A 56,837-nucleotide genomic window follows, 5' to 3' on the forward strand; every position below is an offset into this window, starting at 1 on the left:
CCTGATGCATCGGTACAACTGGATCAGACCGCACCAATTCAACAATGGACTGGCCCCAGCTCAGGCCGAGAAAAAACTTAACATCGTGTCCGGGATTAGTTGACCACTACATGTCGGTTTGCGACGGCTGCGCCGCCGAGCGGGAGCAAGCTCCCTTGCCACAGGATTGCACAGCTCTTTAGGGCTTTGCCTAAACTTCCGATCAGGGCATTCGCCAGCCCACAAAATCAGTCGCCTTTGCCTACAGCTACGCCGGAACCCTCCTGATTGTGCGGCTTGCCTGCGAACTCTATCGTTTTCCGGTCATTGCCCATCACCGTATTTCCGCATGAAACGACCTCGCAGCAGCGATCTTAAACACCAGGTGTTCCGCTCGACCGCAATGCAACTCGCCAAAGAATTTTTGATGGAGGACCCTGAGGCCTTAGCAAAAAAGGGTATTGATGCTGTGCGGATAAGGTACGAGCCGATCACCCAGGAGGCGCTGGATCAATGCTTTCTGTGGGGCTCACAGGCCCAACTTTATCCTTGGGAGGATGTACCCAGCTGGAAGAGTCGCGACAGGAAAGCGTTTGATCTTTCGCTGTGGTATGACCATGAATTATGTGGGCTTTGCTTTGCGACGCCGAAATCGAGCGCCTTGTCCATCAAGGTCGTCCTCCTGGAGGCCAAGCCAGATGTCACCCACCCTTTAAAGGGTGAAGTCGCCGGTTTAGTTTTGATCGCAATCGGCCGATACGCTCGAATGTTGAAACTACGTGAGATTGAAGCTTTTGAGCCTGACCCCGGTGCCATCCTTTGGTATCAACGTCTGGGCTTCGATTTTGACGACCGGCGGCGCCTTGTCATCGCAGTTAACGAGACATAACATGACCCCAATCCTATTTCGAGGTTTTCCATGAAAGCTGCTAAGCGCACTCCAAAGCTGTCGCTTGCCGCTCAGTACGAAGCCGAAGCCCGCCGTCTGGCGGGTTCTGCGACCCGTATAGAACGCCACTTCTTGTCGGTTAGCCTCGCTAAAGGCAAGGAGCTTGAGCCTATTGGCCGAATGGCTGGCGCTAAAGCCTGAGCGTTGTCGACATAAAACATAGCCGAACGGGATAATGCCCGATCAGCCAAGCCGCAAACCTGTGGGAGCATAGCTTGCTAGCGATTGGGGCAGGTCAGTCAACCACTGTGTTGCCTGGTCTACCGCTATCGCTAGCAAGGCAATGCCCCCACAGATTTTGCGCCGTTTGGTCCTTAACAGATCGGCAAACCGGGACGCGGTATCAATCGTTCAGCAACCGCCCACCGTCCACGACAATCTCGCTACCGATCGTCCACCGCGACTCATCCGAAGCCAGGTACAACACCGCCTTGGCGACCTCTTCCGGCGTGCCAAACCGTCCCGCAGGGATGCTCTTGATGATGTCGGCGTTGAGCTGCTGGCGATAGGCATCCGGAATCCCCAGCTTGTCATACAGCGGCGTATCCACCGGCCCTGGGCTGACGGCGTTGAAGCGAATACCGCGTTGCATCAGTTCGCTCGACAGCGTTTTCGACAGGCTGAGGAACGCCGCTTTGGTTGCGGCGTAAACCGAGGAATGTGTCGAGCCTACGTGTGTACTGATCGAGGTGTTGAGCACCACCGACGCGGGATTGGCAAACACGGGCAGGAGCGATTGGATCAAGAAGTACGGCCCCTTGACGTTGATGTCGAAGGAGCGGTCGAACGTTTCTTCCGTCCATTGCTCGACCGGTTGCCAAACGGACACGCCAGCGTTGAGAAAGACCACGTCCACCTTGCCGTAATGGACTTCCACGGCCTGGGCCAATTCCTTTTGTGCGCTCACGCTGGCCGAGTCGGCGCGCAGCACCAGCACGTCGCTGCCAAGCTCGGCCTTGGCCGCTGCGATAGAGTCGGAATTGACCCCGGTGACGATGACGCGGGCACCTTCGGCGAGAAACTGCTTGGCGGTTGCCAGCCCGATGCCGCTGGTGCCACCGGTGATAAGGGTGCGTTTATTGAGTAAGCGAGACATGAGTGAACTCCAGATCATGAGAGCGGGATGCGGCGCTCATGATCCGTCTATGCCGTTTAGTTGATAAGATCCTGGTCTTGCATATCTTTAATGCCAAATGCGAATTAATCGGAGAGGGCTTCAAGTGGATCGCTTTCTACTCATGACCTGTTTCAAACGCACCGTCGAGACGGGTAGTTTTTCGGCGGCGGCGCGGGACCTGGGCATGGGTCAACCCAACGTCAGCCGATACGTGGCCGCGCTGGAGGATCATCTAGGTACCCGATTGCTCCAGCGCACCACACGCCGGTTGGTGCTGACGCCGGAAGGCGAACGCTACTACGCGGACGTCAGCCGGATCCTCGATGCGGTTGCGGAGTCGGAGTCGTCCTTGAGCGATGAGTCCGAGCCGACCGGATTGCTGCGGGTGGCCTGCCCGACCGCGTTGGCTCATGCCTTCCTGATGCCGTACGTCCCCGCTTTTCTGGCGCGCTACCCCGGCTTGTCACTGGATTTGCAGCTCAGTGATCGACTCGTGGATCTGGTGGAGGAAGGCGCCGAGTTGGCCATCCGCATCGGCCATCCGACCGACAGCGCACTGCGCGCCCGCCGGATTGGCCATTACACACGGGTCTATGTCGCGGCGGCAGACTACCTGGAACGCCGTGGCATCCCGCAGACACCGGAAGACCTGCACAACCATGACTGCATCCTGTACTCGTTGTTGAGCACCGGTAATACCTGGCATTTCCGCGATACCGTCATCAACGTCTCGGGGCGATTCCGGGTCAACTCGCCCCAGGCCATACAAGAAGCCGTCATCGCCGGCCTCGGGATCGCCAGCGGGCCAAGGTGGTTATACGAGGAAGGGCTGGAGAGCGGCCGGTTGTGTCAGGTACTTTGCGACTACGAAGCACCGCCGGTGCCGGTCCAGTTTCTCTACGTCGCCAATCGGTTGCTGCCCAAGCGGGCGATTGTGTTCATGGACTTTATTGCCGAAGCGTTTTCCAAGGTTCCTGGGCTTAACACTGGGCATGATCAACACTAGTTCGCAACGCTGCGGCCAATTCCACTGCTTCGGTTGAGCTATCGGCAGAGGGCTGCTGCTCCATGTCTCAGTTTGGATTCAGCAGGATCTTCAAGCGTTTTTTGGCCTTGTAACAGTCGTTGACCTCTAGCGCCTTCTGGTAATACTTCACGCGCTGCGCACGATTGCTATCACCCTGTAGCCGATAAATTTCCGCTTGATAATCGCGACTGCCACCCCATTGCATGGCCAGACCTACAGGTTCGTCGGGCCAGCACTCAAGCCTCACGGCAGGTTGTGGGAAATATTTTTCATAGAAAGACATGCTGGCTTCTACGGTCCGCAACGCTTCTTGGTACTCAGATGTGTCGGTGAATGCCGGGCACCAATATGAAATGTTAAGTGCCGGCGGAGCGAAGCCTTGGGCCAGGCTTCGTTCGAACAAGGGGCAGGCCTTTTCCTTTATCACTTCGCTTGGATACAACAACGCATAGATCAGGCCAAGACGATATTGGGCCACCGGATGGTCAAGGGACGCTGCTTGTTCAAGCAGCGCCATCGCCGGCTTGAGCAGTGTTCCCGCTTCTGCCGCCAGGGCTAGGGAGCGTTCCTTCTCCTCTGCGCTTGCGGTGGGTGTGTCGGCTGTCACTGCCTCGAACTTGCTGTTCGCTTGTAGCAGATATGGGACGGCCTGTTGATAGAAGCTTTCACCCTGAGGGTCTATGTGCAACATGCTGGCCATACCCAGTTGGGGTAACAGGCACGCTGCCATCGTGTAGCACCAATGGTTCAGCGACATGGATTGGCCTTTTGCATTAACTAGTCACCCCTATATGACGCATAAACGAAGTCTTACTGGGCAACCGCCACCTGATTACGCCCCAACGCCTTCGCTCGATACAGCGCCTTATCCGCATTATTCATCAAGCTATGAAGATCCTTGTGCCCAGCCTCGGTGAACGCTACTCCAAGGCTGGCGGTGATTCGGTGGACAGGCTCGATCATCAATTCGCCAATCGTTTGGATAAGCGCTTCCCCAATCTCGATGGCGGCGTCGAGGGAGGTGTCTGGAAGCAGAATCGCGAACTCCTCTCCTCCCAACCGGCCGTGGACATCCGTGCCCGGAAGGAGGAGCTGATGACCAGGCCCATCTGCCGCAACACCTGATCCCCGACCTGATGCCCATAGGTGTCGTTGATGTGCTTGAAGTGATCCATGTCCAGCATGAACGCGCACAATCCCAGCCGGTTGGTTTCACATTTGTCATAAAGTTGTTGGGCATGCTCGAAGAAGGCGCGTCGGCTCATCAGTCCGGTCAGTTCATCGGTCTGGGCTGCGCGGGTGGAAACGCTGTTGGCTTGTTCCATCTCACGGGTGAGGCGAAAGGCGGTTTCCAGTGCCTGGGACATTTTGGGTGGCGCGGGCAGCGAATACGGCAAATACGATGATCGAGAGCGCAATACCGAGTTGGATTCTGGTCGGTTGAAACAGTAGCCAGGCGGTGGACGGCAACAGGACCAGGCCGATGGAGAGCAATGTCATGTCGCGGTAGGCGGAGTAGCAGGACACCGCGCTGACGGACATGCCGACGGTAAAGAGCATGACCAGCGCTTGCGACAGGAGATCGTCTGCCGGCATGACCACGAATGCGCCAACGCCCCAGATGCTGGCGGATAGCACCAGGGTGATCCAGTACTTGCGCTCCCAGAGCTGGGGCGTGCGCTTGCTTTCATCACTGCGGAAATAGGCCACGAACATCGAGATGCGTATCAGTGTCGATCCGGTCAGTATCGCCAGCCACCAAAGAACGAGGTCCTGATCGAAACGATCCCAACACAACCCACACAGCATGATAGCGGCGAGGTAACTCCCCAACACCGCTGAAACGGATTGGCGGAAAAGTTGCTGCAGTCGGTCAGTTCGCACCTGCTCGGCTATGAAGAAGTCCTGGTCACTTCGTGATCCTGAGCCATGCATGTGATCCACCTGATCGTGATGCAACTGAAAAAAAGCGATTGTGGCATCCTGCCAGCAACGCGAACAACTGAATTACACCCACGGTCTTGATTGAACCAAAACCCCGTGGCGAGGAAACTTGCTCCCGCTGGGCTGCGAAGCGGCCCTAACCATCCCTACAGGCAACCTGCCAAAGAAAAACCCGACGCATGACGTCGGGTTTTTCGGTACGGCTTTTCGCTTGTCCCACCGCTTCTTCTCAGCGATGGATATCAGCTACCCTTGGCCGGATCACTCGACTTGCGACAGCTTGGTATCGTCGCAACCAGCGGCACGGCATTCGCGCTCGATAGCTTTGAGTATGACGATACGCGACTCGGTCTTCTCGTTGGCACAGTCCAGGTAGAGCAGGCCGTCGTTGGAGCAGGCATTGTCACGAATCTTGATCCACTCGATTTGAGCGGCTTTCACTTTTTTCTTTTGATCCGGGTTCAGGGCGCTCATCGTCTTCTTGTATTGATCATTGATGTCCTGATCCGACTGAACCATTTTCAGCGACGCGCAATAGGTTCTGTCATAGGCGTTTCTAGGGTTATCGCAACTCATCGCAAATGCCGATGCCGATGCCATTGTCAGCAATGCCCCAACCAACAAAGACTTGATCACTTTCTTCTCTCCCTGAATGTCCTCTATTCATTAGAGGTCGCGGCGGAAATTTATCATGAGGATCGAAGAACAATGAAGCAGATCCTATGACGAGGGGACAGGTCACTGATGGCGGGCAAAAAAAACGGGCCTGCATTGCGATGCAGTCCCGTTTCTTCGTCACCCGATCAGATCAGAACGCCGGCAAAACCGCGCCTTTGTACTTCTCCAGAATGAAGGCTTTCACTTCCGGCGTGTGCAAAGCAGCGACCAGTTTCTTCATCGCCTCACTGCCCTTGTCGTCATCACGCGCCACCAGGATGTTCACGTAAGGCGAGTCGCTGCCTTCGATCACCAGCGCATCCTTGGACGGATCGAGTTTGGCTTCCAGCGCGTAGTTGGTATTGATCAGCGCCAGGTCCACCTGGGTCAGCACCCGCGGAATGGTTGCGGCTTCCAGCTCACGGAATTTCAAGTCCTTGGTGTTCTCGGTAATGTCCTTGGTCGTCGACAGGATGTTGTTCGAATCCTTCAATTTGATCACCCCAGCCTTAGCCAGCAGCAAAAGCGCACGACCACCATTGGTGGCGTCGTTAGGGATCACCACGTTGGCACCGCCCGGCAGTTCTTCCAGTTTTTTGTACTTGCTGGAATACGCGCCCAGGGGTTCCAGGTGCACGCCGGCCACGCTCACCAGGTGAGTGCCCTTGGCTTTGTTGAACTCATCCAGGTACGGCTGGTGCTGGAAGAAGTTGGCGTCCAGGCGTTTTTCGGCGACTTGTACGTTGGGCTGGATGTAGTCAGTGAAGACCTTGACCTTGAGGTCTACGCCTTCCTTGGCCAGGGCCGGTTTGACGAATTCGAGGATTTCCGCGTGGGGCACCGGCGTGGCCGCGACGGTCAGGGTGTCGGCGGCGTGGGCGGAAAAAGCTGCAGCGGCAGCGAAGGCAACCAGTATTTTCTTCATTCAGCTAACTCCTTTAGAGGCGCCCGCTCTCGGCGCCTGCCAGCGAATGGCTGGCTCATGGTTTATGGGCGCGAGGCCTTATTTTCGAGAGAAATGCACAACCAGTTTGTCGCCCACGGTTTGCAGCACCTGGACCAGCACCAACAGCAACACCACCGTGACCACCATCACATCGGTCTGGAAGCGCTGGTAACCGAAACGGATCGCCAGGTCGCCCAGGCCGCCGGCGCCAACGACGCCGGCCATGGCCGTGTAGGACACCAGCGTAATCGCTGTCACCGTAATCGCGGCAAAGATGCCCGGACGGGCCTCCGGTAGCAAGGCGTTGACGATGATCTGCCGGGTCGTCGCGCCCATGGCCTGAGTCGCTTCGATGATGCCGCGGTCGACTTCGCGCAAGGCAGTTTCCACCAGGCGAGCGAAGAACGGCGTGGCGCCGACCACCAATGGTGGAATCGCCCCGGCTACCCCCAGCGAGGTGCCAGTGATCAACACCGTGAACGGGATCATCACGATCAACAGAATGATGAACGGCAGCGAGCGCAGGATATTGACGATCAGCGACAGCAGCGCATAAACGCCCCGAGCTTCGAGCAACTGGCGCGGGCTGCACAGGAACAGCAGTACCCCCAGCGGCAGGCCGAGCAATACGGTGAACAGCAGCGAACCGAACAGCATCAGGAAGGTGTCGCCGGTGGCCAGCCAGATTTCCAGCCAGTCGATGTTTGCAAAAAATTCCATCAGCGCAGCACCTCCATATGGACATCGGCCGCGGTGAAGCGGGCGAACGCCGCCTCCATGTCACCGCCGGTGATGGCGAGGGTCAGTTGCCCGTAGGGGGTGTCTTTGATGCGGTCGATACGACCGGCCAGGATGCTGTAGTCCACACCGGTTTCCCGGGCGACGGTTCCGAGCAGCGGCGCGTAGGTCGCATCGCCCTGGAACGTCAGACGCACGATGCGCCCCGGTACGTGGGCGAAGTCGTCGCGCTGTTCGCTTTCGTCGATCTGCTCGTCTTCCTGGACGAAACGCTTGGTGGTCGCGTGTTTGGGGTGCAGGAACACCTCGGCCACCGGGCCTTGCTCGACGATCACACCGGCGTCCATCACCGCCACTTCATCGCAGACCCGGCGGATCACGTCCATTTCATGGGTGATCAGCACGATGGTCAGTTTCAGCTCGCGGTTGATCTCGGCCAGCAATTGCAGCACCGACGCGGTGGTTTGCGGGTCGAGGGCGCTGGTGGCCTCGTCGCACAGCAAAATCTTCGGTTTGGTCGCCAGGGCGCGGGCGATGCCGACGCGCTGCTTCTGGCCGCCGGACAGTTGCGCCGGGTATTTGGGGGCATGGTCGGACAAACCGACACGGGCCAGAAGCTCGGCGACGCGCTGGTCGATTTCGTTGCGGGACAATTCACCGGCCAGTGTCAGGGGCAGCGCCACGTTGTCGGCAACGGTCTTGGAAGCCAGCAGGTTGAAGTGCTGGAAAATCATCCCGACCTGCTGACGGAAACGTCGCAAGCCATTGGCATCCAGGGCGGTGATTTCCTCGCCATCGACGATGATCTTGCCGCCGCTGGCATCTTCCAGGCGATTGATCAGGCGCAGCAGGGTACTTTTTCCCGCCCCGGAATGACCAATCAGGCCGAAGACCTGACCGTTTTCAATCGTCAGGCTGGTCGGGTGCAGCGCGGGGATGTCCCTACCGGCGACGCGGTAGGTTTTATGGACGTTTTGAAACTCGATCACGTAGCGAACCTTGTGGGGCGCGTTGGAAAAGGGATCAGCGGTTAGCCGGGCGCGCATTTTAGCCTGTCCGTATAGAGGTTCTTAGCATTTATTTGCAATCAAACCTGTCATTTGGCAATAACGCGATCAGCGGGCATAAAAAAGGAACACAGCGAAGCGGTACAGGTCACTCATTAGACCACTCAAGCATCCCGGCCCCGGCTGGGATCGAAAAGAGGAGTTACGCCTGATGAGTATCGACAAACCCGCGCTCAACAAGAGCCAACTGGCCGGGACAGACACCCTGGACCGCAACAATACCAACGCCAAGCTCGAGAGCCTGGAGCCATTTCGCGCCGATGCCACCGAGCAGGCGTTGCGCACCAATCAGGGCGTGAAGATCGCCGACAACCAGAACACCCTCCGCGCCGGGGCCCGCGGGCCTTCGCTGCTGGAAGACTTCATCATGCGTGAAAAAATCACGCACTTTGACCATGAACGTATCCCGGAGCGCATCGTTCACGCCCGTGGTACAGGCGCTCATGGTTACTTTCAGTGCTACGAGGCGCATTCGGCGCTAACCAAGGCCGGTTTCCTACAGGACCCGGAGAAGAAAACTCCGGTGTTCGTACGTTTTTCCACCGTTCAAGGGCCACGAGGTTCCGGCGATACCGTGCGGGACGTGCGGGGCTTTGCGGTGAAATTCTTTACCGACGAGGGCAACTTCGACCTGGTGGGCAACAACATGCCAGTGTTCTTTATCCAGGATGCGGTGAAGTTCCCGGATTTTGTCCATGCGGTGAAACCCGAACCCCACAATGAAATTCCTACCGGCGGCTCCGCCCATGACACGTTCTGGGATTTCGTCTCGCTCGTGCCTGAATCGGCTCATATGGTGATCTGGGCGATGTCCGACCGGGCCATTCCGAAGAGCCTGCGCAGCATGCAGGGTTTCGGCGTGCACACTTTCCGCATGATCAATGCCGAGGGCCGCAGCAGCTTCGTCAAATTCCACTGGCGGCCCAAAGTCGGCACTTGTTCATTGGTGTGGGACGAGGCTCAGAAACTGGCAGGTAAAGATACCGACTACCACCGTCGCGATCTCTGGGAGGCGATCGAGATGGGGGACTACCCGGAATGGGAACTGGGCGTACAGATCGTCGCCGAGGAAGACGAACACAAGTTCGACTTCGATCTGCTCGACCCTACCAAGCTGATCCCGGAAGAATTGGTGCCCGTCACGCCATTGGGCAAGATGGTGCTGAACCGCAACCCGGACAACTTCTTTGCCGAGGTTGAGCAAGTCGCGTTCTGCCCCGGGCACATCGTGCCGGGTATCGACTTCACCAACGACCCGCTTCTGCAAGGCCGGCTGTTTTCCTACACCGATACGCAGATCAGCCGACTCGGCGGGCCGAATTTTCATGAGCTGCCGATCAACCGGGCAATCACCCCGGTCCACAACGGCCAGCGCGACGCCATGCACCGCAGCACCATCGACAAGGGCCGCACCTCCTACGAGCCCAACTCCATCGACGGTGGCTGGCCGAAGGAAACCCCGCCCGGCCCCCAGGACGGTGGCTTCGAGAGCTATCCGGAACGCATCGACGCCTACAAGATCCGTCAGCGCAGCGAGTCCTTCAGCGACCATTTTTCGCAAGCGCGGCTGTTCTACCGAAGCATGAGCCCCCATGAGCAGGAGCACATCATCGCCGCCTACAGCTTTGAGCTGGGCAAGGTGGAGCGCAAGTTCATTCGGGCGCGGCAGGTCAATGAGATCCTTGCCAACATCGATCTGGAGCTGGCAGCACGGGTTGCGAAAAACCTCGGGCTGGCGGCGCCAACTGCCGGTACGGTCGATGTGCCGACGCCTTCGTTGGAGAAATCCCCGGCCTTGAGCCAGGCGAACTTGCTGTCGGGTGATATCAAAACCCGCAAAGTTGCGGTGCTGGTGGCGAACGGGGTGGATGGGGCGATTATCGATGCGCTCAAACAGGCCCTGAAGGCCGAGGGCGCTCACGCCAAAGTGCTTGGCCCGACTTCGGCGCCGGTGACCACGGCCGATGGACAGCCGCTGGCGGTGGATGCGTCCATGGAAGGCTTGCCGTCGATTGCCTTCGATGCAGTGTTCGTACCGGGCGGCGCAGAGTCGATCAAGGCCCTGAGCCGGGACGGCGTGGCGCTGCATTACGTGCTGGAAGCCTACAAGCATCTGAAAGCCATCGGGCTTCATGGCGAGGCTCGGCAGTTGCTGGTGGAGTTGAAGCTGGAGGTGGATGCAGGATTGATAGAGGATGCTGAAACGGGCGGTTTCTCGCGGTTTTTTGCGGCGATTGCCCAGCATCGAGTCTGGACACGGGAGCCCAAGGCCAAGGCGGTTCCGGCTTGATGAGAGGCGACCGTCAGGACGCCATCGCGAGCAGGCTCGCTCCCACAGTGGATCTGGTGTGCATACAGATTCTGTATCCACCAAAGAACCCTGTGGGAGCGGGTTTACCCGCGAAGGCGGCGGCACATTTGACATCTTCTTGCCTGCCCCACCGCCATCGCGAGCAGGCTCGCTCCCACAGTGGATTTTGGTGTTGTACAGATTTCGTATCCGCCACCAACCCCCTGTGGGAGCGAACCTGCTCGCGATGCTTTTAAGATTTACGCGGTGTCAGCACCATCTGCGCCGGAACGCTACGCACAATCTGTTTGCGCAGTTTCAGTTCAAATCCGGGATCGAGCTTTTTAACCCGCTTGGTCAGCAAATTCGCCAGCCACGGATAATCATCGGTACGCGGAGCCTGGATACTGACGTCGCACTGGAAATTCACCACATCGGCGGCGATAGCGTCGAGTTGCCGACGCATCTGTTGAATATCGCCGATATTCAAAGCAACCGTGGTGCTCTCTGCGCTGGGGTCGATCAGCTTGGCGACCGGTTTGGTTTCGGCGGCCTTGAGGTCGGCTTCGGCTTTTTCCAGCTCGGCCTTGCGGGCTTCGGCAATGGCGCTGTTGACCTCGCCAGTCAAGGCTGGCGCTTTCGGCATCAGAGCACGGGCGCGGCTCAGGGCTGTTGCGGCGGCGTTTACGTCACCCTTTTGCAGATCGATCTGGCTGCGGCGCAAATACGCCTCGGCCAGTTGCCGTTGATACGGCTCCAGGGCCGGGTCTTCAGGCTTCTGGGCCTGCAACGCTGCCAATTGATCCTCAGCGGTGGCCAGCTCGTTGCTGGCCAGGCTTTGTTCCAGCTGCGCGATGGCCGGGCCCCGGATATCGGGAGCCTCGGTGACGGGCGGCGAACTCTTGCAAGCGCCCAGCAGCAGTGAAAATGCGACAAGGAGCAGATAACGGGAGGCGAACGGCTTCATTCCTGCGACTCTCTATTTGCGCAAAAAGCGAGCAAGTCTACACCCCTCGGCGAGGCAGGACAAAACTCAGCAGAAACAATACGGCCGCGCTGACCACAATCGACGGTCCGGCCGGGGTGTCCTTGAACCACGATAACGCCAGTCCGCCACACACTGCGAGCATGCCCAGCAGGCTTGCGCCCAGGGCCATCTGCTCCGGCGAACGGGCGTGACGTTGTGCCGCAGCGGCCGGGATGATCAACAAAGAAGTAATCAGCAATACACCGACGATCTTCATCGCCACGGCAATGACCACCGCAATCAGCAGCATCAGCGCCAGCCGCAATCCAACCACGGGCAAGCCTTCGACTCGCGCCAGTTCCTCGTGCACGGTGACGGCCAGCAAAGGGCGCCAGAGTGCAACCAGCAATAGCAGGACCGCCGCGCTGCCGCCCAGGATCCACGACAGGTCCATCGGGCTGATCGCCAGCAGGTCGCCGAAGAGGTAGGCCATCAGGTCGATCCGCACATCGTGCATGAAGCTCAGCACCACCAGCCCAAGGGACAGGGTGCTGGGAGCCAGGATCCCCAGCAGCGTATCGGATGCCAGCGGTTGGCGCTGTTGCAGGGTCACCAGCACCACTGCCAGCAACAGGCAGCCGACGCTCACTGCCACCGTGGGGCTGATGTCCAGCAAGAACCCCAGGGCCACGCCGAGCAAGGCCGCGTGGGACAGGGTGTCGCCGAAATAGGCCATGCGCCGCCAGACCACGAACGAGCCCAGGGGGCCGGCCACCAGCGCGAGGGCCAGACCTGCAAGCAGGGCGTACAACAGAAAATCAGCCATGCTTGCAGCCATCTCCACGAACGTGGGGGGTAACCGGGGCGCCGATAACCACCGAACCGTGCAGGTCGTGGGCGTGGTCATGGTGGTGGTGATAGATCGCCAGGCTAGGGGCGTTCTTGCCGAACAGCTCGACGAACGCCGGGTCGCCGCTGACCTGCTCGGGATGCCCGGAACAGCAGACATGACGGTTGAGGCAGACCACCTGGTCGGTGGTGCTCATCACCAGATGAAGGTCATGGGACACCATCAGCACGCCGCAGCCGTGGCGGTCGCGCAAGCGTGTAATCAGGCTGTACAGCTCGGCCTGGCCGGCCACATCGACCCCTTGCACCGGCTCGTCGAGCACCAGCAGTTCGGGTTCGCGCAGCAGGGCGCGGGCCAGGAGTACACGCTGCATTTCACCGCCGGAAATGCTCTGTACCGGGCTGTCGATTACGTGCTCGGCGCCGACTTCGTCGAGCGCCGCCAGGGCTCGCGCACGATCCACCCCAGGCACCAGGCGCAGGAAGCGCAGTACCGACAGCGGCAACGTCGGGTCCACGTGCAGCTTTTGCGGCATGTAGCCAACCCGCAGCTTGGGCTTGCGCCAGACGCTGCCGCTGTCCGGCTTGAGCAAACCCAGCACGGCGCGCACCAGAGTGGTCTTGCCGGCGCCGTTGGGGCCGATCAGGGTGACGATCTGCCCAGGCTCGACGCTCAGGTGAATGTTGTCCAACACATGCTGCCCGGCAAAGGTCACGGCCACCTGTTCGAGACGGATCAACGGGTTGCTCATCAGGCCCCCTGGCAACCGGAGCAGAGACCGACCACTTCGACGGTCTGGGTGTCGACCTCGAAACCGACCTCCTTGGCGCTGGCAACGATGGCATCGCTGATGGACTTCTGTTCCAGCTCGATGGCCGCGTGGCATTCGCGGCAGATCAGGAACTGGCCTTGGTGAGCGTGCTCCGGATGGTTGCAGCCGACGAAGGCGTTCAATGAGGAAATGCGATGCACCAGGCCGTTTTCCAGGAGGAAGTCCAGTGCCCGGTAAACCGTGGGCGGTGCGGCACGGCGGCCGTCCTGTTCGCTGAGCACCGCCAGGATGTCGTAGGCGCCCAACGGCTTGTGGCTTTGCCAGACCAGTTCCAGTACGCGACGACGCAAGGCGGTCAGGCGCAACCCTTGGCGCGCGCAGATGGCGTCGGCCTCGGACAGCGCGCTGTGCACGCAGTGAGAGTGATCGTGGGGGCGACTGGCGAGGGGTGTGATAGGCATGGGCAGCGACGTGTTCAGTGAGAGACGTTATTATGTTACCGGTTCTCGCCTCCTTGAGTGGTCATCGTGTCTCGATTTTTTTCGTTGTTTGTCGCTTTTGTCGCAAGTTTTCTGCTGACCGGGCCCGTGCAGGCCGAGGTAAAGGTCCTCACCAGCATCAAGCCGCTGCAGTTGATTGCCGCCGCAGTGCAGGACGGCGTGGCCGTTCCCGAGGTGCTGCTGCCGCCCGGAGCTTCGCCTCACCACTATGCCTTGCGGCCATCCGACGTACGGAAGGTGCAATCGGTGGACCTGCTCTACTGGATCGGCCCCGACATGGAAGGTTTCCTGCCACGGGTGTTGAATGGTCGTACGCTGCCCTCCGTTGCGGTGCAGCAGCTGCCGGGACTCAAGCTGCGACACTTTGCCGAGGACAGCCAATCCCATGCCGACGATGACGGCGACGAGCACGATCATGACCATCGCCCCGGTACGATCGACGCTCACCTGTGGCTGTCGCCCGTCAATGCCCGGGTAATCGCTGCCAGAATGGCCGCTGATCTGAGCGCAGCCGATCCTGCCAATGCGGCTCGCTATCAAAGCAATCTGAAGGGTTTCAACCAGCGCCTCGATGCCTTGGACACACGCTTGAAGTCGCGCCTGGCCGGGATCGCGGGCAAACCCTATTTCGTGTTCCACGAAGCGTTCGACTATTTCGAAGACACCTACGGGCTCAAGCATGCGGGGGTTTTCGCCGTGGCCGCCGAGGTCCAGCCGGGGGCCCAGCACGTGGCGGCGATGCGCACGCGCTTGCAGGCGGTGGGGAAGACCTGCGTCTTCAGCGAACCGCCCCTGCGGCCGCGCCTGGCCGAAACCCTGGTGGCCGGGTTGCCGGTGAAACTGGCGGAACTGGATGCTCTGGGCGGCTATACCCCGGCGACGGCGCAGGGGTATGAGCAGTTGTTGGAGAAGTTGGGCAATGATCTGGCGGGATGCCTGGAGTCCCTATAACACCCGCGCGAAACCCGCTTTCATCTGTGGCGAGGGGATTTATCCCCGCTGGGCTGCGAAGCAGCCCCCTGCTTAATTAGCTGACCCACCTGTTGCGGCAGATATTTCTTGGGGACGTTTCGCGTCCCAGCGGGGATAAATCCCCTCGTCACAGGTAGGTTGTTCGGCTGGTTATGGTGTAGTGCTCACAGGGCAAAAGGCAGTGGTGTGCTGACCGCTTGCCGCTGCCCCAACCGCTGCTGAAACTCCATCGGATCGTGAATCAGCACATCCTGCCCGGCAAACGACTCGGCCGCGATCAACCGCGACAACCAGAACCGCACGCACGCCACCCGCAGCATGGTCGGCCATAGCACGGCCTCGGCGGCAGTGAAGGGACGCAGGGCGGCATAAGCGCCGAGTAATGCTCGGGCCCTGGCGCCATCGAGCACACCGTCGTCATCCGAACACCAATCGTTCAGGGCAATGGCAACGTCATACAGCATCGGCCCGGAGCAGGCGTTGTAGAAATCGATCAGCCCGGTCAGGTGCGTGCCCTCGAACATCGCATTATCGCGGAACAGGTCCGCGTGGATGTTGGCCCGGGGCAGCGCCAGGATCCCGGTTTTTTGCACAGCGATTTCATCCAGCGCCGCTTCAAGCAGGCGACGGGCCTCGGTGTCCAGATGCGACAGGAGCTTGGCGCCCTCCTCCTGCATCCAGTCCAGCCCGCGGTCGGTCTTGCGCTTGATCATCTTGTCCTTTGTCGCCAGGTGCAGATGCGCCAGCAACTCGCCGACCTGGGCGCAATGCTGCGCATTGGCCTGCTTGATGTGTTTGCCCGCCAGGCGCGGCTGCAGCAGCGCCGGTTTACCGGCCAGCTCCCGCAGCGCCACACCATCGGTGGTGCGCAAGGCATAAGGGACTGGCAGGTCGGCGTCGTGCAGCACGTCCAGCAGTTCGATGAAGAACGGCATTTCCTGGACCGGGCCGCGCTCCACCAGGGTCAGGACGAATTCGCCCTGCTCAAGGCTGATAAAGAAATTGGTGTTTTCGCTGCCGGCGGCGATCCCCTGGAAATCAAGCAGACGGCCAAGCCCATAAGGGGCGAGAAAGGTTTCCAGCTCGGGCCGAGCCAGGGGGGTGAACACAGACATGGTTAAAACTGCCAGTACGGGCGCCCTTCAGCGGGCGCCGGTTGAAGTCGAGAGCGGTATTACCACTCAAAGATTTTCCACGAAGGGATCAGCATATCCGGCTGGTCCGAACGAATGAAGTTTGCATCGCTACCGTCGGCACGCACCAGGAAATAAGGTTTGCCGTTCTTGGGCGTGACCTTGATCGCGTACAGGAAACCGTTTTGCCGATACTCCTGGATGGTTTTGTCGCCCTCCGTGCGAATGGTGACGTCCGGGTCCGCCGAGGGGGCGTCATCCGCCGCCATGACGGCCAGTGGGGCGATTGCAAACAAGCCAGCCAGTAACAGGCGATTTAGTGTACGCATGATAACCTTGTCCCTTTGTCGTCAACGGTCCCGCTATTCTAGCCCCGGACCCGCCGAAAAGGTTGATCCTGCTCATGAGCCAAGCCCCCCTCGTCCTGGTGGACGGTTCTTCTTATCTGTACCGCGCCTTCCATGCGCTGCCACCGCTGAATACGTCCAAAGGCCTGCCGACCGGCGCGGTCAAGGGCGTGCTGAACATGCTCAAGAGCCTGCGCAAGCAGTATCCGGACAGCCCGTTCGCCGTAGTCTTCGACGCCAAGGGTGGGACGTTTCGCGACGCGCTGTATGCCGAATACAAGGCCAACCGCCCGAGTATGCCCGACGACATGCGCGTTCAGATCGAGCCGCTGCATGCCAGCGTCAAGGCCCTGGGCTTCCCCTTGTTGTGCGTGGACAACGTCGAGGCCGATGACGTGATCGGCACCCTGGCCCGCAGCAGCGCCGCGGCCGACCGTCCGGTGGTGATTTCCACGGGCGACAAGGACATGGCGCAATTGGTCGATGGGCACATTACCTTGGTCAATACCATGACCGGTAGTTCGCTGGACGTGGCTGGCGTGAAGGAGAAATTTGGTGTCGCTCCGGAGCAGATCATCGACTATCTGGCGTTGATGGGCGATTCATCCGACAACATTCCCGGCGTTCCGGGTATCGGACCGAAGACCGCGTCCGGCCTGCTGGTGGGGGTCAATGGCGGCCTGACCGAGCTGTATGCGCAACTGGATATCGTCCCCACCCTGCCGATTCGCGGCGCCAAGACCCTGCCCGCCAAGCTCGAAGAACATAAGGAAATGGCCTTCCTGTCCTACGAGTTGGCGACGATCAAGACCGACGTGCCCTTGGATATCGGCCTCGACGATTTGAAAATGGGTGAGCCGGATCACGAAAAACTCGCCGAGCTCTACACCCTGCTGGAATTCAAGAGCTGGTTCGAAGAGAACCAACGCGAAGCCAAGCGCTCCGGCCAGGAAATCGTCGACGTGGCCGAGGAGCAAGCGGGTGCCGAGGCCAAGTACGACGTCATCCTCGATCAGGCGAGCTTCGAGACCTGGCTGGCCAAGCTGGAAAAGGCGCCGCTGTTTGCCTTCGTCACCGAAACCAATGGCACCGATGCCCAGCATTCGCAGCTGGTAGGCTTGTCGTTCGCCGTGGCGCCGTTCGAGGCTGCCTACATTCCGCTGACCCATTCCTACATGGGCGTGCCGGAGCAACTGGACCGCGACACAGTACTCAAGGCCCTCAAGCCGCTGCTGGAAAACCCGAACAAGCTCAAAGTCGGCCAGCACGCCAAGTTCGAGACCAACATCCTCGCCAACTGCGCCATCGATGGCGATCAGGACAACGGTATTTACGTCCAGGGCATCGCCTTCGACACCATGCTGGAATCCTACGTGCTGGACTCCACGGCAACCCGCCACGACATGGACAGCCTGGCGCTCAAATACCTGGGCCAAAGCAAGACAGACTTCCAGGACATCGCCGGTAAAGGCGTCAAGCAGCTGACCTTCGATCAAATCGCTCTGGAACTGGCCGGCCCCTATGCCGCCGAAGACGCGGACGTGACCTTCCGCCTGCATCAGGCCTTGCAGGAGAAGCTCGCCGCGATCCCGAGCCTGGGCAAAGTGCTCAATGAAATCGAAATGCCATTGATGCCGGTGCTGGCGCGCATCGAGCGCCAGGGCGCGCTCGTGGACGCCAATCTGCTGGGTGTCCAGAGCGTCGAGTTGGGTGAGAAGCTGGTGGCGCTGGAGCGTGAGGCATTTGCCATCGCCGGTGAAGAATTCAACCTCGGCTCGCCGAAGCAACTGGGGGTGATCCTGTACGAAAAACTCGGGTTGCCGGTGCTCAGCAAAACCGCCAAGGGCCAAGCGTCCACCGCCGAAGCCGTGCTCGCCGAACTGGCCGAGCAGGATTACCCGCTGCCCAAGGTGCTGATGCAGTACCGCTCGCTGAGCAAGCTCAAAAGCACCTACACCGACCGTCTGCCGGAGCAGATCAACAGTCGCACCGGCCGCGTCCACACCAATTATCAACAGGCCGTCGCCGCGACCGGGCGCTTGTCGTCCATCGACCCGAACCTGCAGAACATCCCGATCCGCACCGCCGAAGGCCGGCGGATCCGCCAGGCGTTCGTCGCGCCCAAGGGCTACAAGCTGCTGGCGGCGGACTATTCGCAGATCGAACTGCGGATCATGGCCCACCTGGCCAAAGACGAAGGCCTGCTCCATGCATTCCGCAATGACCTGGACGTGCACCGGGCCACGGCTGCCGAGGTCTTCGGTGTCGAGCTGGACGCCGTCACCCATGACCAGCGTCGCAGCGCCAAGGCCATCAACTTCGGCTTGATCTATGGGATGAGCGCGTTTGGCCTGGCCAAGCAGATCGGCGTCGATCGCAAGCAGTCCCAGGCCTACATCGACCGTTACTTCGCCCGCTATCCGGGGGTGCTGGCGTACATGGAGCGCACCCGGACGCAGGCCGCCGAGCAGGGGTTCGTCGAAACCATCTTCGGTCGCCGGTTGTACCTGCCGGACATCAACGCGAAAAACCCGGCGCTGCGCAAAGGCGCCGAGCGCACGGCGATCAACGCGCCGATGCAAGGCACGGCTGCCGACATCATCAAGAAAGCCATGGTGGCGGTGGATCGCTGGCTGTGCGCGTCAGGGCTGGATGCCAGGGTCATCCTGCAGGTCCACGACGAACTGGTGCTGGAAGTGCGCGAAGACCTGGTGGACCAGGTCCGCGAAGAGATTCGCCAGCATATGAGCGCCGCCGCCACGCTGGACGTGCCGCTGCTGGTGGAAGTGGGCGTGGGCAATAACTGGGACGAGGCGCACTGAGCCTGGCAATGAACCTGGGGCAGGCAGAGCCTGCCCCAAGGGCAAAATCGGCGTTAGCTCGGAAAATTCCTAAGGTTATTTCCAAAAATAATCTGAACTAAAACCGTGAAACAGCACTCAGAGTTTCTGAATGGCTGGTGAAGCCCTTCAATAGCTCCTATGTTGTGTTAAGTGTTGGCAGATATCTGGACCCCGCCCTAGCGGTCCGGAACTTGAACCCCGAACTTCCCCCTCCCCATAAGAAGTCCGGGGTTTTTTTTGCCTGCGATTCGGCTTATTCAGCGGGTTCGCTGCCCTTGTCCGCCAGCTCCATCCAGTTGGCCAACACGCCGTAGGCCTCTTCCAGGCCCATGCGCTTGGGCGCCGAGAACAATTGGATAGTGATCGCCTCGCCCCAGCCCTTGCGTATTTGCGACTGCACCTTGAGCAAGGTGTTCTTCGCCGCGCCATAGGTGAGTTTGTCGGCCTTGGTCAGCAGGATGTGCATGGGCATGCCGCTGGCGACAGCCCAATCGAGCATCAGTGTGTCGAAGTCAGTCATCGGATGGCGAATGTCCATCATCAGAATCAATCCCTTCAAACTCTCGCGGCTGCCCAGGTAGGCTTCCAGGTGACGCTGCCAGTGTTGCTTGAGCGGGATCGGCACCTTGGCGTAACCGTAACCGGGCAAGTCGACCAAACGGCGTTCATCGTCTAGCTTGAAGAAATTCAACAGTTGCGTGCGGCCCGGGGTTTTCGAGGTCCGTGCCAGGCTTGCATGGGTCAGAGTGTTCAGCGCGCTGGATTTGCCGGCGTTGGAACGTCCGGCAAACGCCACTTCGTAGCCTTCGTCGTCGGGGCATTGATCGACTTTGGCGGCGCTGAGCATGAAGGTGGACTGTTGGCACAGGCCGAGGATGGGGTTCTTCAGTTGCATGGGATTTCCGATGTGGGCGGCGTCGGGAATGGACGCGGCAAGCGGTGTCGTTTCCGTTTCAGTGACGCCAGTATATAATGCCGCAGATTTTGTGTGCGCTTTGTCCCAGCGTAGGATGAGGCTCACGAGAGCGATTGACCGAAATTGCGCACTAGAACGCAGCTCGCTCTCAACCCTGAAAAGGTCGTTTTATGACGAAATGGCTGCTAGCTGCCGGTGTCTTGATGCCGCTTTACAGCGCTCAGGCTACACAGGATCCGGAAGCTGTGTACAACCGTGTTTGTGGTGCCTGTCATTCCGGCCAACTCCCCATGGCGCCCCGCAAGGGCGATCAGGAAGCTTGGACGCCGAGGTTGGCGAAAGGTATGGAGACGCTGGTGCAACACGTGACCCAGGGTTTCAAGGCGATGCCGCCGCGTGGTTTGTGCATGGACTGCAGTGCCGAGGATTACCGAGCCATCATCCAGTGGATGAGCGAGTGAACCCGGCCCATAACTCTTTAACCCTTAGCCGTAGTTGGATTAGCTGATGAACAAACTGATCGTGAGTCTGCTGTTGACCTTGGGGATATCCGGCGTAGCCCACGCCGCTGGCGGTAGTGCCTCCATCGTCGCCGATGCGAAAGCCGGCCAGGCGAAAGCTGCCGTATGCGGAGCCTGCCACGGCCCGGATGGCAACAGCATGGCGCCCAACTTTCCGAAACTGGCGGGTCAGGGCGAGCGTTACCTGAACAAGCAGCTGCACGACATCAAGTCGGGCAAGCGCACCGTCCTGGAAATGACCGGCCTGCTGAACAACCTGAGCGACCAGGACCTGGCGGACATTTCCGCTTATTTCGCCAGCCAGAAGGGCAGTGTCGGCGCTGCCGATCCAAAACTCGTGGCCCGTGGCGAGGCGCTGTTCCGCGGCGGCAACCTGGAAAAAGGGCTGCCTGCCTGCACCGGTTGCCACGCCCCAGACGGCAAGGGCAACGCCCCCGCCGGTTTCCCGCACCTGGGTGGCCAGCATGCCCAGTACGTCACCAAGCAGCTGACCGATTTCCGCAAGGAAGAAGGCGGCCGCGCCAACGACGGCGACGCGATGACCATGCGCACCATCGCCCGCAAGCTCAGTGACGAAGATATCGCTGCGGTGGCCAGCTACATCCAGGGCTTGCACTGAGTGCATTGACCCGCGTGGCTGAGCTTGTAATGTTAACGCTCGATTAATCTGTCGCGGTAAACATCAAAAGGGTGGCTTTGGCCGCCCTTTTTTGTGGCCGCTGCCGTTACACTACGAACTCGAACCCGCCACGGCCTGTCTGAAAGACACGCCTCGCGAGGCCATCCATGTCCAGGAGTAAAGCATGCGTAATCTGATCATCAGCGCCGCGCTCGTCGTTGCCAGCCTGTTCGGCATTGGCGCTCAAGCCACCGCCGAAGAGTCGAAGGCTCCCTACGTTGAATTGACCAACCCGGTTCCGGTGGCGGTGCCTGGCAAGATCGAAGTGGTGGAGCTGTTCTGGTACGGCTGCCCGCATTGCTACGCATTCGAACCGGTCATCAACCCTTGGGTCGACAAGCTGCCTTCGGACGTGAATTTCGTGCGCGTCCCCGCCATGTTCGGCGGTCCGTGGGATGCCCACGGCCAGATGTTCCTGACCCTCGAAACCATGGGCGTCGAGCACAAGGTTCACGCCGCGGTGTTCAACGCGATCCAGAATGAGAAGAAGCGCCTGACCGATCCTGAAGACATGGCTGAGTTCCTTGCTACCCAAGGCGTCGACAAGGAGAAGTTCCTGGCGACGTTCAACTCCTTTGCCATCAAGGCCCAGATCACCAAGGCCAAGGATCTGGCGAAGAAATACCAGGTCACTGGCGTACCGACCATGATCGTAAACGGCAAGTACCGCTTCGATATCGGCTCCGCCGGCGGCGCAAACGAAGCGCTGGCCCTGGCCGACAAACTGATTGCCAAGGAGCGGGCGACCGCCAAGGCCGCTGCCAACTAAGCGCGGACCGCATCCATGGCCCGCTGGAGCACCGAACGCATCGTTGGCCTGCATGAACCGCGGGTCAACGAGCACCATGTCGCCTCAACGGGCCTGCCCGCCGACAACCGTTTGCGGTTGCTCAGCTTCAATATTCAGGTGGGCATCAGCACCGAGCGCTACCGGCATTACCTGACCCGCGGCTGGCAACATTTGCTGCCGCACACCGGGCGCGCCGGTAATTTGCAGAAGATCGGCGACCTGCTGAAGGATTTCGACCTTGTGGCGCTGCAAGAGGCCGACGGCGGCAGCTTGAGGTCAGGCTACGTCAATCAGGTCGAACATCTGGCCCAACTGGGCGCATTTCCCTACTGGTACCAACAACTCAATCGCAACCTCGGGCGCTTCGCTCAGCACAGCAATGGCGTGCTGAGCCGCCTGCGACCCTGGGCGATCGAAGATCATCCGCTGCCGGGCCCCAAGGGGCGCGGTGCGATCCTGGCGCGTTTCGGCGAAGGGCCGGAGGCGCTGGTGGTGGTCATGATGCACCTGGCCCTCGGTGCGCGGACCCGCTCGATGCAACTGGCCTACATTCGCGAAATGATCGGTGGCTACAAGCACCAGGTACTGATGGGCGACATGAACACCCATGCCAACGACCTGCTGCAAAGCTCGCCCCTGCGTGACCTGGGCCTGCTTGCGCCGCAACTGGAGGCGACGTTCCCCAGCTGGCGCCCCCAGCGCTGCCTGGACCACATCCTGCTGAGCCCGACCTTGACCCTTGAGCGTGTCGAGGTCCTGGCCCAGCCCATTTCCGACCACCTGCCGGTCGCGGTCGAAATTCGTTTGCCGGGTTCGCTGACGGCCGATACATTCCCTGCGTTGAGTCCTGGCCCTTGCGGATCCGATGAATGAGCGACGACGCCGAACGCTGGAGAGAGAAATACCTCAGGAGCATCGAACAGCAGGAGAAGCTCGAACGACGCTGGAATGCGCGGCTCGACCTGCTGCGTCGTGGCCTGGTGCGCAGTACGCTGGCCGCCGAAGGCACCGACAGGGCCGTCGACCAATGCATGAAGGAAATGCGCGAAGTGGTGCGCACCGATGAGATGGACGCCGCGCTCGCCGCCCTGTTGCCTCGTCTGGAAAAAGCCGTGCTGGATTCCGAGCAGCGCCGCGAGACCCGAACCGAGCAGATGAGCACTGCCCTGACTGCCCTTGTCACTCAGTTGCAAACCCTGCCGTTGCCCAAGGAAGTCAGTCGGCCGCTGAAAAAGTTCGCCAAACACCTTGAGGCGCGTGTCGGCCAGGCTCGGGAAATTCCATTGCTGCTCAGCGAACTGAGCGGTTTGCAAGGCAAGGCCCTGGAAGTGTTGGAGGCTCCCGAGCAAGCGCATCGTCCGGGCTTGTTGCAGCGGTTGTTTGGCGGCCATGGCCATGAAGAGGGTTCATCCCCGTCCCCTGAACCTGCCGCCAGCCACGCGGCGCCTGAGGCTTTGCCATCGACTCCGATGCCGATGCAGCTGGCCGTTGAGCCTGTGCCCCCCTCTCCCGCGGCGGAACCGATACGGCCCGCCGACGAAATCGTCGAGCCGGACCCTTTTATCCCGCCAATGCTTGATCCCGCTCCGGCCCCCGTGGCCGAGTTTGTGCATCCGGTGATCGAGTCGGTCGAAACAGCCGGGGCGGCACCGGTCCAGACGCAAGCCACAGTGCCCGCGCCTGCGTTCGAGAACCCTGATGAGCTGGTGTCCGAAGAGCCGCCCGAGGCCGATCCGCATGCATCCGCTCCGGATACGGAGCCCGATGCGCCCGAAACCGTCGAGGCGCTGCCTGTCAACCTGGAGGATGCCCATTATGCCCTGCCCGATTCGCCGGAGCCGTCCTATAGCTCTGTGGCCAGGCATATCGAAGACACGCTGTTGGGCCTGCTGGGTGACCTGACCCTGCCCGAACGCCACCGTCCCCAGGCCGAAGCGATGCGTGAACGGCTGCAGAACGGTTTGAACTGGTATGAATTGCTGCCGATCCTCGACGATTTTGCGACGCTCATGCTGGCAATCACCGACAGTGGGCAGCACGAGTTCGAAGCCTATCTACAGCGCCTCAATGATCGGTTGGAGTCATTCCAGAGCAGCCTGCGGGCCGCCAGTGAAGGCCATGCGGACAATCTTTCAGCTTCCAGGGAAATGGACACGCAGATTCGCGAACAGGTCGATGGCTTGCAAAGCAGCATGCAGGAGGCCGATGACCTGGAAGGACTCAAGCAAGTGCTGGAGAACCATCTCGAAGGCTTGCTCGGTACGATGGATCAGCACCGCCTGCAACGGGACCAGCGCGAGCAAGAGGTTTCCGCTCGGTTGAAGAGCCTGGCGGAGCGCGTCGCGGTGATGGAGCAGGAAGCCCAGGTCGTTCGTGAGAATCTGGAAGAACAGCGGCAAAAAGCCCTGATCGATCCACTCACCGGGCTGCCTAACCGCGCCGCCTGGAGCGAACGCCTGGAGCATGAGGTTGCCCAGTGGCAACGGCATGGCAATAGCTTGCTGCTGGCGATACTCGATCTCGACCACTTCAAGCGAATCAATGACAACTACGGCCACCTGGCTGGCGACAGGGTATTGAAGATCATTGCTGCCGTGTTGCGTAAGCGCCTGCGCGGCAGTGACTTCATTGCCCGTTTTGGCGGCGAGGAATTCGTCCTGCTGCTGCCGGACACCCCGTTAACGGCGGGTGCCGGGCTGGCCGAGCATTTTCGAGCGGCCATCGAGGCCTGCCCATTCCATTTCAAGGGCGAGCCGGTGACGATTACGGTGTCCATTGGTCTCACCAGCTTTAAAACCGGAGAACGCAGCGATCTGGTGCTCAAAAGGGCCGATCAGGCGCTTTACAGGGCGAAAGCGGCCGGGCGTAACCGAGTGGAGCTTGGCTGAGCAATTGTTCCATTTTGTTTAATAAAGCAATGTGGGATCGGCTCATCGCAAGTCGATACGTTACACTGTTGCATTATTTTCAACCTGCAAACGCCCTGCCCCATGAAATTCTTTCCGATCATTGCTTTGCTATTGGCCTTGGCCGGCTGCGCCAGCGGGCCAAGGCTGGACACCAGCCATCCTTCGGTCAATCAGGACAATCGTGTGCAGTTCGTGGTGGTTCACTACACCTCGGCTTCCCTGGAGCGGTCCCTGGCCCTGCTGACCCATGGCGAGGTCAGTGCTCATTACCTGATCGGTGACGACAAGAACGCGACTATCTACAAATTGGTGGATGAGAGCCGACGCGCCTGGCATGCCGGCGAAAGCGAATGGCAAGGCCGGACCTGGCTCAACTCCAGCTCGATCGGTATCGAAATCGTCAATCCGGGGTACGTCGACACGCCGACCGGTCGCCTCTGGTACCCCTACAGCGAAGCCCAGATCCAGTCCCTGATCGTTCTGCTCAAGGACATCACTCGGCGTAACGCAATCAATCCAAGCAATATCATCGGCCACAGCGACATCGCCCCCTTGCGCAAGCTTGATCCAGGGCCGCTGTTTCCTTGGAAACGTCTGGCGCAGGCCGGCCTGGGAATCTGGCCGGATGAGCAAGCCGTGGCGCGCCAGCAAGCCCTTTTCGCTGCCCAGCTGCCCGGTGCCAGCTGGTTCCAGATGGAATTGGCCCGGCTGGGCTATCCGACGCCCCAGACTGGCGAATGGGATGTGGCCACCCGCCGCGTACTGGCTGCGTTCCAGATGCGTTATCGGCCGGCCCGGTTCGACGGCACGCCGGACGCGCAAAGTGCTGCAATCTTGCAGGTGCTTACCCAGACAAAATAATGACGCTTGTCTGCCGATAACGCCTAAAGTCAATTCAGAAGCTATAACTCATTGGTAACTTTCGGATTACCAAGATGACGGCTACCCGCGAAGCCCTGCAAAGCTGGCTCCATCGCCCTTTTTTTCTGGCGATGGTGGCGGCTGCCCTGAGTACGCTGCTGTTGCTGGCGGCAAGCCTGTTCGTGACTGTACAGCAGGTCAAGCAGCGCGAAAGCGACCAGATGAATGCCCAAGGCGAGCGCTTTCTGCAACGACTGGAACAGCTGTTCGGGCAGTTGCGCGAAAGCCTCGACGATTTGCAGACACAACCGTTGCGCGGATGCGACGATGACATGATCGCGACCTTGCAGCAGGTCAGCTTCAATTACCGCTTCGTCTATGAGGCGGCGTATACCGACAATCGCGGCTCGTGCTCCAATCGTCCGCGGCAAAGCGGATTGCCCGTGGCCCGTGCGCCCGATATCCGGGGGCCGACGTACAGTTACTGGCTCAACACGACGACCGAACCTGATGAAAACCGCGCCGCGTTGATGCTCGGTCGCGGTAACTTCCGGGTTGCCACTTCACGAGGGCATCTGACCGACGTGGTTGACCTTCCTCCCGACAGCAGCCTGCTGGTGGTGCTTGACCATGGCAAACGGGCGATTCCCGTGCTTGGCACCGATCAATACTGGCCACCCCCGGAGCCCTGGCCAGCCAATAGTGACAATGCCCTGCAGGTGACGCCCACGCGGCTGATCTATCGAATGCAAACCGATAACCCTGAATATCAGTTGGTGCTGATTGCCTCCCGCAGTGGTCTGCATTTCCCGGCCAACACCTGGTGGATGCTGCCCATCAGCCTGGCATTGGGCGTTGGGATCGGTTTCCAGGTGCTGCTTCTGGCCCGCCAGCGCCAATCCTTGGATGCCGAGCTTCACGGGGCCATCCGGCGCGGTGAATTGCAGGTGCTGTACCAGCCGATTTTCGACTTGCGCAGTCGGCTCTGTGTCGGTGCCGAAGCGTTGCTGCGTTGGCGAAGGCCCGATGGCACGCTGACCAGCCCGGACCTTTTCATCCCGATGGCGGAGAATACCGGCCAGATTCGGCAGATCACCGATTTTGTATTACAGAGACTGTTCGATCAGCTCGGCCAGCTGTTGAGGGCCAATCCGCAGCTCTACATTTCGGTGAACCTGGCGGCCTGCGACGTCATGGTGCCTCGTATCGGTGAGGTGATCGCTCGCTTGCTGGAGCGGCATCGTGTATCGGCGCGTCAGATTGCCTTCGAGGTGACCGAGCGTGGGTTGATCGATGTGCTCGTGGCCCGGGATAACCTGCAGTCGCTGCGCGATCTGGGCCATCAAGTGTTGATCGATGACTTCGGCACTGGGTACAGCAGCCTCGCGTACCTGCAAACCCTGCCGGTGGATTGCCTGAAAATCGACAAAGCCTTTATCGATGCCCTGGGTCACGACGCAGCCAGCAGTGGCGTAGCACCCCATATCATTCACATGGCCCATGCGTTGCAGTTGAAGGTGATTGCCGAAGGGATTGAACATGAAGCCCAGGCTTCATACCTGAGCAGCGAAGGGGTCACGTTCGGCCAGGGCTGGTTGTTTGCCCATGCCCTGAGCGCGGTGCAGCTCATCGAACTGATCACGCGGGGGCGACGGCGCCTTGGGCGGCGCCTGGACGATGAAGCCTAGGCTTCAGACCGTCAGTGCCATGTAAAACTGGGTACCTTGCCCTGGTCGCGAATAAACCCCCATCCGCCCGCCGTGGAGTTGAACGATCTCCTTGCACAGTGCCAGGCCGAGACCCGCTCCTCCTTTTTTGCGTCCGACCTGGACGAAAGGTTCGAAGATCCGTCCCTGTTGGCCGTAGGCAATGCCTTCACCGTTGTCTTCGACACTGATGATGACGCGCTCGCCGTGGCGTCGGGCTTGCAGGCGGATCTGGCCATCGTCGGCTGTGTGGCGCATGGCATTGTCGATCAGGTTATCCAGTACCCGATCCAGTTGTCCGGCATCGGCGTGCAGGCGTGGCAGCGGGCCCTGGATTTCCACGAGCAATGCGATGCCCTTGGCTTGGGCCTGGTCGGCAAATCGCAATCGGGCCGCTTCCAGCAGGTCTTCGATGGAGCAAGGCGCCAGGGTCAGTTTTTGCAGTCCGTTTTGGTAGCGGGAGAAGTTCAGCAGGTCATTGATCAGTTGCATCAGTCGCTGCATTTCTTCGTTGACGGTGTTGAGCAGGTCAGCTTCGCGGGATTCGTCGGCGAAATGCACGCGCTCCTGCAGCAGACCAAACGCCATGTGCATGCCGGTCACCGGGGTGCGCAGCTCATGGGAGGCCCGTAACACGAATTCGCTGCGTACCCGCTCGAAGGCCCGCTGTTCGGTGACGTCGTGCAGCACCATGACGGCGCCAAGGATGTGCCCCTGGGTATGGCTGACGGGGGTAAGGCTATAAGTCAACAGCCGCGACTCGCCATCCACCTCGATGCTCAGGTCTTCCGGAGCCCGCTCCAGGGATCCGCCCCGCAGGACCAGTTGCAATTCCTCATCCAGTTCCTGGCGCCCCAGGGCTTCGCCCAATCCGAGGCCCAGACGCTCTTCATCCCAGCCCAATTGACGTTGCGCCACCGGGTTGAGGTGTTCCAGCCGGCCCTGGCGATCGATCATCAACAGACCATCGTCGATACTGTCGAGCACCGCTTGCAAACGCTGCTGGCCGGCAAGCAGTTCATCGACGTTCATGGCCTGGTGCTCGCGCAATGCCTGGGCCATGATGCCGAAACGCCGGGTCAGCAGATTCAACTCGGCAGCAGAGGAAACCGGCAATGTCACCTCGAAATTGCCTTGGCCAATGTCATCCGCCGCCGCGGCCAGCGCCTCGATTGGCGCGCCGAAACGCCGGGCCAGGCCATGGGCGGTGATGAAGCCGATGATCAATACCGCCAGCCCCACCAGTCCCAGCAGGCTGGAAATCAGCAGGGCCCGCTCCCGTGCGTGGGTCTGGGCGTCGCCGATGTTGTTCAAAGCGCCCCGATACCCTTCGATGAGGCCGTTGCGCAGCACATTGAATTTCTCGGTAAGGTCCTGGATGCCGGAAAGTGGGGGTGATTGCTGGCGAAATTCGGCGTATGCGTCGAGGAATTTCTGGTAGTCGACTTTTGCCTGGCTGAAGCGCTCCGTCGGGTTGTCCTGATTTTGTTCGTGGGCGATGCCCTCCTCCAGCCATTGAAGGTAATGCCGCTTGGCGTTTTCCAGCGCCGCCAGGTCAGGCTTGTCGTCGAGCATGATCATGAACTGGTCGCCCAGGCTCTGGCGCAGCTTGAGTCCCAAATCCAGCAGCACGAAGTTGTCGCGAACCGATTGTTCCTGGGTATTGGCCATCTGCATCACGCTCACCAGGCCGAGCAACAGCCCCAGCAACGCCACGGTGATCAGGGCCGAGATACTGAGAAACAGCCGGGTGCGCAGCTTCATCGCCAGTTTCATAAGGTACCGTTCACAGGTTGTACTGCTTGCGTTTTCGATACAACGTGGACGCGTCGATACCCAGGGTCTTGGCTGCCTGGTCGAGGGTATCAGCCGTGGCCAGCACCGCGCCGATGTGGGCCTTCTCCAGTTCATCGAGGCTCAGCGGTGCGCCGATGCGTGGTGCATTGTTGACGGGTTGTTCGGCCATGCCCAGGTGGCTGATTTCCACCTTTTCCTGAGCACAGATGATGCTGGCGCGTTCGACCACGTTGCGCAGCTCGCGAATATTGCCGGGCCAGCGATAGCCTAGCAGCGCCTGGCGGGCCTCGTCGCTGAATGCACGGGCCGGGCGGGCATATTCCTTGACGAAGCGAGCCAGGAAGCGGTCGGCCAGGGTCAGGATATCTTCGGCGCGTTCGCGCAGCGGTGGCAGGTGCAGCGTGATGACGTTCAGGCGATACAGCAGGTCTTCGCGAAAGCGTCCATCGCGCACCATGTCTTCGAGGTTGAGGTTGGTGGCCGCGAGAATCCGGACATCGGCCCGACGGGTCACCGGATCACCGACCCGCTCATATTCCTTGTCTTGAATGAAACGGAGCAATTTAGGCTGCAATGTCAGGGGAAAATCGCCAATTTCGTCGAGAAAAAGCGTGCCGCCATCGGCTTGGTTGACCCGTCCCAGCGTGCTCTCGCTGGCCCCGGTAAACGCGCCACGGCTGTGGCCAAACAGTTCGCTTTCCATCAGTTCCGCCGTCAGCGACGGGCAATTGATGGTGACGCAGGATTTTTTCGCTCGTTTGCTCCAGCCATGGATGGCGCGGGCCAGCTCACCCTTACCGGTGCCCGACTCGCCCAGAATCAGGATATTGGCGTCGGTGCTGGCGACCTGGCGGGCGGTTTCAAGAACCACCTTCATCGCCGGGCTATGGGAGTCGAGACCGTCCTTGGGTTTGCGCATTTCGCCTTCCAAGGCTTCCAGCCTCGCCGACAATTGGCGTACTTCCAGCTGCTTGGCGGTTGCGAGGCGCAACTGATCCGGGCTGCATGGCTTGACCAGATAATCGGCGGCCCCGGCCTGGATCGCATCGACCGCTGTATCGACGGCCGAGTGGGCGGTGACGATCACTACTCGCATCCAGGGGGCCTGGATGCGCATCTGGGCCAGCACATCCAGTCCGTTGTCTTCCCCCAGGCGAAGATCAAGGAAGCACAAGTCAAATACCTGGCGTTGCAGCAAGGCTTCGGCCTGGGCGGCACTGCCAGCGGTTGCGACGGTATAGCCTTCGTCTTCCAGGCAATAGCGGAAAGTACGCAGGATGGCGGACTCATCGTCTACCAGCAGAATGCGGCCTTGATGCTCAGTGGCGGATTCCATTTTTCCTACGCTCCTTTAAATCAATGATGTTGGTTAGTGTCAGAAAAATCGGGCAAGTTGCATGGTCGATTCTGAGCGAATACTACCCATTGGAAGTCTCGCTGTGGGAGATGGGATTGTAGCGGGCGGATCCTAATCGTTTTCCTACGCCGCGGTGCGCCTAACGACCGACCCAGCTTATTCCGACCGTCATTCGCGAGTGGCAATTCAAAAAAGAATTCCATGCCCGGCCCTCCGGGAAAACCGGCTCCCCATCCCTTGATTGATCGTGCATAACGCACGACTTTTTTCTGCGGCATCGTGCAGGATGCGCCCCGGTCGCAGTTCAAGGATCTTATAACTATATGATTTTAAAGTATTTTATTGGCTAGGATTTCTGGCATGCGGTCTGCAATGGTCTGGTTAACGTGGCGCTTGAGCGCCCCAACCAGATCACCACCCGGGGTGGGAGGAATTCCAGGATGAATCGTCAACGTGCCGCCCGATTTCCAATCACGTCCCTGCACCTTCAGCAGGGCCTATGGACTGTTGTGGCGCTGCTGGTGACCCTCGCGGTCGGTCAGCAGTTGCTCCTCTGGCATTACAGCCAACAGCCCGAAGCGCCACTGGTGTCGATTCATAGAGCCCCCCAAACCCACTTCAGCCCTATGGGCAGCGTTGCGCAAGCGTCCGCCTCGATGCGCATGATGGACGTCGATCAGGCACAGCCGGTTGCCGACATGTCCCATCAGGAACGCTGGGTGTTTTAAACCTTGATGGGCTCGCGGCTATCGCGCATGGAACCATCACCACCCGTCCCGAACTAAATAGAAAAGCGTAAGGAGAATCACCATGTTGAGCTGGGCTATCACTTTCCTGATCATCGCCATCATCGCTGCCGTTCTGGGCTTTGGTGGTATCGCAGGCACCGCCACGGGCATCGCCAAGATTCTCTTTGTCGTATTCCTGGTGATGTTCATCGCTTCCTTCTTCTTTGGCCGTCGCGGCCGAGGCTGACCATGGGCGCATCATTGAAAGGACTGGTCGCCGCCCTGATGCTGGGCGGTAGCACCCTGGCAATGGCTGCCAATGACGGACAGATGCGGGTCAATCAGCTGCTCGAAGCAGACCCGCAGTACCGCGAAACCTGGCAGCGTGTCGTCAAGAAAGAAGAGCGTCTGCCGGAATGGGTCATGAACCTGTCCGGCGATTCGGAACAGATGAACGCTGTCGAGGAAGACGGTGACAAATATCTGGTCGGACCGCTGTGTGAAACCCAGGCGACATGCCGCAGCAAACGCTTGTTCGTCGCCTTCAGTTTCGATAAGGACGAGGCCTACGCCTTGCTGGTCGAGGTGCCCGCCGGGCTCCCTGCCGACAAGTCTCCGACCCGTCATGCGGACTACCGTTTTCTCGGTAATCCCAACGAAGGTATGCAAGAACTGTTAATGGAACAACTCAAGAAGGATCCCAACTGGTATTGAGTTTCGACAAAGGGAAAAGCAACCCTGCTTTTCCCTCTGCACAGCCCGAAGAGGGCCGCTGCATGACCAGGGGGCCGGGACGTTCTGACCATTGAGGGTCGGAGTGACCTACGGGCACAGGGGGTGCCTGCGAAAGGGCCGGGTCAGGTAAAAGCTGCGACGCAGGTTCGCTAAGTCGATTCGGCTGGGCGAACCTGCGTAGAGCTGCCCACGGCGAATGCTTGGGCCAGAGCGGCTGGTTACATCCCTTTCGATGTCGTCTGTCCGATGCGGCATATTGTCCCGACAAGGCTCCTTTCCATCGATCCCTGACCGTTAATCGGAGAACATTCACCTTATTTCTTTGGTCGACGTTGCGACAATTTGTCTGTGCTTCGTCGGTTTTCCGGGCGCTGAAAAAAGTGCAGGCTACGCTGAAATGGCCGGCTCACGGCGCTTTTGCCAGTCGAAATGGCACATTCGAACCGGTTGGGACGCGTGTTTTGTTTGAAAAATCTCATGCCGATTCGGCATAGGGTAGGCGTTTACGGCATTAGACGATCCCACCTCGCATCGCAATAGTTGCGCCTTTTTTCGCCCGCCAGTAAGCCGCCAGCGCGCGCTCGGGGTGACCTTATACGGGGGTGGATGCGTAGATTCGAATCGCAATGACGATCCCATCTGTGCGTCTGCCCGAGTCCAATCGAAGTAAGGGTAATGATATGAAGAAGGCAAAACTAAGCCTCGCCTGGCAGATCCTCATCGGGCTGGTGCTCGGAATTGCACTCGGCGCGCTGCTCAACCATTTCAGTGCCGAGAAGGCCTGGTGGATCAGCAACGTGCTGCAACCGGCGGGCGATATCTTTATCCGTCTGATCAAGATGATCGTGATCCCGATCGTGATCTCCTCGTTGATCGTCGGCATCGCCGGCGTCGGGGACGCCAAGAAACTCGGGCGTATCGGCTTCAAGACCATTGTTTACTTCGAAATCGTCACCACCATTGCCATCGTCGTTGGCCTGCTCCTGGCCAATTTCTTCCACCCGGGCAGCGGCATCGACATGAGCACCCTGGGTACGGTGGATATTTCCAAGTACCAGGCCACGGCCGCCGAAGTCCAGCATGAGCATGCGTTCATTCAGACCATCCTCAACCTGATCCCGTCGAACATTTTCGCAGCCGCCGCCCGCGGCGAGATGCTGCCGATCATCTTCTTCTCCGTACTGTTTGGTCTCGGTCTTTCCAGCTTGCAGGCAGACCTGCGCGAGCCGCTGGTGAAAATGTTCCAGGGCGTGTCGGAAAGCATGTTCAAGGTCACCCACATGATCATGAACTACGCGCCGATCGGCGTATTCGCACTGATCGCGGTGACCGTCGCCAACTTCGGCTTCGCATCCCTGCTGCCGCTGGCGAAACTGGTGATCCTGGTTTATGTCGCCATTGCCTTCTTCGCCTTCGTGGTGCTGGGCCTGGTCGCGCGTCTGTTCGGCTTCTCGGTGCTCAAGCTCATGCGCATCTTCAAGGATGAACTGGTGTTGGCCTACTCCACTGCCAGTTCCGAAACCGTGCTGCCACGGGTGATCGAGAAGATGGAAGCCTACGGCGCACCGAAAGCCATCTGCAGCTTCGTGGTGCCCACCGGTTACTCGTTCAACCTCGACGGTTCGACCCTGTATCAAAGTATCGCGGCCATTTTCATTGCCCAGTTGTATGGTATCGATCTGTCCATCAGCCAGCAGTTGATGCTGGTGCTGACCTTGATGGTGACCTCCAAGGGCATCGCCGGCGTTCCGGGCGTGTCCTTCGTGGTGTTGCTGGCGACTCTGGGCAGCGTCGGTATTCCGCTGGAAGGGCTGGCCTTCATTGCCGGTGTCGACCGCATCATGGATATGGCCCGCACCGCACTGAACGTCATCGGCAACGCCTTGGCCGTACTGGTGATCGCACGTTGGGAAGGTATGTACGACGATGCCAAGGGCCAGCGCTACTGGAACTCCCTGCCGCACTGGCGCAGCAAGGAGCCGTTGCCGGCGGGAGAGACTTCCAGCCGTTAACACGCCCGACGCCATCGCGAGCAGGCTCGCTCCCACAGTTGGATCTCAGTGATTCCAGAATGCGCATACGGCGCATAACCCTTGTGGGAGCGAGCTGCTCGCGATGGCGTCCTCTGAACAAACCCCGGATAACTCCGGGGTTTGTCGTTTCTGCCAGCCCCGCTATCATTCGCGACATCTTCCGGGGGGATTTAACCAATGCTCAATGGCCTGTGGCTTGGCTTCTTTATCGTGGCGGCCGTGTCGGCGCTGATGCAGTGGCTGGTCGGCGGCAACGCCGGGATCTTCGCGGCGATGGTGGAAAGCATTTTTGCCATGGCCAAGCTGTCGGTAGAGGTCATGGTCCTGTTGTTCGGCACCCTCACCTTATGGCTGGGCTTCCTGCGGATCGCCGAAAAGGCCGGCATCGTCGACTGGCTGGCCAAGGCCCTCGGCCCGCTGTTCTTGCGTTTGATGCCGGAAGTGCCGCCCGGCCACCCGGCCATCGGCCTGATTACCCTCAACTTCGCCGCCAATGGCCTGGGGCTGGACAATGCCGCTACCCCCATTGGCCTGAAAGCGATGCGCGCCCTTCAGGACTTGAACCCGAGCCCGACCGCAGCCAGCAATGCGCAGATTCTGTTCCTGGTGCTCAACGCGTCTTCGCTGACGCTGTTGCCGGTCACGATCTTCATGTATCGCGCCCAGCAAGGCGCGCCTGATCCGACCCTGGTATTCCTGCCAATTCTGCTCGCCACCAGCTGTTCGACCCTGGTGGGGCTGTTGTCGGTGGCGGTCGTGCAACGCCTTCGCCTGTGGGACCCCGTGGTGCTGGCCTACCTGGTTCCTGGCGCGCTGGTATTGGGCGGCTTCATGGCGCTGCTGGCAACGCTCTCGGCCACGGCGTTGGCGAGTTTGTCGTCGATCCTGGGCAACCTGACCTTGTTCGGCCTGATCATTCTGTTCCTGGTGATCGGCGCGCTGCGCAAGGTCAAGGTGTATGAAGCCTTCGTCGAGGGCGCCAAGGAGGGGTTCGACGTGGCGAAGAACCTGTTGCCATACCTGGTGGCCATGCTCTGCGCCGTCGGCGTGTTGCGGGCCTCGGGAGCGCTGGATTTCGGCCTGGACGGCATCCGCCACCTGGTGCAGTGGGCGGGATGGGACACCCGTTTCGTCGACGCGTTACCGACCGCCATGGTCAAGCCGTTCTCCGGCAGCGCCGCCCGGGCGATGCTGATCGAAACCATGAAGACGTCCGGCGTGGATAGCTTTCCGGCCCTGGTGGCCGCCACTATCCAGGGCAGTACCGAAACCACATTTTATGTACTGGCGGTCTACTTCGGTGCCGTGGGGATCCAGCGGGCGAGGCATGCGGTGGGCTGTGCGCTGCTGGCGGAGTTGGCCGGTGTGCTGGGAGCCATTGGGGTGTGTTACTGGTTCTTTGGTTGAGTAGCCACTGAGACCTCTGTGGGAGCGGGCTTGCTCGCGAAGGCGGTGTGTCAATCAACATCGATGTTGACCCTGCAAGTGTCTTCGCGAGCAAGCCCGCTCCCACAGGGGTTGTGATTTGGTTGGTCGGTTTGGACAAGCTTGCCCCTGCTCAGTCCGTCACCTTGAACCGCAACACGCCAAGCATCTGCCCATTGTCGGTCAGCACCCGCACCTGCCATTTGCCCGTGGGGTTGTCCGGGAAGTTCTGCTTGTGGGTCCAGGCGCGATAGCCTTCCTTGCGCCCGCCATGGATATCCAGGGCGATACGGTCCACTTCCTTGCCGTTGAACTGCCAGACGTGCCAGATCCGCTCATCCAGGCCCCGTGGCGCATTGATGGCGGTGTACGCGAACAGACCGTTGCCGCGAATCTGGGCGGCCGTGACTTCCTTGAGGCTGGCGCCCGGCGTACGGTCCTCCAATTGGGTGCTGATCGCCACTTCTGTCATCCACAGCGTGGCCGGCGGCACCCAGGAGCGCAGCAGCCACCCGGCGGCGCCAATTCCCAGGGTGATACAGAGAATCGCCAATGCGTTGCGCACGGTGCGGATGGGGAAGATCGAGGCCAGGCTCGGGAACGACAACAGCATCGCAATGCCCAGCGCCAATTTGAAGCTCTGGTCGGTGGTCAGGTGAAGAATGATGGGCAGCGCCGTGAGCAGGGCGGCGAACAGCGTCAGCGTGTGCAGTGCCAAAAACGCCCAGCGTCGGGGAGCCAGCCATTTGTAGTACAGCGGATCGATGATCGAAACCAGCGCCGCCGCACCGAGCAGGCCGGTGAAAAGGAGTTGGCTGCTGTTCCAGGTGGTGGTGATGAAGAAGAACGGCAGGACGAAAAACAGACTTTCCTGGTGAATCATTTGCGTGGCGTAACGCAACAGCGGCTGGGGTATTTCCCGTTTGAAAACCCGGGCGAACAGACGGGTCAGGCTGTTTTCCAGCATCAGCCAGAGCCAGCTCACCAGCATCACGACCGAGATCCAACTGGCCAGGCTCTGCTGGCGGTCCACCAGCATGAAACTGCCGACACCGGAGATGAAGCCCCCAAGCGCAATGACCCCTGGGTAGCGCTTCATCAGTTCAAGGATGCGCTGGATGTAGTGAGTCAGGGTCTGCATTAGGCGGTTTCACAGTAAGTCGTAGAAATATCCCTGACAGAGTATCGTCCGAACCTCGATGTGACGAGCGTGCTCTTGGGTAGAAGGGATTTCTCTTGGGCAAGCCATGCTCCTACAGCAGAGGGTCAAGCCTTGCGACGCGCCCGCCACACCACCCATCCCAACAGCAACAACCCCAGCAAACCGCCCAACCCCCACACCAGCTCATCGTCGCTGAGCAGCGGCTTTTCGATACGCAAGTAACCCGGATCCTTGAGCAGTTCGCCCAGAGCCTGGTTGGCCTGCTCCAGGCTCACCGCCTGTAAGCGTACGGCGGGATTGGCGAAGTGACCGTCGTCATAGTCGGCCAGGGCACTCCAGTAATAGTCGGCCAGGGCGCTGTTGCCTTGAACCGCCCAGGACTGGTGGGCGATAGCCGCACGTTTGATGCGCATGAACGTGTCGGGATCCAGCCCGTCCTTGAGCAAGGTGGCGCGCAACGCCTCCAGCGCCTGTTCGGCTTCCGGAATATCCTCGCGGGCCAGGTCTGCGTTCAGGCTGAGGAAGCCAACGCCACCGAATACTTCCCGCTCTGCCCAAGGGCCGTAAGACAGGCCGTGGGTCAGGCGTAGCTGGCGGTAGAGTGCCCAGTCCAGGTAATCCTTGAGCAGGTCGAAGGTTTCGTCGTGTTGCTGGTCCAGCACTGGCTCGGGGAACAGCCAGTGCAGCTTGGCGCCATCCCCCACCAGGCCGCGAGTCAGGTTGCGCTTGGTGACGGCGCTGTAGCGGATTTGTGGCAACGGCCTATGGGTGCTGGGTTCGACGGGTTCGAGCGCGCCAAAGGTACGCTCCAGATAGGCCGGCAGCACGCGGTCGAGATCACCGACCACGATCAGTGTCATGTTGTTCGGTGCGTACCAGGTTTTGCGCACCTGCTCGAGCCGGGCAAGGGTATGCTGCTTCACCTCGGCCCGTTCGGCGCAACGCAGGCCCAGCTCCACCGCCAGCTGGTTGCTGGCCTTGTGGCCGAGATCCTGACGGTCGAGCCAGCGTTGCAGGTGGGTGTAATGCCCGCCATCCTCGCGCTCGACCACCCGCTTGGCGGCCTCCAGGGCTTTGTCGTCGATACGGGTGCGGGTCAGCACCGACAGGAGCAAATCCAGTACCTTGCGCTGGTTGCTGGCCGGCGCCTCGATCACGAACGTGGTGTCGGCGTTGCTCGTAAAGGCGTTCCACTCGCCGCCCAACGCCTGCATGCGCTCCTCCAGCGCTCCCTCGTCCTCGCCATCGACACCACTGAACAGCGCATGTTCGAGCAGGTGCGGCAGTTCTTTGTCGGCGCAGTTGAAATCGTCCAGGCCCACGCCAATCACCAGCCGGATCGCGACATGCCCGCGTTCGCTGCCCGGTTTGAGCAGCAATTGCATACCGTTGGGCAGCGCATACCCTTCGACCTGGAACCGATCCAGGGCCGGCACGGGCAGCGAGGCTAACAAGAGGAGGGCGAGTAACAGACCACGCATAAGTTGAGCATCCTGGCGGCTGACAGTCCAACCTTGTTGACTGGACAACGCGCCAGATGTTCAAGGTGAATGGGTGATGTCCGAAACTTCATCTGCCGCCAGGGCACCGATCTCCGAAGTTTCCAACACGACATAGGCACTGCCGCAGAACAGCGAATTGAGGCGCCTCATGTCAGCGATCAACTCCAGGTGCAGGGAACTGGTTTCCAGGCTTTGTACGACCTTTCTATGCAAACGGCTGACGTGGGCGTGGGCCATTCGCCTTTCCTGCGCGCGAAAGCGCCGTTTCTCGCGCAGCAACTGACGGGCGCTTTCCCGGTCGGCGCTGAGGAACACCGACAGGCCCAGCCGCAGGTTGGCAATCAAGTGACTGTGCAGCCCTGCCAGTTCTTCCAGGCCCACGTCGGAAAAGGAGCGACGCTGCGAGGTCTTCTGTTGCTGGACCTTGCGCAGCATGCGTTCGATGAGGTCGCTCGCCAGCTTCAGGTTGATCGCCAGCTCGATGATTTCCGCCCATCGGCGGCTATCCTGCTCGCTCAGGTCTTCGCGGGGCATCTGGGCCATGTACAACTTGATGGCGCTGCACAGGGCTTCGACGTCATCGCTTACGCGCCTTAATTCCTGGGTAACGGCTGTCTGCTGGCCGTGCAACACATCGAGCATGGCTTCGAGCATGTTTTCGATCTGATCGCCCATGCGCAGGGTTTCCCGGGCCGCGTTGGCCAGGGCCAGGCTCGGTGTGGCGAGGGCGGCCGGGTCCAGATGGCGTGGTTTGACCGTGCCGTTGGTGTCCGGGCGCTCTGGTAGCAGCCAGGCGCAGAGCCTCGCCATGGGGGCGACGCTGGGCAGCAGCACCAGGCAACGCACCGAGTTGTAGAGCAGGTGGAAGCCGATAACCGTTTCCTGGGGGCTGAAGTCCAGGCTATCGAGCCAGCCTACCAGCGGATCGAGCACCGGGATGATCAGCAACAAGCCAATCAGCTTGTACAGCAGGCTACCCAATGCCACCTGACGTCCCGCGGCGTTCTGCATGCTGGTGCTGAGGAACGCCAGTACGCCGCTGCCAATGTTGGCGCCGATCACAAGACCAATGGCCACCGGCAGGCTGATCACCGAGGCGCCTGCCAGGGTCGCGGTCAACAACACGGCGGCGAGGCTGGAGTAGGAAATCATCGCAAACAGGGCACCGACCAGCGCGTCGAGGAGGATGTCGCCGGTCAACGAGGCGAAGATCACTTTCACGCCTTGGGCGTGAGTGATGGGCGTGGCGGCTTCGACGATCAATTGCAGCGCCAGGATGATCAGGCCCAGGCCGATGCTGACGCGGCCCATCTGCCCGACACGGGTCTGTTTGCGCGACAGGAAAAAGATCACCCCAAGGAAGATCAGCAGCGGTGACAGCCACGACAGGTCCAGGGTCAGCACCCGTGCCATCAGCGCCGTACCGACATCGGCGCCGAGCATGGTTGCCAGGGCGGGTGTCAACGCCATCAGTCCCTGGCCGACGAAGGAGGTGACGAGCATGGCCGTGGCGTTGCTGCTCTGGACCATGGCCGTGACCATGATTCCCGCAATGAAAGCCAGCCAGCGCCTGGACATGTTCTGTCCGATGACGTGCCGCAGGTTCGTGCCGTAGACCCGCAGGATGCCGGTACGGACGATGTGCGTGCCCCAGATCAGCAGGGCCACGGCGGAGAGCAAATTGAGCAGGGTCAGCATGAGAAGCCCCCTGTTAGCGTCCCAAAGGGACAAATTGACGGTGCCACTTCGTTTTACTTGTACTTAAAGATTTAGTTGGCGAAAGGTCCGGACGCCAGCATTGCACAGCTAAAGAATCGATTGAAACAAATCTGTCATAAAAACCGTCGCAACTTCCCCTTGTGGGAACGGGCTTGCTCGCGAAGGCGGTGGATCAGTTGGCGAAAATGGGCCAGACATACCGCCTTCGCGAGCAAGCCCGCTCCCACACAAGGTTCAGCCTGGCCCTTTCGGCGGGCATGAAAAAAGGGGCTCCAAGAGCCCCTTTTTTCATTGCCCCATACAGTTACTGACCCGGAACATCCTTGCGCAGTTTCACCGGATCCTGTTGCTTGCGCTTGCGTGCAATCGTGGTACGCATCTTGATGTTGATGGCTTCCACCGCCAGGGAGAACGCCATGGCGAAGTAGACGTAGCCTTTTGGCACATGCACATCGAACGATTCGGCGATCAGCACGGTACCGACCACCAGCAGGAACGACAGCGCCAGCATCTTCAGCGACGGGTGCTTGTCGATGAACGTGCTGATAGTGCCCGAGGCCAGCATCATCACCAGCACGGCCACGATGATCGCCGCCACCATCACCGGTACATGGGAGACCATGCCCACGGCGGTGATGACCGAATCCAGGGAGAAGACGATGTCGATGATCGCGATCTGGATGATGGTGTAGAGGAAGTTGCCGCCCTTGCCCGAAGGCTCGTCGCTGCTTTCATCTTCGCCTTCCAGCGCGTGGTACATCTCCTGGGAGCTTTTCCACAGCAGGAACAGGCCACCGAAGAACAGAATCAGGTCGCGACCGGAGATACCCTGGCCGAACACCTCGAACAAATCGGTTGTCAGGCGCATGACCCAGGTGATGGACAACAGCAGCAGGATCCGGGTGATCATGGCCAGCGCCAGACCGAAGATCCGGGTGCGCGCCTGCATGTGCTTGGGCATGCGGCTGACCAGGATCGAGATCATGATGATGTTATCGATGCCCAGGACGATCTCCAGGGCAGTCAGGGTAAAGAAGGCAACCCAGATTTCCGGGTTGGTCAGCCATTCCATGTGAGTTCCTTTGTACGAGTGTTAGGCCGCGCCGCCCGTTTGTACGAAAGCGACGCAGCGGGTATTGCTTTTATAGAGTGCTGAACAGCGGAAAGATCCCCATCAGCAAGGCGGCGAACATTATGCACAGGCAAACCAATACTGCCCACTTCAAGGTGAAGCGCTGGTGATCGCCGAACTCGATCCCGGCCAGGGCCACCAGCAGGTAGGTGGATGGAACCAGCGGGCTCAACAGGTGCACGGGTTGGCCGACGATCGAGGCACGGGCCATTTCAACCGGCGAGATGCCATAGTGACTGGCGGCTTCGGCGAGAACCGGTAACACCCCGTAATAAAATGCATCGTTCGACATGAAGAAAGTGAACGGCATGCTCGCCAGGGCAGTGATGACCGCCAGGTACGGGCCGAGGAAGTCCGGGATCACCGCCAGCAGGCTCTTGGACATGGCATCGACCATGCCGGTACCGGACAGAATGCCGGTGAAGATACCCGCCGCAAAGATCAGCCCGACCACCGCCAGTACACTACCGGCATGCGCCGCAACGCGATCTTTCTGCTGCTGCAGGCAAGGGTAGTTGACGATCATCGCGATACTGAAGGCCACCATGAACAGCACCGGCAGCGGCAGCAGGCCGGCGATCAGGGTGCACATCAGGCCCAGGGTCAGCGCGCCGTTGAACCAGATCAGTTTCGGACGACGGGCGTCGGGGAACTGGGAAACACTGATTTCGCTGTGGTCGATTTCATCGCCCACCAAATGCAATTCGCCCAGGCGTGCACGCTCGCGCTTACCGTACATGTACGCAATCACCAGGATGGCCACGACGCCGAACGCCATCGCAGGAATCATCGGCACGAAGATGTCGGAGGGATCCACATGCAGTGCGCTGGCCGCACGAGCGGTCGGGCCGCCCCAAGGGGTCATGTTCATCACGCCGCCGGCGAGGATGATCAGGCCGGCCATGATCCGTGGGCTCATGCCGATGCGGCTGTAGAGCGGCAGCATGGCGGCCACACAGATCATATAAGTGGTCGCGCCGTCACCATCGAGGGAAACGACGAGCGCCAGAACGGCGGTGCCGACCGAAACTTTCAGCGGGTCGCCCTTAACCAGCTTGAGGATCTTGCGCACGGCCGGGTCGAACAGGCCGGAGTCGATCATCAGGGCGAAATAGAGAATGGCGAACATCAGCATCACGCCAGTGGGCGCGAGCTTGGTGATGCCTTCGAGCATCATCGGGCCGATCTTCGGCGCAAAACCACCGAACAGGGCGAACAGGATCGGAATAATGATCAGGGCGATCAGCGCGGACAGGCGCTTGGTCATGATCAGGAACATGAACGTGATGACCATGGCGAAGCCAAGGAAAGTCAGCATGGGAAATACTCCAGGCGTGGCGCGGCGGGTAAAGGCGAACCGGTCAGGTCAGCGCAGAACGTAAGACACGGGGCGGACGGATGGAGGGGGGGCAGCGGGACGTAGAGCAGCGGACATCAGAATCACCATTGTTGTTGTTAAAAAGGCCGAACGGGTGGTCGTGGAAATCCGTTTCTGGCCACCGGTCTTTGCCGGTAGTGGAGGTGATGCTAATCGGGCAAGCTTTCAGCCAGCTTTCGCGAATGGAAAGGTCTGACAGAGGGCAAGTTTCTATCCTTCACTCGAATACCCGACTCTGAAGGCGTCTTGTCGGTCATTTCCGATCTTGGCGTGGGAGCGCGTTGCTCGCTGTATCCACAGGAATCGTAATGGTAGGCTTGCCGCCAACTGCAAGGTTTAAACGGAGCTCCAGCCAATGCTCAACAGTGTTGAATTAGATAATTTCGGTCCGCTGCGGCACATTCGTTGGGGCAAGCTTTCAAACATCAATCTGATCATCGGCGCCAACAGCAGCGGCAAGACATTTTTGTTAAAGGCCTTGTATTGCAGCATGCGGACGCTTGAAGAGTATCAGCGTGGGAACGACCAGCGTTCGGCTGCCGAAATATTGGCTGATAAGCTCTACTGGACTTTCCAGGCAGACAAGATTGGCGACCTGGTAACAAAAAATTCCGATGGTCCGCTGACGTCCAGGGTCAGGGTCGACACCAAGGAGTTTCGTTACAGCTTCGGCAGGGATACCACCAAAAATATAGCGTCCTTGGAAAATCACGTTTCCCCGCGGGAAAGCAACTCCATTTTCCTTCCGCCCAAGGAAGTACTTTCTCTTCAAAGCATCATTTTGAAAAGTCGTGACGTAGATAAAGAATTCGGCTTTGACGATACCTACTACGATCTAGCCCGGGCACTGCGTATCACGCCAACCAAGGGTAAGAATCACGCACACTTCGCCAAGGCCAGAGAAAGTCTGGAGGACATGTTCGACGGCAAGGTTGAGTTCGACAGCAAGACCAGCCGCTGGCAGTTCAAGAAGGGCAACCAGAAATTCCCGATAGGCGCGACCGCCGAAGGCGTGAAGAAAATCGCAATTCTGGATACGTTGCTGGGTAATCGTTACCTCTCCAAGGATTCGGTTGTCTTTATCGACGAACCGGAATCTGCTTTGCATCCCGTTGCTATCTCTCGGCTGATCGAGATCATCGTATCGCTTGCCGCCAGCGGTATTCAGTTCTTCATTGCCAGTCACTCGTACTTCGTTGTGAAAGCGTTGTACGTGGCGGCGCAAAAACAGCAGATGCCGCTGCCAGTGCTGTCTTTCATCAAGGACCACTGGGTGGCGAATGATCTTTTATCGGGAATGCCTGATAACCCGATCATTGATGAGTCTATCCGGCTTTATGAAGAGGAAGTGGAGTTGGCTCTGGGATGAGTATTTCCTTCGTTGAATCAGGCATGAACTTTGGCCCCTATGCTGAAGACGAGATTTTTCCGATAGAGAAGAGTCCCTTCTATAAGGACTTGGGCCAAGGCCTGATGATTGCGGAGTTCGTACTCATTCGTCCCGGCGTGAACGGGGCGGAAGAAGTTTGGGTCATTGAAGCCAAATCAAGCGCCCCCAAGAGCTTCGCAACTTACGTTGACGAAATACGGCAAAAACTGACTAACTCCGTCCAATTGACCTTGGCCTCTTGCTTGAAGCGCCATCGGCAAGCGGCCGAGTTGTTACCCGCTCGCTTCCTGCGTCTGGACCTGGGCACCTGCACATTCAAGTGCATACTCGTCATCAATGACTTTCGCAGCGATTGGTTGCCGCCTCTTCAAAGCGCGTTGGCCAAGGAAATGAATTCACTGGTTAAAACCATGGGCTTCAGGCCGGGCTCCGTCAGCGTCATCAACGATGACAAAGCGCGTGAGCTGAAGCTGATTCATTGACCTATCGGCAATACTCAAAACACCGAAAGATCCAACGGTCGCACCGCGCCCATCCAGATTGCATGGTCGGTGTGGTCCTTCAGGTCATCGCCGGTATTGGGGTGCAGGAAAATCACTAGGCCGTTGCGGTTGAGCGCCAGCCACGGCAGGACCACGCCGATGTATTGCGGGTCGAACGCCAGTTGGCAGCTCCAGTCCGGGTGAGGCCCGACCGGGCGTTGGTGGACCCGGCCCATGGTCAGCGGGAATAGCCGCGCCGCTTCTTCACACAGCGTCCGCGCCTGGTCGAGGGTGCTGGCGTCGAAATACACATGGGCGTGGTAGCCCCTGATCCGTTGCATCTGTCACTCCTTGCAATACGGGCCGAACCCTCTTCGTTTTTCACGGGTCAGAGGCTTATACGCGGCATAAAAGGAATCGACAGTCATGAGAAACGCCGAAACCCCGGTCGTCAAAGTGGTGCTCTATGGTGCCATGAGCAGCCTCGGCAGTGCGTTGATGGCTGAGATGCTGCGGCGCCAGCATGAAATCATTGCCATCCTCGACGACCTCACGGCACTGGCACCGCGTCCGGGCTTGCGGACCAAGGCCGGTGATCTTTATGACCCCGAGCGGGTCAAGCAAAGCGTAGCCGGCGCCAACGCGGTGGTATGCCTGCTCAATGCTCCCGGATTGCCGATGAGCAGCGAGCAAGTGGAGCGGATGCTCATTCCGGGCCCGGTGGAGCAGGTATTGGCCGTGGACGCACTGATCGCCGGGATGCAGGCGGCCAACATCCCCCGGCTGTTTCTGGTGGGCGATTTCGCGGTGCTCGACGAGGAGCAGGTTGAAGATGATTTGCAGCGTCACGCCGCTGAAGAAATCCTCGACGCCCTGCAGAACAGCCCGTTGCAGTGGACCCTCATCGATTCGCCTTACGCCGCACCGGGGCTGGGCATCGAGCACTTCACCCAAGTCAGCAGCAGCCTGGAACCCGGCATGGCCGAGTCACTGGAGCGGCTGAACAGGGTGGCCGTGGGCATCGCCGACGAGCTGCGCTTGAACCTGCATGTGGGCCAGCATGTGAACTTCATAGCCGCCACCTGACGGCCGGGCAAACCTGTGGCGAGGGGCTTCATCCCCGCTGAGGCGCGAAGCGACCCTGTCTTTTTTGGGACCGCTTCGCAGTCCAGCGGGGATAAATCCCCTCGCCACAAAGGTGAGTGCCATCGGGGCTAACCTCTTAAACCGCAATTGATGGCAACGGCAGTCCGGTCAGCGACTCGCCACTGTTGGCTTGTTCTTCCATCAACCAGTCCACGAACTGCCTGATCAGGGCGCCGCGCCGTTTACGCTGGGGCAAGACCACGTAATAACCCAGTCGCGACAACACCGTCTCGGCGATCGGACGACACAGCAGGCCTTGGGCCAATAAGTTATCCACAAGGTGGCGCCAGCCAATGGCGACGCCTTGGCCACCAATGGCTGCCTGGATCAACAAGGTGTAATTGTCGAAACGCAGTTGTCCTGGCGCCGGTGGGGAGGTGATGCCCAGCTCGCGGAACACGCCATTCCAGTCGAACCAACTGCTGCCGTTACCACCACGCAGATGCAACAGCGCAAACTCCGACAGGGCCTGGGCGGGCAGAGGCGGGGTGCGTTCCTTGAGCAGCAGCGGACTGCACACCGGGAAGACTTCTTCACTGAAGAGCCAATGACTTTCGCCTTGCTTGAAGCGACCGTCGCCGAAAAGCACTGCAACGTCGATGTCCGTGCGCAGCATATTGTGGTTGCGCTCGCCAGTGACCAGGCTGACATCCACCTGTGGGTTGGCCGCATGAAAGCGGTGCAATCGCGGCATCAGCCAGTAGGCAGCGAACGCGAAATCCGTGGCGACCTGCAGCACTTCATGTTGCTGTTGGGCCGTGACGGCGCTCAGCCCTGCGTCGATGCTCTGCAACCCGACCTGGACCTGCTCGAACAGGATCGTGCCGGCTTCGGTCAGTTCGATGCCCCGGTAAATGCGATCGAACAAGCGTGTACCGAGTTGTTCTTCCAGGCGCTTGATCTGCTGGCTGATAGCCGGTTGTGTCGTTCCCAACTCAATGGCGGCCGCCGTGAAGCTTCGCTGGCGTGCTGCGGCTTCAAACACCCGGAACAGATCCAGGGACAGGTCTCCCAATGCTTCATACATAAGCTGTGCTTATCCTAGTCATTATCCTGTATGGGCTTTACCGCAACAGACTCGGGGAACATCCTCGATTGCAGCACTTTCGCATAACTGCTCACTATGGAATGCCGCGATCACATGAAGCGCAAGAACATTCTTTTCATCATGGCCGATCAAATGGCCGCGCCAATGTTGCCGATCTATGGCCCGTCGCCCATCAAACTGCCCAATCTGTCGCGCCTGGCCGACCAGGGCGTGGTGTTCGATGCCGCATATTGCAACAGCCCGTTGTGCGCACCGTCGCGCTTTACCCTGGTGAGCGGCCAGTTGCCCAGCAAGATCGGCGCCTATGACAACGCGGCGGATTTCCCCGCCGACGTTCCGACCTATGCCCACTACCTGCGTCGTCTTGGCTACCGCACGGCGCTGTCCGGCAAGATGCACTTTTGCGGACCCGATCAGTTACACGGCTACGAAGAACGCCTGACCAGTGATATCTACCCCGCCGATTACGGTTGGGCCGTGAACTGGGACGAGCCGGACGTGCGGCCGAGCTGGTATCACAACATGTCCTCGGTGCTTCAGGCCGGGCCCTGCGTGCGCACCAACCAACTGGATTTCGATGAAGAGGTGGTGTTCAAGGCTCAGCAATACCTGTTCGACCACATTCGCGAGGACGGCGACCAGCCGTTCTGCCTGACCGTGTCGATGACCCATCCGCACGACCCCTACACGATTCCCAAGGCATTCTGGGACCTGTACGACGACAACGACATTCCGTTGCCGCACACCCCGGCGCAAACCGAACTCGACCCCCATTCTCAGCGCCTGTTGAAAGTCTACGATCTATGGGGCAAGCCGCTGCCTGTGGATAAGATTCGCGATGCCCGTCGGGCTTACTTCGGTGCGTGCAGCTACATCGACAGCAACGTTGGCAAGCTGCTGCAGACGCTTGAGGACACGGGGTTGATGGACGACACCATCATCGTGTTCTCCGGTGATCACGGAGACATGCTCGGCGAAAAGGGGCTCTGGTACAAAATGCACTGGTTCGAAATGGCTGCTCGGGTTCCGCTGTTGATCAGCGCACCGGGCCAGTTTGCCAGTGGGCGGGTCAGCGCCTCGGTGTCCACCGCCGATCTGCTGCCAACCCTGGTGGAACTGGCCGGGGGCACGCTGGAGCCGGGGTTGCCGCTGGATGGCCGTTCGCTGGTGCCGCATCTGCAAGGGCAGGGCGGGCACGACGAGGTCTTTGGCGAATACATGGCCGAAGGCACCATCAGCCCATTGATGATGATCCGCCGCGGGCCATGGAAATTCATCTACAGCGAAGACGACCCATGCCTGTTGTTCGACGTGCGCAACGATCCCAAGGAGCAGGAGAACCTGAGCCAATCGCCCGAACATCAGCAGCTGTTTGCCGATTTTCTCGCCGAGGCGCGGGCCAGGTGGGATATCCCGACCATTCACAAGCAGGTGCTCGCCAGCCAGCGACGCCGTCGTTTCGTGGCCCAGGCGTTGACCCTGGGCAAACTCAAGAGCTGGGATCACCAGCCGCTGGTGGACGCCAGCCAGCAATACATGCGCAATCACATCGACCTGGACGATCTGGAGCGCAAGGCACGTTATCCACAACCCTGCCAAAACCAATAACGTAAGGGGAAGCACATGCAAAAGTTATCCACAGTACTGGCCGCTGGGCTGTTGGCATTGAGCAGTGCTTCGGCGTGGGCCGAGCAGAGCTGCGAGACCGTGAAAATGGCCGATCCGGGCTGGAGCGATATCGCGGCGACCAATGCCATCACCGGTTTCCTGTTGGAAGGCATGGGTTACAAGCCCAGGGTAGATACCCTCGCGGTGCCGATTACCTTTGGCGGCCTCAAGGACGGTCAGGTCGACGTGTTCCTGGGTAACTGGATGCCGGCGCAGCAGGGCTTCTACGACAAGTTCGTGGCCAATGGCGATGTCACGCAACTGGCCAAGAACCTGGACGGCACCGAGTTCACCCTGGCGGTCCCGGATTACGTCTGGGAAGCAGGTGTGCATAACTTCGCCGACCTGAACAAATTTGCCGACAAGTTCGAGAAGAAGATCTACGGCATCGGCTCAGGTGCGCCAGCCAACCAGTCCTTGAAGGACATCATCAAGACCAATGACTTCGGCATGGGCGAGTGGAAGCTGGTCGAGTCCAGTGAGCAGGCGATGCTGGCGGAAGTGTCTCGGGCCGTGAAGAAACAGAAGTTCGTGACCTTCCTCGGCTGGACACCGCATCCGATGAACGTGCAACTGAAAATGCACTACCTCAAGGGCGGCGAGAAATATTTTGGTGAAACCGGCAGCGTCTATACGCTGACGCGAAAAGGTTATGCACAGGCCTGTCCGAACGTTGGCAAGCTGCTGACCAATCTGAGTTTCACCCAGGAGATGGAAAACAGCATCATGGCCGAAGTGGTGAACAAGAAAGTCAGCAACGCTGATGCGGCCAAGGCCTGGATCAAGGCCAACCCGGCGGTGCTGGATAAGTGGCTGGATGGCGTGAAGACCGTCGATGGCCAGGATGCGTTGGCGGCGGTGAAGGCCAAGCTGTAAGACCGGCTTGTGGCGAGGGGATTCATGTGGCGAGGGGATTTATCCCCGCTGGGCTGCGGAGCAGCCCTGAAGCGCCCCCCGGTTTGTCAGGAAAATCGCGCCCAACCGATTGGGGGGCTCTTTGGGGGTCGCTTCGCAACAGCGGGGATGAATCCCCTCGCCACAGATATGACCCCTCGCCACAGAGAGAGCGGCGCGTTGTCCTGTTACTCTTTCACCAAACCCCATCCCTGAGGCCCCATGGCAACCCCGTCCCGCCACTCACTCTTTCCTTTCCTGAGCTGGCTGCCCCGGCAGACCCGTGCCAGTGTCGGTCGCGACCTGATCGTCGGCCTGAGCGGTGCGATCCTGGCCTTGCCGCAATCCATCGCCTATGCCCTGATCGCTGGCCTGCCACCGGAGTACGGTTTGTACGCAGCCATCGTGCCGGTGTTGATCGCCTGCTTGTGGGGTTCGTCCTGGCACCTGATCTGCGGTCCTACAGCGGCCATCTCCATTGTCTTATACGCCACCGTCAGTCCCCTGGCCGTGCCCGCGACTCAGGACTACATCACCTTGATCCTGCTGTTGACGGTGCTGGCAGGTATTTTTCAGTGGTTGCTGGGGCTGTTGCGTTTCGGCGCGTTGGTGAATTTCGTCTCCCATTCGGTGGTGCTGGGTTTCACCCTGGGCGCGGCGGTGGTTATCGCGTTGGGACAGTTGCCGAATCTGATGGGCCTCGACCTGCCCAACGAAGCCACGGCATTGAAGAGCCTGGTGGCGCTGCTCAGTCACATTGGGGCTGTGGATAAACCTTCCTTGTTGTTGGGGCTGGGGACGCTGGGGCTGGGGGTAGTGCTCAAGCGGCTGTTGCCGCGCTGGCCGAGCCTGTTGATCACATTGGTCATCAGCAGTCTGGTGGCCTGGCTGTGGCCGGCGATGTTCGGGCATGTGACGCTGGTCAGCGCTTTTGTCGGGCGTTTGCCGCCCTTCACGGCGTTGCCGCTGGATCTGGAATTGATTCTGCGTCTGTTGCCTGGTGCCGTTGCGGTGGGCATGCTCGGGCTGGTGACCAGTTTGTCCATCGCCCGTTCGCTGTCGGTGCGTTCCGGGCAGTTGCTCGATGCGAACCAAGAGGTTCGGGCGCAAGGGCTCTCCAACATCGTTGGCGGTTTTTTCTCCGGCTCCTTGTCAGCCGGTTCCTTCACCCGTTCCGGCCTCAGTTATGAAGCCGGCGCCTGTTCACCCTTGGCGGGAGTATTCTCGGCGTTGTGGGTAGCCTTGTTCGCGGTCGCCGGCGCGAGGCTGATCGCGCATATCCCGATCCCGGCCATGGCCGGCAGTATCCTGCTGATTGCCTGGGGCCTGGTGGACCATCGCGGCATCCGGGCGCTGTATCGCGTGAGCCGGTCCGAATTCATGGTGATGAGCCTGACGTGTCTGGCGACATTACTGCTGGAACTGCAAACCGCCATTTACGCGGGCGTACTGGCGTCGCTGTTTTTCTACCTCAAGCGCACCTCACAGCCACGGGTGCAACATTCCCACGAAGCAGACGCCGACATCCTACGGGTCGGAGGTTCGATCTTTTTCGGTGCCAGCCATTATTTGCAAGTGCGGCTGCAACGGCTGCAAGCGCAACGGGTGGTGATCGATGCCCCGCAGATCAACTTTATCGACTATTCCGGGGTGGAAATGCTCCATCAGGAAGCCCGGCGCCTGCGCAGTCAGGGCCGCAGCCTGACCCTGCGCAGGGCGCGGCCGCAGGTGGTAGAGGAGTTGAAGAAGCTCGAAGGGGCTCAGAACTGCCCGATTCACTTCGAAGATTGACGAACAAGACCAAGTCCATCTGTGACGAGGAGATAAATCCCCTCGCACAACAGTCGGTTCGAACTGGGTCAGAGAGCGAGCTGGCGACGCAGCTCGGCCAGCACCGGCGTGGTATCCGGGCGAACGCCGCGCCACAGGTAAAACGCTTCGCCCGCCTGTTCCGCCAGCATGCCCAGGCCATCCATCGCCACCGCGGCGCCGTGTTCGCTGGCCCAACGGCAGAACGACGTAGGTTCCTTGCCATACATCATGTCGTAGCAGAAGGTCTTGCCGGGCTCGATCAGGCTAGGGGCAATCGGCGGCACGTCGCCCGACAGGCTCGCGGACGTCGCGTTGATGATCAGGTCCACTGGCTCCTGCAGCCAGTCGAAACCGCTGGCCGAGACGGGACCCAGGTCGGCGAACAGCTGCGCCAGCAATTCGGCTTTTTCCACCGTGCGGTTGGCGATGATCACCGAGGCCGGTGCTTCGGCCAACAGGGGTTCCAGGGCGCCGCGCACCGCGCCACCGGCCCCCAGCACCAGGATGCGCTTGCCCTTGAGGCTGAAACCGGCATTGACCGTCAGGTCCCTTACCAGCCCGGCGCCGTCCGTGTTATCGCCCAACAAGCGTCCGTCGTCGAGCTTGCTCAAGGTGTTGACCGCGCCGGCTCGCTGCGCCCGTTCGGTCAGGCTGTCGGCCAGCCGGAAGGCGTCTTCCTTGAACGGCACGGTGACATTCGCCCCACGACCTTCGCGGAAAAATGCCTGAGCGCACCCGGCAAAATCCTCCAGGGGTGCCAGCAGCGTACTGTAGTCCAGCACCTGCCCGGTCTGTTCAGCGAAGAGGCGGTGGATCAGCGGCGACTTGCTGTGGCCGATCGGGTTACCCATGACAACATAACGATCCATGGACATCCCTCAGGCCGTCGCCAGCCAATCACGATCCTGCAGGAAATACTCGGTCAGCCGCGCTTCTTCGCTGCCGGGTTCGGCTTTCCAGTCGTAACCCCAACGCACCTGCGGCGGCAGGGACATCAGGATCGACTCGGTCCGTCCGCCCGATTGCAGCCCGAACAGGGTGCCGCGGTCGTAGACCAGGTTGAATTCCACGTAGCGCCCACGGCGGAACTCCTGGAATTCCCGTTGCTTGGCCGTGAACGGGTCATGTTTGCGCCGGCGCACGATGGGCAGGTAAGCATCGATGTAGGCGTCGCCGATGGCACGGATGAACGCGAAGCACGTGTCGAAATCCCACTCGTTCAGGTCATCGAAAAACAGGCCGCCGATGCCCCGGGGTTCGTTGCGATGCTTGAGATGGAAATAGCTGTCGCACCAGGCCTTGTAGCGTGGGTACACCTCGGGGCCGAAGGGGGCGCAGGCCCGCTCGGCCACGCGGTGCCAGTGCACGCAGTCTTCCTCCACGCCGTAATACGGCGTCAGATCGAAGCCGCCGCCGAACCACCAGACCGGTTCTTCGCCTTCCTTCTCGGCAATGAAAAAGCGCACGTTGGCATGGGAGGTCGGCACGTGGGGGTTATGCGGGTGGATGACCAGCGACACACCGAGGGCTTCAAAACCACGTCCGGCCAGTTCCGGACGATGAGCGCTGGCCGACGGTGGGAGACCACTGCCGAAGACGTGGGAAAAGTTGACCCCGCCCTTTTCAATAACCGTACCGTTTGCGATCACCCGAGTGCGACCGCCACCTCCGGCAGACCGGGTCCAGGCGTCTTCGACGAAACGTGTGCCTCCGTCCTCGGCCTCCAGGGCAGCGCAGATGCGGTCTTGCAGGTCGAGCAGATAGGCTTTCACGGCCTCGGTGCGAGTGGTCATGACATCCCCTTATCAGGTCTGAGCTACGCGGCGTATAACGAGCCGGTGGCAAATGGGCGCACAGGATAACACCGCCGCTGGCCACGCCACAGTTGACGACGGTCAAGCATAGGAGTCCGATAGCAGGCTTGGTAAAAGTCCTCAGACATGGAGAAAGTGATGATGGCCAAACGCATCCAGTTCAGTTCCCACGGCGGTCCCGAGGTGCTCGAGTACGTGGATTACCAGCCCGCCGAGCCGGGCCCGCAGCAAGTGCGCGTGAGCAACCGGGCGATCGGCCTGAACTTCATCGACACCTACTACCGCAGCGGTCTCTATCCGCCACCGGCCTTGCCGTCGGGATTGGGCGCCGAAGGGGCGGGCGTGGTCGAGGCGGTCGGCAGCGAGGTCAAGCGCTTCAAGGTTGGTGACCGGGTGGCGTATGGCAGCGGTCCGCTGGGGGCCTACAGCGATGTGCATGTGCTGCCGGAGGCTAATCTGGTGCACCTGCCGGATTCCATCAGTTTCGAACAGGCCGCCGGGGTGATGCTCAAAGGGCTGACCGTGCAGTACTTGCTGCGCCAGACCTATGAACTCAAGGGCGGCGAAACCATCCTGTTCCATGCCGCGGCCGGTGGTGTGGGTTCCCTGGCTTGCCAGTGGGCCAAGGCCTTGGGCGTGAAGCTGATCGGCACCGTCAGTTCGCCGGAAAAAGCCGCCGTTGCCAAGGCCCATGGCGCCTGGGAGACCATCGACTACAGCAAGGAAAACGTCGCACAGCGTGTGCTGGAGTTGACTGACGGCAAGAAAGTCCCGGTGGTGTACGACGGGGTTGGCAAGGACACCTGGTTGACCTCCCTGGACTGCGTCGCGCCCCGCGGTCTGCTGGTGAGCTTCGGCAACGCCTCCGGCGCGGTGGAAGGCGTGAACCTGGGCATTCTCTCGGCCAAAGGCTCGCTGTACGTCACCCGCCCGACCCTGGCAACCTACGCCAACAACGCCGAAAACCTGCAACGCATGGCGGATGAACTGTTCGGAATGATCAGCAGCGGCAAACTCACGGTGGATATCAACCAGCGGTATCCGCTGGCGGATGCGGCCAAGGCCCAGGCTGAACTGTCGGCGCGGCGGACGACGGGGTCGACCATTCTTCTGCCGTAAAAACTGTGGGAGCGAGCCTGCTCGCGATGGCGGTATGTCAGTTAACATCAGCGCTGGCTGACACGACGCAATCGCGAGCAGGCTCGCTCCCACAGGAGGACCTTTGTGGAGGTGAGAGGTTGTAACGGGGCTCAGTCCGGACGGACGACCTTGCCGGTCGCCAGGTCGCGGATGACGCTGGGGTTCTTGCGCCCGCCCAGGTTGCCGCCGAGTACCAGATCGATCTGTCCACGGAAGTATTGTTCGACGCGAATCCGCGTACGCGCCGCCGGGCGGCCCTGGGGGTTGGCCGAGGTAGAGACCAGCGGCCCGACCAGCGAGCACAGGTCGCGCACGGTCGGGTGGTCGCTGACCCGTAGCGCCACGGTGTCGTGCACGCCCGTGATCCATTCCGGCAGCAGGTTCTGATGCGGCACCAGCCAGGTATTGGGCCCCGGCCAGGTGCTCGCCATGCGGTCCATCCAGGCCTCGGGGAAATCTTCGAACAGGAAATCGAACTGGTGGATGTTATCGGCCACCAGGATCAACCCCTTGTCAGGCAGCCGCGACTTGATCGCCAGCAAGCGCTCGACCGCTTCCTCGTTCCACGGATCGCAGCCCAGACCCCAGACCGCCTCGGTTGGATAGGCAATCACCGCCCCGGCGCGAATTTCTCGCGCGGCTTGTTGCACACGCCAACTGTTGACCATGAAAGTTTCTCCGCAACACACAATAAGGCTGTGCGCAGTTTACCGATCTTCCCCATAAAACCTAGCGTGCAAACCAACGTCCGTTGTCGCAGATGGCCCGTCCCTCCATTTCCAGTTCGGTCAGTGCCGCCAGGACCTTGGGCAAGCCCCAGCCACTGGCGTCGGCCAATGCTTCGCTGCTCTGCGGTGCGGCATGAAGCAGGCGTAACAGTGGGTGAGTCACCGGCGCGGGTTCCGAGGTAGCCGGTATCCGCTGCCAACCGCGCAACGCTTCGAGGATATGCTCGACGGTTTCCACCAAAGCCGCTCCGTCGCGGATCAATTGGTGGCAGCCCCTCGCGCCGGGGTGATGGATCGACCCTGGGATGGCATACACCTCGCGGCCCTGTTCCGCCGCCAGTCGTGCGGTGATCAGCGAGCCGCTGGCCACACTCGCCTCGACCACCAGTACGCCAAGGGACAAACCGCTGATGATTCGGTTGCGTCGCGGAAAGTTGCTGGCGTGGGGCGGCGTATCCAACGGAAACTCCGACAACACCGCGCTGCCTTGGTCGATCATGGTATTGGCCAAGCGACGATTGCGCTGTGGATAAAAATTTTGCAGACCGGTACCCAACACCCCGACAGTCTGTCCGCCGACATCCAGCGCCGCTTGATGAGCCGCCGCATCGATGCCCAATGCCAAGCCACTGGTGATGACAAAACCGGCACTGGCCAGGCTGCGGGAAAATGCCGCCGCCGTGTCCATGCCCGGTCGCGAGGCGCGGCGACTGCCGACCATCGCCAACTGAGGTTTTTCCAGGATCCTCGGGTCGCCTGCAACGAACAGCAGCGGTGGCGCATCGCTGATCTGCGCCAGCAGCGCGGGGTATTCAGGCTGGTCCCACATCAGTAAATGCTGGCCCTCGCGCTCCAGCCAGGCCAATGCCTGGGCGGCGCCGTCGCGCACATCCGGATCGCGCCGTGCCTCGGCACAGGTCGCCGGCAACCCCAGCGCACGCCATGCGCTGGCCGGCGCGCTGATGGCTTTCGAGGCCGAACCAAAGGCCTCCATCAAAGTCATGAAACGTTTGGGACCCAGCTCCGGCAAGCGGTGCAGCCGTAGCCGAGCCTCCAGTTCCGCTGGGGAAACCGAAGCAGATTCAGGTAATGACATGCGATCGTCCTTGATCGTTATAGGCCCCGCTCACGCGGGAACAAGCTGTGGATAACTCTGTTGGTAAGTTGTGAAACCCGTTATGGATTGCGCACCTTGTCGAGGATCGCCAGAGAGCGCGAGGCGTACAGCACCAAGCCATAGCTGAGCTTGTCGTAGGTGCGGAAAACCATCAGCAGGCCGGCCCGTTCGTCCGGAATCTTCACCGGTTGACCGGTAATGCGGTCGCGCACGGTTTCGCCGGTTTTCATCACCGCCAGGACGTTGCCTTCGGCCAGCCCGTCGCGCCGCCCCTTGTTCAGGGTCACCACGTCCAGCGCGCCGATCTGGGTCACGCCACGGGGCACATCGAGGATCAGCCCTTCGATGTCCGTTTTGGGTGCGCTGGGCATGAAGGTCGAGTTGATCGAGCGCTCCTCGCCGCTGAACAGGCGATCGCCGAGACGGACTTCCTGGGTGGTGCGTTGCAACGCGAGGGTGGTGATATCGCCTTCGGTGGCGACGACCTCGCCACCCCCGATGTCGTCGGCGTTTATCCCCAGAAACTCCTTGGTTTTGGGGTCGGTATAGACCTTGCCCTGGCGGAAGATGCCATACGCCGTCTGGTTCGAGTCGAACGTGCCACGGGCAAAGATCCGGTCCCCCATGCCGCTGAGCACCCGTTCCGCATCGCCAGCGACCACATAGGGGGCTTTGTCGAAATCTTCAGGTGTGTCGACGATGCGGTTGCTCAGCAGGAAGCTGTTGATGGCCTGCAGCGGAATGCTCGGGATCGCATCGGCCACCGGCGAGCTGCGCACGCGCGGCGATAGCTTGATGGTGCCTCGCGACGCGCCGCGATTGAGGGTCAGCCGTGGCTGGCCGTTGATGTAGACCAGGGTCAGGGTGTCGCCGGGATAGATCAGGTTCGGGTTTTCGATCTGCGGGTTGGCCTGCCAGAGTTCGGGCCATTTCCAGGGTTCACGCAGGTATTTGCCGGAAATGTCCCACAGCGTGTCCCCCGACACCACAGTGTATTGCTGCGGAAAACCTTCCCGAAGTTGCACTTGCCCGTGCGCGATGCCGGCCGAGGCCAGGAGCAGCAGGGCGAGTAGTGATTTCCTCATGCGGTGAATCCCTTTATCATGTGCGTTCGCGTAAAACGCCAGAGCCCCCATGGCTCGCGCCGATT

General features: G+C 60.2%; 51 protein-coding genes and 1 pseudogene. 24 read left to right on the forward strand and 28 right to left on the reverse strand.

Annotated features, from left to right (window positions below; genetic code table 11):
- Positions 1–328: 328 nt before the first annotated feature.
- Positions 329–868 carry an N-acetyltransferase gene (locus EGM97_RS22310; protein ID WP_238962786.1) on the forward strand — a complete coding sequence of 180 codons (540 nt, stop codon included), beginning with the start codon at positions 329–331 and terminating at the stop codon, positions 866–868.
- A 403-nt stretch (positions 869–1,271) separates the two neighbouring features.
- On the opposite strand, the gene EGM97_RS22315 is transcribed toward EGM97_RS22310, so the two are convergent.
- Positions 1,272–2,024 carry an SDR family oxidoreductase gene (locus EGM97_RS22315; RefSeq protein ID WP_238962787.1) on the reverse strand — a complete coding sequence of 251 codons (753 nt, stop codon included), beginning with the start codon at positions 2,022–2,024 and terminating at the stop codon, positions 1,272–1,274.
- A 124-nt stretch (positions 2,025–2,148) separates the two neighbouring features.
- Here EGM97_RS22315 and EGM97_RS22320 point away from each other — a divergent pair, with 124 nt between their 5' ends.
- Positions 2,149–3,051, forward strand: a complete 903-nt coding sequence (locus EGM97_RS22320; protein ID WP_238962788.1) for a LysR family transcriptional regulator — start codon at positions 2,149–2,151, stop codon at positions 3,049–3,051.
- 67 nt (positions 3,052–3,118) lie between these two features.
- Here the strand turns inward: EGM97_RS22320 and EGM97_RS22325 are convergent, their stop codons facing one another.
- The 6 genes and pseudogenes from EGM97_RS22325 to EGM97_RS22350 form a co-directional block, all read right to left on the reverse strand.
- Complete coding sequence (locus EGM97_RS22325) at positions 3,119–3,829, reverse strand: SEL1-like repeat protein (protein WP_238962789.1); 711 nt, start codon at positions 3,827–3,829, stop codon at positions 3,119–3,121.
- 53 nt (positions 3,830–3,882) lie between these two features.
- A pseudogene (locus tag EGM97_RS22330) lies at positions 3,883–5,007 on the reverse strand (GGDEF domain-containing protein).
- A gap of 270 nt (positions 5,008–5,277) precedes the next feature.
- The gene (locus tag EGM97_RS22335) at positions 5,278–5,652 is read right to left on the reverse strand and encodes a lysozyme inhibitor LprI family protein (RefSeq protein WP_238962790.1); all 375 of its coding nucleotides are present in this window, start codon (positions 5,650–5,652) and stop codon (positions 5,278–5,280) included.
- A gap of 172 nt (positions 5,653–5,824) precedes the next feature.
- On the reverse strand, positions 5,825–6,598 hold the full coding sequence (locus tag EGM97_RS22340) for a MetQ/NlpA family ABC transporter substrate-binding protein (protein WP_238962791.1): 774 nt from the start codon (positions 6,596–6,598) through the stop codon (positions 5,825–5,827).
- Between the two features lie 78 nt (positions 6,599–6,676).
- The gene (locus EGM97_RS22345) at positions 6,677–7,339 is read right to left on the reverse strand and encodes a methionine ABC transporter permease (RefSeq protein WP_053149304.1); all 663 of its coding nucleotides are present in this window, start codon (positions 7,337–7,339) and stop codon (positions 6,677–6,679) included.
- A complete protein-coding gene (locus EGM97_RS22350) occupies positions 7,339–8,346 on the reverse strand; it encodes a methionine ABC transporter ATP-binding protein (protein ID WP_238962858.1) in 1,008 nt (335 codons plus the stop codon). Before EGM97_RS22350 ends, EGM97_RS22345 begins: the two co-directional genes overlap by 1 nt.
- 229 nt (positions 8,347–8,575) lie before the next feature.
- Here EGM97_RS22350 and katE point away from each other — a divergent pair, with 229 nt between their 5' ends.
- A complete protein-coding gene (katE, locus tag EGM97_RS22355; protein WP_238962792.1) occupies positions 8,576–10,714 on the forward strand; it encodes a catalase HPII in 2,139 nt (712 codons plus the stop codon).
- A gap of 253 nt (positions 10,715–10,967) precedes the next feature.
- Here katE and EGM97_RS22360 read toward each other — a convergent pair whose 3' ends face one another.
- Genes EGM97_RS22360 through zur form a run of 4 tightly spaced genes read right to left on the reverse strand, consistent with a single transcriptional unit; the run spans position 10,968 to position 13,764 of the window.
- The gene (locus tag EGM97_RS22360) at positions 10,968–11,681 is read right to left on the reverse strand and encodes a PA5502 family lipoprotein (protein ID WP_238962793.1); all 714 of its coding nucleotides are present in this window, start codon (positions 11,679–11,681) and stop codon (positions 10,968–10,970) included.
- 37 nt (positions 11,682–11,718) lie between these two features.
- A complete protein-coding gene (znuB, locus tag EGM97_RS22365; RefSeq protein WP_238962794.1) occupies positions 11,719–12,507 on the reverse strand; it encodes a zinc ABC transporter permease subunit ZnuB in 789 nt (262 codons plus the stop codon).
- Positions 12,500–13,282 (reverse strand): zinc ABC transporter ATP-binding protein ZnuC, encoded by a 783-nt coding sequence (gene znuC, locus EGM97_RS22370; protein ID WP_238962795.1) that lies wholly within the window; start codon positions 13,280–13,282, stop codon positions 12,500–12,502. The genes znuB and znuC overlap by 8 nt, the downstream gene beginning before the upstream one ends.
- Positions 13,282–13,764, reverse strand: coding sequence for a zinc uptake transcriptional repressor Zur (gene zur, locus EGM97_RS22375; protein ID WP_238962796.1), 483 nt, complete (start codon positions 13,762–13,764; stop codon positions 13,282–13,284). The genes znuC and zur overlap by 1 nt, the downstream gene beginning before the upstream one ends.
- A gap of 66 nt (positions 13,765–13,830) precedes the next feature.
- Between zur and EGM97_RS22380 the strand changes: the two genes are divergently transcribed.
- Positions 13,831–14,754 carry a zinc ABC transporter substrate-binding protein gene (locus EGM97_RS22380; protein WP_238962797.1) on the forward strand — a complete coding sequence of 308 codons (924 nt, stop codon included), beginning with the start codon at positions 13,831–13,833 and terminating at the stop codon, positions 14,752–14,754.
- Between the two features lie 185 nt (positions 14,755–14,939).
- Here EGM97_RS22380 and EGM97_RS22385 read toward each other — a convergent pair whose 3' ends face one another.
- Both EGM97_RS22385 and EGM97_RS22390 read right to left on the reverse strand, forming a co-directional pair.
- Positions 14,940–15,890 (reverse strand): homoserine kinase, encoded by a 951-nt coding sequence (locus EGM97_RS22385; RefSeq protein WP_238962798.1) that lies wholly within the window; start codon positions 15,888–15,890, stop codon positions 14,940–14,942.
- A gap of 59 nt (positions 15,891–15,949) precedes the next feature.
- Positions 15,950–16,237 (reverse strand): DUF2782 domain-containing protein, encoded by a 288-nt coding sequence (locus EGM97_RS22390; protein ID WP_238962799.1) that lies wholly within the window; start codon positions 16,235–16,237, stop codon positions 15,950–15,952.
- Positions 16,238–16,311: 74 nt separating this feature from the next.
- Between EGM97_RS22390 and polA the strand changes: the two genes are divergently transcribed.
- Complete coding sequence (gene polA / locus EGM97_RS22395) at positions 16,312–19,077, forward strand: DNA polymerase I (RefSeq protein ID WP_238962800.1); 2,766 nt, start codon at positions 16,312–16,314, stop codon at positions 19,075–19,077.
- A gap of 274 nt (positions 19,078–19,351) precedes the next feature.
- On the opposite strand, the gene yihA is transcribed toward polA, so the two are convergent.
- Positions 19,352–19,993: a ribosome biogenesis GTP-binding protein YihA/YsxC gene (gene yihA, locus EGM97_RS22400; protein WP_238962801.1), complete on the reverse strand. Its 642-nt coding sequence runs from the start codon at positions 19,991–19,993 to the stop codon at positions 19,352–19,354.
- Positions 19,994–20,184: 191 nt separating this feature from the next.
- Here yihA and EGM97_RS22405 point away from each other — a divergent pair, with 191 nt between their 5' ends.
- The 7 genes from EGM97_RS22405 (at position 20,185) to EGM97_RS22435 (ending at position 27,462) form a co-directional block, all read left to right on the forward strand.
- Entirely contained in the window at positions 20,185–20,475 is a 291-nt protein-coding gene (locus EGM97_RS22405; RefSeq protein WP_003196231.1) for a c-type cytochrome, read from the forward strand.
- A 46-nt stretch (positions 20,476–20,521) separates the two neighbouring features.
- Complete coding sequence (locus EGM97_RS22410) at positions 20,522–21,154, forward strand: c-type cytochrome (protein ID WP_238962802.1); 633 nt, start codon at positions 20,522–20,524, stop codon at positions 21,152–21,154.
- Positions 21,155–21,338: 184 nt separating this feature from the next.
- The gene (locus EGM97_RS22415) at positions 21,339–21,983 is read left to right on the forward strand and encodes a thiol:disulfide interchange protein DsbA/DsbL (RefSeq protein ID WP_238962803.1); all 645 of its coding nucleotides are present in this window, start codon (positions 21,339–21,341) and stop codon (positions 21,981–21,983) included.
- Positions 21,984–21,998: 15 nt separating this feature from the next.
- Positions 21,999–22,877, forward strand: coding sequence for an endonuclease/exonuclease/phosphatase family protein (locus EGM97_RS22420; protein ID WP_238962804.1), 879 nt, complete (start codon positions 21,999–22,001; stop codon positions 22,875–22,877).
- Complete coding sequence (locus tag EGM97_RS22425) at positions 22,874–24,892, forward strand: diguanylate cyclase (RefSeq protein ID WP_238962805.1); 2,019 nt, start codon at positions 22,874–22,876, stop codon at positions 24,890–24,892. Before EGM97_RS22420 ends, EGM97_RS22425 begins: the two co-directional genes overlap by 4 nt.
- Before the next feature lie 102 nt (positions 24,893–24,994).
- Positions 24,995–25,774, forward strand: a complete 780-nt coding sequence (locus EGM97_RS22430) for an N-acetylmuramoyl-L-alanine amidase (protein ID WP_238962806.1) — start codon at positions 24,995–24,997, stop codon at positions 25,772–25,774.
- Between the two features lie 74 nt (positions 25,775–25,848).
- Positions 25,849–27,462, forward strand: a complete 1,614-nt coding sequence (locus tag EGM97_RS22435) for an EAL domain-containing protein (RefSeq protein WP_238962807.1) — start codon at positions 25,849–25,851, stop codon at positions 27,460–27,462.
- 3 nt (positions 27,463–27,465) lie between these two features.
- On the opposite strand, the gene EGM97_RS22440 is transcribed toward EGM97_RS22435, so the two are convergent.
- Together EGM97_RS22440 and algB are read right to left on the reverse strand one after the other, a co-directional pair.
- Complete coding sequence (locus tag EGM97_RS22440) at positions 27,466–29,256, reverse strand: KinB sensor domain-containing domain (RefSeq protein ID WP_238962808.1); 1,791 nt, start codon at positions 29,254–29,256, stop codon at positions 27,466–27,468.
- A gap of 10 nt (positions 29,257–29,266) precedes the next feature.
- Positions 29,267–30,613: a sigma-54-dependent response regulator transcription factor AlgB gene (gene algB / locus EGM97_RS22445; protein ID WP_238962809.1), complete on the reverse strand. Its 1,347-nt coding sequence runs from the start codon at positions 30,611–30,613 to the stop codon at positions 29,267–29,269.
- 461 nt (positions 30,614–31,074) lie between these two features.
- Here algB and EGM97_RS22450 point away from each other — a divergent pair, with 461 nt between their 5' ends.
- The 5 genes from EGM97_RS22450 (at position 31,075) to EGM97_RS22470 (ending at position 35,537) form a co-directional block, all read left to right on the forward strand.
- Positions 31,075–31,362, forward strand: coding sequence for a hypothetical protein (locus EGM97_RS22450; protein ID WP_238962810.1), 288 nt, complete (start codon positions 31,075–31,077; stop codon positions 31,360–31,362).
- Positions 31,363–31,444: 82 nt separating this feature from the next.
- The gene (locus EGM97_RS22455; RefSeq protein WP_003177151.1) at positions 31,445–31,609 is read left to right on the forward strand and encodes a DUF1328 domain-containing protein; all 165 of its coding nucleotides are present in this window, start codon (positions 31,445–31,447) and stop codon (positions 31,607–31,609) included.
- A 2-nt stretch (positions 31,610–31,611) separates the two neighbouring features.
- Positions 31,612–32,076, forward strand: coding sequence for an inhibitor of vertebrate lysozyme family protein (locus tag EGM97_RS22460; RefSeq protein ID WP_238962811.1), 465 nt, complete (start codon positions 31,612–31,614; stop codon positions 32,074–32,076).
- Positions 32,077–32,777: 701 nt separating this feature from the next.
- The gene (gltP, locus tag EGM97_RS22465; protein WP_238962812.1) at positions 32,778–34,109 is read left to right on the forward strand and encodes a glutamate/aspartate:proton symporter GltP; all 1,332 of its coding nucleotides are present in this window, start codon (positions 32,778–32,780) and stop codon (positions 34,107–34,109) included.
- A gap of 198 nt (positions 34,110–34,307) precedes the next feature.
- Entirely contained in the window at positions 34,308–35,537 is a 1,230-nt protein-coding gene (locus EGM97_RS22470) for a nucleoside recognition domain-containing protein (protein ID WP_053149365.1), read from the forward strand.
- A 151-nt stretch (positions 35,538–35,688) separates the two neighbouring features.
- Here the strand turns inward: EGM97_RS22470 and EGM97_RS22475 are convergent, their stop codons facing one another.
- From EGM97_RS22475 to EGM97_RS22495, 5 genes are all read right to left on the reverse strand, one after another.
- Entirely contained in the window at positions 35,689–36,696 is a 1,008-nt protein-coding gene (locus EGM97_RS22475) for a DUF5924 family protein (protein ID WP_238962813.1), read from the reverse strand.
- A 125-nt stretch (positions 36,697–36,821) separates the two neighbouring features.
- Complete coding sequence (locus tag EGM97_RS22480; protein ID WP_238962814.1) at positions 36,822–38,198, reverse strand: M16 family metallopeptidase; 1,377 nt, start codon at positions 38,196–38,198, stop codon at positions 36,822–36,824.
- Positions 38,199–38,258: 60 nt separating this feature from the next.
- Entirely contained in the window at positions 38,259–39,917 is a 1,659-nt protein-coding gene (locus EGM97_RS22485) for a Na/Pi cotransporter family protein (RefSeq protein ID WP_238962815.1), read from the reverse strand.
- A 325-nt stretch (positions 39,918–40,242) separates the two neighbouring features.
- A complete protein-coding gene (locus EGM97_RS22490; protein ID WP_238962816.1) occupies positions 40,243–41,010 on the reverse strand; it encodes a TerC family protein in 768 nt (255 codons plus the stop codon).
- Positions 41,011–41,080: 70 nt separating this feature from the next.
- On the reverse strand, positions 41,081–42,388 hold the full coding sequence (locus tag EGM97_RS22495; RefSeq protein WP_238962817.1) for a CitMHS family transporter: 1,308 nt from the start codon (positions 42,386–42,388) through the stop codon (positions 41,081–41,083).
- A gap of 415 nt (positions 42,389–42,803) precedes the next feature.
- On the opposite strand from EGM97_RS22495, the gene EGM97_RS22500 reads away from it, so the two are divergent.
- Both EGM97_RS22500 and EGM97_RS22505 read left to right on the forward strand, forming a co-directional pair.
- Positions 42,804–43,817, forward strand: coding sequence for an AAA family ATPase (locus EGM97_RS22500; RefSeq protein WP_238962818.1), 1,014 nt, complete (start codon positions 42,804–42,806; stop codon positions 43,815–43,817).
- A complete protein-coding gene (locus EGM97_RS22505; protein WP_238962819.1) occupies positions 43,814–44,320 on the forward strand; it encodes a hypothetical protein in 507 nt (168 codons plus the stop codon). Before EGM97_RS22500 ends, EGM97_RS22505 begins: the two co-directional genes overlap by 4 nt.
- Positions 44,321–44,334: 14 nt before the next feature.
- On the opposite strand, the gene EGM97_RS22510 is transcribed toward EGM97_RS22505, so the two are convergent.
- Positions 44,335–44,661, reverse strand: coding sequence for a DOPA 4,5-dioxygenase family protein (locus EGM97_RS22510; protein WP_238962820.1), 327 nt, complete (start codon positions 44,659–44,661; stop codon positions 44,335–44,337).
- 85 nt (positions 44,662–44,746) lie between these two features.
- Here EGM97_RS22510 and EGM97_RS22515 point away from each other — a divergent pair, with 85 nt between their 5' ends.
- A complete protein-coding gene (locus EGM97_RS22515) occupies positions 44,747–45,406 on the forward strand; it encodes an NAD(P)-dependent oxidoreductase (RefSeq protein ID WP_238962821.1) in 660 nt (219 codons plus the stop codon).
- A 136-nt stretch (positions 45,407–45,542) separates the two neighbouring features.
- On the opposite strand, the gene EGM97_RS22520 is transcribed toward EGM97_RS22515, so the two are convergent.
- Positions 45,543–46,493: a choline sulfate utilization transcriptional regulator gene (locus tag EGM97_RS22520; RefSeq protein ID WP_238962822.1), complete on the reverse strand. Its 951-nt coding sequence runs from the start codon at positions 46,491–46,493 to the stop codon at positions 45,543–45,545.
- Between the two features lie 114 nt (positions 46,494–46,607).
- Here EGM97_RS22520 and betC point away from each other — a divergent pair, with 114 nt between their 5' ends.
- From betC to EGM97_RS22535, 3 genes are all read left to right on the forward strand, one after another.
- Complete coding sequence (gene betC, locus EGM97_RS22525; protein WP_238962823.1) at positions 46,608–48,122, forward strand: choline-sulfatase; 1,515 nt, start codon at positions 46,608–46,610, stop codon at positions 48,120–48,122.
- 15 nt (positions 48,123–48,137) lie between these two features.
- Entirely contained in the window at positions 48,138–49,058 is a 921-nt protein-coding gene (gene choX, locus EGM97_RS22530) for a choline ABC transporter substrate-binding protein (RefSeq protein ID WP_238962824.1), read from the forward strand.
- Between the two features lie 240 nt (positions 49,059–49,298).
- Entirely contained in the window at positions 49,299–50,867 is a 1,569-nt protein-coding gene (locus tag EGM97_RS22535; RefSeq protein WP_238962825.1) for a SulP family inorganic anion transporter, read from the forward strand.
- Between the two features lie 68 nt (positions 50,868–50,935).
- Here EGM97_RS22535 and aroE read toward each other — a convergent pair whose 3' ends face one another.
- Positions 50,936–51,757: a shikimate dehydrogenase gene (gene aroE, locus EGM97_RS22540; protein WP_238962826.1), complete on the reverse strand. Its 822-nt coding sequence runs from the start codon at positions 51,755–51,757 to the stop codon at positions 50,936–50,938.
- A 9-nt stretch (positions 51,758–51,766) separates the two neighbouring features.
- A complete protein-coding gene (hemF, locus tag EGM97_RS22545; RefSeq protein WP_238962827.1) occupies positions 51,767–52,681 on the reverse strand; it encodes an oxygen-dependent coproporphyrinogen oxidase in 915 nt (304 codons plus the stop codon).
- Positions 52,682–52,843: 162 nt separating this feature from the next.
- On the opposite strand from hemF, the gene EGM97_RS22550 reads away from it, so the two are divergent.
- Positions 52,844–53,821 carry an NADPH:quinone reductase gene (locus tag EGM97_RS22550; RefSeq protein WP_238962859.1) on the forward strand — a complete coding sequence of 326 codons (978 nt, stop codon included), beginning with the start codon at positions 52,844–52,846 and terminating at the stop codon, positions 53,819–53,821.
- Between the two features lie 131 nt (positions 53,822–53,952).
- On the opposite strand, the gene tsaC is transcribed toward EGM97_RS22550, so the two are convergent.
- The 3 genes from tsaC to EGM97_RS22565 form a co-directional block, all read right to left on the reverse strand.
- Complete coding sequence (tsaC, locus tag EGM97_RS22555) at positions 53,953–54,510, reverse strand: L-threonylcarbamoyladenylate synthase type 1 TsaC (RefSeq protein ID WP_134922222.1); 558 nt, start codon at positions 54,508–54,510, stop codon at positions 53,953–53,955.
- A 61-nt stretch (positions 54,511–54,571) separates the two neighbouring features.
- Positions 54,572–55,666 carry a DNA-processing protein DprA gene (dprA, locus tag EGM97_RS22560; RefSeq protein WP_238962828.1) on the reverse strand — a complete coding sequence of 365 codons (1,095 nt, stop codon included), beginning with the start codon at positions 55,664–55,666 and terminating at the stop codon, positions 54,572–54,574.
- Between the two features lie 80 nt (positions 55,667–55,746).
- Positions 55,747–56,772: a LysM peptidoglycan-binding domain-containing protein gene (locus tag EGM97_RS22565; protein ID WP_238962829.1), complete on the reverse strand. Its 1,026-nt coding sequence runs from the start codon at positions 56,770–56,772 to the stop codon at positions 55,747–55,749.
- Positions 56,773–56,837: the final 65 nt, after the last annotated feature.

The organism is Pseudomonas sp. AF32, from assembly GCF_022342325.2.
Lineage (GTDB): Bacteria > Pseudomonadota > Gammaproteobacteria > Pseudomonadales > Pseudomonadaceae > Aquipseudomonas > Aquipseudomonas uvaldensis.

Excerpts from the sequence above, each read along its gene's own strand:
- algB (WP_238962809.1), bottom strand. The coding sequence starts at position 30,613 with ATGGAATCCGCCACTGAGCATCAAGGCCGCATTCTGCTGGTAGACGAT.
- EGM97_RS22425 (WP_238962805.1), top strand. The coding sequence starts at position 22,874 with ATGAGCGACGACGCCGAACGCTGGAGAGAGAAATACCTCAGGAGCATC.
- EGM97_RS22385 (WP_238962798.1), bottom strand. The coding sequence starts at position 15,890 with ATGTCTGTGTTCACCCCCCTGGCTCGGCCCGAGCTGGAAACCTTTCTC.
- znuC (WP_238962795.1), bottom strand. The coding sequence starts at position 13,282 with ATGAGCAACCCGTTGATCCGTCTCGAACAGGTGGCCGTGACCTTTGCC.
- EGM97_RS22405 (WP_003196231.1), top strand. The coding sequence starts at position 20,185 with ATGACGAAATGGCTGCTAGCTGCCGGTGTCTTGATGCCGCTTTACAGC.
- aroE (WP_238962826.1), bottom strand. The coding sequence starts at position 51,757 with ATGGATCGTTATGTTGTCATGGGTAACCCGATCGGCCACAGCAAGTCG.
- EGM97_RS22410 (WP_238962802.1), top strand. The coding sequence starts at position 20,522 with ATGAACAAACTGATCGTGAGTCTGCTGTTGACCTTGGGGATATCCGGC.
- EGM97_RS22420 (WP_238962804.1), top strand. The coding sequence starts at position 21,999 with ATGGCCCGCTGGAGCACCGAACGCATCGTTGGCCTGCATGAACCGCGG.
- zur (WP_238962796.1), bottom strand. The coding sequence starts at position 13,764 with ATGCCTATCACACCCCTCGCCAGTCGCCCCCACGATCACTCTCACTGC.
- EGM97_RS22315 (WP_238962787.1), bottom strand. The coding sequence starts at position 2,024 with ATGTCTCGCTTACTCAATAAACGCACCCTTATCACCGGTGGCACCAGC.
- EGM97_RS22535 (WP_238962825.1), top strand. The coding sequence starts at position 49,299 with ATGGCAACCCCGTCCCGCCACTCACTCTTTCCTTTCCTGAGCTGGCTG.
- gltP (WP_238962812.1), top strand. The coding sequence starts at position 32,778 with ATGAAGAAGGCAAAACTAAGCCTCGCCTGGCAGATCCTCATCGGGCTG.
- EGM97_RS22450 (WP_238962810.1), top strand. The coding sequence starts at position 31,075 with ATGAATCGTCAACGTGCCGCCCGATTTCCAATCACGTCCCTGCACCTT.
- EGM97_RS22455 (WP_003177151.1), top strand. The coding sequence starts at position 31,445 with ATGTTGAGCTGGGCTATCACTTTCCTGATCATCGCCATCATCGCTGCC.
- EGM97_RS22520 (WP_238962822.1), bottom strand. The coding sequence starts at position 46,493 with ATGTATGAAGCATTGGGAGACCTGTCCCTGGATCTGTTCCGGGTGTTT.
- EGM97_RS22565 (WP_238962829.1), bottom strand. The coding sequence starts at position 56,772 with ATGAGGAAATCACTACTCGCCCTGCTGCTCCTGGCCTCGGCCGGCATC.
- EGM97_RS22325 (WP_238962789.1), bottom strand. The coding sequence starts at position 3,829 with ATGTCGCTGAACCATTGGTGCTACACGATGGCAGCGTGCCTGTTACCC.
- polA (WP_238962800.1), top strand. The coding sequence starts at position 16,312 with ATGAGCCAAGCCCCCCTCGTCCTGGTGGACGGTTCTTCTTATCTGTAC.
- EGM97_RS22310 (WP_238962786.1), top strand. The coding sequence starts at position 329 with ATGAAACGACCTCGCAGCAGCGATCTTAAACACCAGGTGTTCCGCTCG.
- choX (WP_238962824.1), top strand. The coding sequence starts at position 48,138 with ATGCAAAAGTTATCCACAGTACTGGCCGCTGGGCTGTTGGCATTGAGC.
- EGM97_RS22480 (WP_238962814.1), bottom strand. The coding sequence starts at position 38,198 with ATGCGTGGTCTGTTACTCGCCCTCCTCTTGTTAGCCTCGCTGCCCGTG.
- EGM97_RS22430 (WP_238962806.1), top strand. The coding sequence starts at position 24,995 with ATGAAATTCTTTCCGATCATTGCTTTGCTATTGGCCTTGGCCGGCTGC.
- EGM97_RS22440 (WP_238962808.1), bottom strand. The coding sequence starts at position 29,256 with ATGAAACTGGCGATGAAGCTGCGCACCCGGCTGTTTCTCAGTATCTCG.
- EGM97_RS22510 (WP_238962820.1), bottom strand. The coding sequence starts at position 44,661 with ATGCAACGGATCAGGGGCTACCACGCCCATGTGTATTTCGACGCCAGC.
- EGM97_RS22490 (WP_238962816.1), bottom strand. The coding sequence starts at position 41,010 with ATGGAATGGCTGACCAACCCGGAAATCTGGGTTGCCTTCTTTACCCTG.
- EGM97_RS22495 (WP_238962817.1), bottom strand. The coding sequence starts at position 42,388 with ATGCTGACTTTCCTTGGCTTCGCCATGGTCATCACGTTCATGTTCCTG.
- EGM97_RS22360 (WP_238962793.1), bottom strand. The coding sequence starts at position 11,681 with ATGAAGCCGTTCGCCTCCCGTTATCTGCTCCTTGTCGCATTTTCACTG.
- EGM97_RS22515 (WP_238962821.1), top strand. The coding sequence starts at position 44,747 with ATGAGAAACGCCGAAACCCCGGTCGTCAAAGTGGTGCTCTATGGTGCC.
- tsaC (WP_134922222.1), bottom strand. The coding sequence starts at position 54,510 with ATGGTCAACAGTTGGCGTGTGCAACAAGCCGCGCGAGAAATTCGCGCC.
- EGM97_RS22415 (WP_238962803.1), top strand. The coding sequence starts at position 21,339 with ATGCGTAATCTGATCATCAGCGCCGCGCTCGTCGTTGCCAGCCTGTTC.
- EGM97_RS22500 (WP_238962818.1), top strand. The coding sequence starts at position 42,804 with ATGCTCAACAGTGTTGAATTAGATAATTTCGGTCCGCTGCGGCACATT.
- EGM97_RS22460 (WP_238962811.1), top strand. The coding sequence starts at position 31,612 with ATGGGCGCATCATTGAAAGGACTGGTCGCCGCCCTGATGCTGGGCGGT.
- znuB (WP_238962794.1), bottom strand. The coding sequence starts at position 12,507 with ATGGCTGATTTTCTGTTGTACGCCCTGCTTGCAGGTCTGGCCCTCGCG.
- EGM97_RS22345 (WP_053149304.1), bottom strand. The coding sequence starts at position 7,339 with ATGGAATTTTTTGCAAACATCGACTGGCTGGAAATCTGGCTGGCCACC.
- EGM97_RS22435 (WP_238962807.1), top strand. The coding sequence starts at position 25,849 with ATGACGGCTACCCGCGAAGCCCTGCAAAGCTGGCTCCATCGCCCTTTT.
- hemF (WP_238962827.1), bottom strand. The coding sequence starts at position 52,681 with ATGACCACTCGCACCGAGGCCGTGAAAGCCTATCTGCTCGACCTGCAA.
- betC (WP_238962823.1), top strand. The coding sequence starts at position 46,608 with ATGAAGCGCAAGAACATTCTTTTCATCATGGCCGATCAAATGGCCGCG.
- EGM97_RS22485 (WP_238962815.1), bottom strand. The coding sequence starts at position 39,917 with ATGCTGACCCTGCTCAATTTGCTCTCCGCCGTGGCCCTGCTGATCTGG.
- EGM97_RS22340 (WP_238962791.1), bottom strand. The coding sequence starts at position 6,598 with ATGAAGAAAATACTGGTTGCCTTCGCTGCCGCTGCAGCTTTTTCCGCC.
- EGM97_RS22475 (WP_238962813.1), bottom strand. The coding sequence starts at position 36,696 with ATGCAGACCCTGACTCACTACATCCAGCGCATCCTTGAACTGATGAAG.
- EGM97_RS22505 (WP_238962819.1), top strand. The coding sequence starts at position 43,814 with ATGAGTATTTCCTTCGTTGAATCAGGCATGAACTTTGGCCCCTATGCT.
- EGM97_RS22390 (WP_238962799.1), bottom strand. The coding sequence starts at position 16,237 with ATGCGTACACTAAATCGCCTGTTACTGGCTGGCTTGTTTGCAATCGCC.
- dprA (WP_238962828.1), bottom strand. The coding sequence starts at position 55,666 with ATGTCATTACCTGAATCTGCTTCGGTTTCCCCAGCGGAACTGGAGGCT.
- katE (WP_238962792.1), top strand. The coding sequence starts at position 8,576 with ATGAGTATCGACAAACCCGCGCTCAACAAGAGCCAACTGGCCGGGACA.
- EGM97_RS22550 (WP_238962859.1), top strand. The coding sequence starts at position 52,844 with ATGGCCAAACGCATCCAGTTCAGTTCCCACGGCGGTCCCGAGGTGCTC.
- EGM97_RS22470 (WP_053149365.1), top strand. The coding sequence starts at position 34,308 with ATGCTCAATGGCCTGTGGCTTGGCTTCTTTATCGTGGCGGCCGTGTCG.
- yihA (WP_238962801.1), bottom strand. The coding sequence starts at position 19,993 with ATGCAACTGAAGAACCCCATCCTCGGCCTGTGCCAACAGTCCACCTTC.